General features: G+C 65.2%; 57 protein-coding genes and 1 pseudogene (1 of these 58 cut by a window edge). 30 read left to right on the top strand and 28 right to left on the bottom strand.

All coding sequences use genetic code 11. From position 1 onward, the window contains the following. The 5 genes in view from ACCD07_RS17875 to ACCD07_RS17855 are tightly spaced (at most 31 nt apart) and all read left to right on the top strand, a layout consistent with a single transcriptional unit that may run on beyond the window. Window positions 1–622, top strand: the 3' portion of a protein-coding gene (locus tag ACCD07_RS17875; protein WP_176653676.1) for a cytochrome ubiquinol oxidase subunit I. It extends 944 nt beyond the left edge of the window; only the last 622 of its 1,566 coding nucleotides appear in the window; its start codon lies beyond the left edge, outside the window; it ends in the stop codon at window positions 620–622. Next, window positions 622–1,764, top strand: coding sequence for a cytochrome d ubiquinol oxidase subunit II (gene cydB / locus ACCD07_RS17870; RefSeq protein WP_413448163.1), 1,143 nt, complete (start codon window positions 622–624; stop codon window positions 1,762–1,764). Before ACCD07_RS17875 ends, cydB begins: the two co-directional genes overlap by 1 nt. A gap of 11 nt (window positions 1,765–1,775) precedes the next feature. Continuing rightward, a complete protein-coding gene (gene cydX / locus ACCD07_RS17865; protein WP_413448128.1) occupies window positions 1,776–1,940 on the top strand; it encodes a cytochrome bd-I oxidase subunit CydX in 165 nt (54 codons plus the stop codon). Further along, on the top strand, window positions 1,937–2,761 hold the full coding sequence (locus ACCD07_RS17860; protein ID WP_176653674.1) for an AraC family transcriptional regulator: 825 nt from the start codon (window positions 1,937–1,939) through the stop codon (window positions 2,759–2,761). Before cydX ends, ACCD07_RS17860 begins: the two co-directional genes overlap by 4 nt. A gap of 31 nt (window positions 2,762–2,792) precedes the next feature. After that, window positions 2,793–3,164, top strand: a complete 372-nt coding sequence (locus ACCD07_RS17855) for a cupin domain-containing protein (protein WP_176653673.1) — start codon at window positions 2,793–2,795, stop codon at window positions 3,162–3,164. 19 nt (window positions 3,165–3,183) lie between these two features. Here the strand turns inward: ACCD07_RS17855 and ACCD07_RS17850 are convergent, their stop codons facing one another. Next, a complete protein-coding gene (locus ACCD07_RS17850) occupies window positions 3,184–4,311 on the bottom strand; it encodes a chromate transporter (RefSeq protein WP_413448162.1) in 1,128 nt (375 codons plus the stop codon). Between the two features lie 61 nt (window positions 4,312–4,372). Continuing rightward, entirely contained in the window at window positions 4,373–5,338 is a 966-nt protein-coding gene (locus ACCD07_RS17845; RefSeq protein WP_413448127.1) for a chromate resistance protein ChrB domain-containing protein, read from the bottom strand. Between the two features lie 123 nt (window positions 5,339–5,461). Between ACCD07_RS17845 and ACCD07_RS17840 the strand changes: the two genes are divergently transcribed. The 5 genes from ACCD07_RS17840 to ACCD07_RS17820 all read left to right on the top strand — a co-directional run bounded on the left by ACCD07_RS17840 (window position 5,462) and on the right by ACCD07_RS17820 (window position 11,534). After that, on the top strand, window positions 5,462–6,511 hold the full coding sequence (locus ACCD07_RS17840) for a DMT family transporter (RefSeq protein ID WP_413448126.1): 1,050 nt from the start codon (window positions 5,462–5,464) through the stop codon (window positions 6,509–6,511). Window positions 6,512–6,573: 62 nt separating this feature from the next. Then, on the top strand, window positions 6,574–7,083 hold the full coding sequence (locus ACCD07_RS17835) for a YgjP-like metallopeptidase domain-containing protein (protein WP_176653669.1): 510 nt from the start codon (window positions 6,574–6,576) through the stop codon (window positions 7,081–7,083). A gap of 187 nt (window positions 7,084–7,270) precedes the next feature. After that, window positions 7,271–8,599, top strand: a complete 1,329-nt coding sequence (locus ACCD07_RS17830; RefSeq protein ID WP_413448125.1) for a sensor histidine kinase — start codon at window positions 7,271–7,273, stop codon at window positions 8,597–8,599. A gap of 14 nt (window positions 8,600–8,613) precedes the next feature. After that, the gene (locus ACCD07_RS17825) at window positions 8,614–8,991 is read left to right on the top strand and encodes a response regulator (protein ID WP_353402046.1); all 378 of its coding nucleotides are present in this window, start codon (window positions 8,614–8,616) and stop codon (window positions 8,989–8,991) included. Continuing rightward, window positions 8,988–11,534 (top strand): EAL domain-containing protein, encoded by a 2,547-nt coding sequence (locus ACCD07_RS17820; protein ID WP_413448124.1) that lies wholly within the window; start codon window positions 8,988–8,990, stop codon window positions 11,532–11,534. Before ACCD07_RS17825 ends, ACCD07_RS17820 begins: the two co-directional genes overlap by 4 nt. On the opposite strand, the gene ACCD07_RS17815 is transcribed toward ACCD07_RS17820, so the two are convergent. From ACCD07_RS17815 to ACCD07_RS17765, 11 genes are all read right to left on the bottom strand, one after another. After that, window positions 11,531–12,070 carry a TIGR00730 family Rossman fold protein gene (locus ACCD07_RS17815; RefSeq protein WP_413448123.1) on the bottom strand — a complete coding sequence of 180 codons (540 nt, stop codon included), beginning with the start codon at window positions 12,068–12,070 and terminating at the stop codon, window positions 11,531–11,533. The genes ACCD07_RS17820 and ACCD07_RS17815 overlap by 4 nt on opposite strands. After that, the gene (locus ACCD07_RS17810; protein WP_176653664.1) at window positions 12,067–12,852 is read right to left on the bottom strand and encodes a hypothetical protein; all 786 of its coding nucleotides are present in this window, start codon (window positions 12,850–12,852) and stop codon (window positions 12,067–12,069) included. The genes ACCD07_RS17815 and ACCD07_RS17810 overlap by 4 nt, the downstream gene beginning before the upstream one ends. A gap of 16 nt (window positions 12,853–12,868) precedes the next feature. Then, on the bottom strand, window positions 12,869–13,534 hold the full coding sequence (locus tag ACCD07_RS17805; RefSeq protein WP_008446927.1) for a TetR/AcrR family transcriptional regulator: 666 nt from the start codon (window positions 13,532–13,534) through the stop codon (window positions 12,869–12,871). A 132-nt stretch (window positions 13,535–13,666) separates the two neighbouring features. After that, window positions 13,667–14,053, bottom strand: coding sequence for a phasin family protein (locus tag ACCD07_RS17800; protein ID WP_413448122.1), 387 nt, complete (start codon window positions 14,051–14,053; stop codon window positions 13,667–13,669). Between the two features lie 119 nt (window positions 14,054–14,172). Next, window positions 14,173–16,068, bottom strand: a complete 1,896-nt coding sequence (locus ACCD07_RS17795) for an alpha/beta fold hydrolase (protein WP_413448121.1) — start codon at window positions 16,066–16,068, stop codon at window positions 14,173–14,175. A gap of 127 nt (window positions 16,069–16,195) precedes the next feature. Beyond that, a complete protein-coding gene (locus tag ACCD07_RS17790) occupies window positions 16,196–17,359 on the bottom strand; it encodes a hypothetical protein (RefSeq protein ID WP_413448120.1) in 1,164 nt (387 codons plus the stop codon). A 62-nt stretch (window positions 17,360–17,421) separates the two neighbouring features. Beyond that, a complete protein-coding gene (locus ACCD07_RS17785; RefSeq protein WP_413448119.1) occupies window positions 17,422–21,081 on the bottom strand; it encodes an EAL domain-containing protein in 3,660 nt (1,219 codons plus the stop codon). Window positions 21,082–21,234: 153 nt separating this feature from the next. Further along, complete coding sequence (locus ACCD07_RS17780; protein ID WP_176653660.1) at window positions 21,235–22,173, bottom strand: alpha/beta fold hydrolase; 939 nt, start codon at window positions 22,171–22,173, stop codon at window positions 21,235–21,237. 29 nt (window positions 22,174–22,202) lie between these two features. Continuing rightward, window positions 22,203–23,858, bottom strand: coding sequence for a GMC family oxidoreductase N-terminal domain-containing protein (locus ACCD07_RS17775; RefSeq protein WP_413448118.1), 1,656 nt, complete (start codon window positions 23,856–23,858; stop codon window positions 22,203–22,205). Continuing rightward, window positions 23,855–24,379, bottom strand: coding sequence for a hypothetical protein (locus ACCD07_RS17770; RefSeq protein WP_353402030.1), 525 nt, complete (start codon window positions 24,377–24,379; stop codon window positions 23,855–23,857). The genes ACCD07_RS17775 and ACCD07_RS17770 overlap by 4 nt, the downstream gene beginning before the upstream one ends. A gap of 110 nt (window positions 24,380–24,489) precedes the next feature. Further along, window positions 24,490–25,269: an RNA methyltransferase gene (locus ACCD07_RS17765; protein ID WP_353402029.1), complete on the bottom strand. Its 780-nt coding sequence runs from the start codon at window positions 25,267–25,269 to the stop codon at window positions 24,490–24,492. Between the two features lie 168 nt (window positions 25,270–25,437). On the opposite strand from ACCD07_RS17765, the gene ACCD07_RS17760 reads away from it, so the two are divergent. The 6 genes from ACCD07_RS17760 to ACCD07_RS17735 all read left to right on the top strand — a co-directional run bounded on the left by ACCD07_RS17760 (window position 25,438) and on the right by ACCD07_RS17735 (window position 30,445). Further along, window positions 25,438–26,235: an inositol monophosphatase family protein gene (locus ACCD07_RS17760; protein WP_176654060.1), complete on the top strand. Its 798-nt coding sequence runs from the start codon at window positions 25,438–25,440 to the stop codon at window positions 26,233–26,235. Between the two features lie 203 nt (window positions 26,236–26,438). After that, entirely contained in the window at window positions 26,439–27,842 is a 1,404-nt protein-coding gene (locus ACCD07_RS17755) for a DEAD/DEAH box helicase (RefSeq protein WP_176653656.1), read from the top strand. Between the two features lie 100 nt (window positions 27,843–27,942). Further along, entirely contained in the window at window positions 27,943–28,722 is a 780-nt protein-coding gene (gene otnI / locus ACCD07_RS17750) for a 2-oxo-tetronate isomerase (RefSeq protein WP_353404753.1), read from the top strand. Between the two features lie 75 nt (window positions 28,723–28,797). Continuing rightward, window positions 28,798–29,565: a hypothetical protein gene (locus ACCD07_RS17745; RefSeq protein WP_413448117.1), complete on the top strand. Its 768-nt coding sequence runs from the start codon at window positions 28,798–28,800 to the stop codon at window positions 29,563–29,565. Between the two features lie 9 nt (window positions 29,566–29,574). Then, complete coding sequence (locus ACCD07_RS17740; RefSeq protein WP_413448116.1) at window positions 29,575–30,015, top strand: hypothetical protein; 441 nt, start codon at window positions 29,575–29,577, stop codon at window positions 30,013–30,015. A gap of 55 nt (window positions 30,016–30,070) precedes the next feature. Continuing rightward, entirely contained in the window at window positions 30,071–30,445 is a 375-nt protein-coding gene (locus tag ACCD07_RS17735) for a TraR/DksA family transcriptional regulator (RefSeq protein WP_413448115.1), read from the top strand. Window positions 30,446–30,462: 17 nt separating this feature from the next. On the opposite strand, the gene ACCD07_RS17730 is transcribed toward ACCD07_RS17735, so the two are convergent. Together ACCD07_RS17730 and ACCD07_RS17725 are read right to left on the bottom strand one after the other, a co-directional pair. Further along, complete coding sequence (locus ACCD07_RS17730) at window positions 30,463–30,825, bottom strand: hypothetical protein (RefSeq protein ID WP_353404750.1); 363 nt, start codon at window positions 30,823–30,825, stop codon at window positions 30,463–30,465. Window positions 30,826–30,956: 131 nt separating this feature from the next. Next, window positions 30,957–31,304: pseudogene (locus ACCD07_RS17725) on the bottom strand (glycine zipper domain-containing protein); the annotation flags it as partial. Window positions 31,305–31,700: 396 nt separating this feature from the next. Here ACCD07_RS17725 and ACCD07_RS17720 point away from each other — a divergent pair. The 6 genes from ACCD07_RS17720 to ACCD07_RS17695 are packed head-to-tail and all read left to right on the top strand — an operon-like array spanning window position 31,701 to window position 38,334. Further along, the gene (locus ACCD07_RS17720; RefSeq protein ID WP_413448114.1) at window positions 31,701–33,833 is read left to right on the top strand and encodes an EAL domain-containing protein; all 2,133 of its coding nucleotides are present in this window, start codon (window positions 31,701–31,703) and stop codon (window positions 33,831–33,833) included. Continuing rightward, the gene (locus ACCD07_RS17715) at window positions 33,830–34,165 is read left to right on the top strand and encodes a hypothetical protein (RefSeq protein ID WP_176653648.1); all 336 of its coding nucleotides are present in this window, start codon (window positions 33,830–33,832) and stop codon (window positions 34,163–34,165) included. The genes ACCD07_RS17720 and ACCD07_RS17715 overlap by 4 nt, the downstream gene beginning before the upstream one ends. Continuing rightward, window positions 34,162–35,001 (top strand): HDOD domain-containing protein, encoded by an 840-nt coding sequence (locus ACCD07_RS17710; RefSeq protein ID WP_353404748.1) that lies wholly within the window; start codon window positions 34,162–34,164, stop codon window positions 34,999–35,001. Before ACCD07_RS17715 ends, ACCD07_RS17710 begins: the two co-directional genes overlap by 4 nt. Continuing rightward, complete coding sequence (locus ACCD07_RS17705; RefSeq protein ID WP_353404746.1) at window positions 34,998–36,479, top strand: ATP-binding protein; 1,482 nt, start codon at window positions 34,998–35,000, stop codon at window positions 36,477–36,479. The genes ACCD07_RS17710 and ACCD07_RS17705 overlap by 4 nt, the downstream gene beginning before the upstream one ends. Further along, on the top strand, window positions 36,476–37,813 hold the full coding sequence (locus ACCD07_RS17700; RefSeq protein ID WP_413448113.1) for an HD domain-containing phosphohydrolase: 1,338 nt from the start codon (window positions 36,476–36,478) through the stop codon (window positions 37,811–37,813). The genes ACCD07_RS17705 and ACCD07_RS17700 overlap by 4 nt, the downstream gene beginning before the upstream one ends. Continuing rightward, entirely contained in the window at window positions 37,810–38,334 is a 525-nt protein-coding gene (locus ACCD07_RS17695; protein ID WP_176653644.1) for a response regulator, read from the top strand. Before ACCD07_RS17700 ends, ACCD07_RS17695 begins: the two co-directional genes overlap by 4 nt. Here ACCD07_RS17695 and ACCD07_RS17690 read toward each other — a convergent pair. The 3 genes from ACCD07_RS17690 to ACCD07_RS17680 form a co-directional block, all read right to left on the bottom strand. Further along, window positions 38,324–39,646, bottom strand: coding sequence for an ATP-binding protein (locus ACCD07_RS17690; RefSeq protein WP_413448112.1), 1,323 nt, complete (start codon window positions 39,644–39,646; stop codon window positions 38,324–38,326). The genes ACCD07_RS17695 and ACCD07_RS17690 overlap by 11 nt on opposite strands. Before the next feature lie 117 nt (window positions 39,647–39,763). Continuing rightward, window positions 39,764–40,627: a zinc-dependent peptidase gene (locus ACCD07_RS17685; RefSeq protein WP_413448111.1), complete on the bottom strand. Its 864-nt coding sequence runs from the start codon at window positions 40,625–40,627 to the stop codon at window positions 39,764–39,766. A gap of 131 nt (window positions 40,628–40,758) precedes the next feature. Then, window positions 40,759–41,391 (bottom strand): winged helix-turn-helix domain-containing protein, encoded by a 633-nt coding sequence (locus ACCD07_RS17680; protein WP_413448110.1) that lies wholly within the window; start codon window positions 41,389–41,391, stop codon window positions 40,759–40,761. A 344-nt stretch (window positions 41,392–41,735) separates the two neighbouring features. On the opposite strand from ACCD07_RS17680, the gene ACCD07_RS17675 reads away from it, so the two are divergent. Then, a complete protein-coding gene (locus ACCD07_RS17675) occupies window positions 41,736–42,797 on the top strand; it encodes an OmpA family protein (protein ID WP_176653641.1) in 1,062 nt (353 codons plus the stop codon). A gap of 46 nt (window positions 42,798–42,843) precedes the next feature. After that, window positions 42,844–43,692 carry a YihY/virulence factor BrkB family protein gene (locus ACCD07_RS17670; protein ID WP_413448109.1) on the top strand — a complete coding sequence of 283 codons (849 nt, stop codon included), beginning with the start codon at window positions 42,844–42,846 and terminating at the stop codon, window positions 43,690–43,692. Here the strand turns inward: ACCD07_RS17670 and ACCD07_RS17665 are convergent. Next, window positions 43,668–44,111 carry a hypothetical protein gene (locus tag ACCD07_RS17665; protein ID WP_413448108.1) on the bottom strand — a complete coding sequence of 148 codons (444 nt, stop codon included), beginning with the start codon at window positions 44,109–44,111 and terminating at the stop codon, window positions 43,668–43,670. The two genes, ACCD07_RS17670 and ACCD07_RS17665, sit on opposite strands and share 25 nt — an antisense overlap. A gap of 67 nt (window positions 44,112–44,178) precedes the next feature. Here ACCD07_RS17665 and ACCD07_RS17660 point away from each other — a divergent pair, with 67 nt between their 5' ends. Then, on the top strand, window positions 44,179–44,991 hold the full coding sequence (locus tag ACCD07_RS17660) for a substrate-binding periplasmic protein (RefSeq protein WP_353404743.1): 813 nt from the start codon (window positions 44,179–44,181) through the stop codon (window positions 44,989–44,991). Between the two features lie 19 nt (window positions 44,992–45,010). Here the strand turns inward: ACCD07_RS17660 and ACCD07_RS17655 are convergent, their stop codons facing one another. Further along, window positions 45,011–46,162, bottom strand: coding sequence for an AI-2E family transporter (locus tag ACCD07_RS17655; protein ID WP_413448107.1), 1,152 nt, complete (start codon window positions 46,160–46,162; stop codon window positions 45,011–45,013). A gap of 69 nt (window positions 46,163–46,231) precedes the next feature. Beyond that, window positions 46,232–46,543 (bottom strand): BON domain-containing protein, encoded by a 312-nt coding sequence (locus ACCD07_RS17650; protein WP_176653637.1) that lies wholly within the window; start codon window positions 46,541–46,543, stop codon window positions 46,232–46,234. A 227-nt stretch (window positions 46,544–46,770) separates the two neighbouring features. On the opposite strand from ACCD07_RS17650, the gene ACCD07_RS17645 reads away from it, so the two are divergent. The 3 genes from ACCD07_RS17645 (at window position 46,771) to ACCD07_RS17635 (ending at window position 47,804) form a co-directional block, all read left to right on the top strand. Further along, window positions 46,771–47,223 (top strand): glycine zipper 2TM domain-containing protein, encoded by a 453-nt coding sequence (locus tag ACCD07_RS17645; RefSeq protein WP_176653636.1) that lies wholly within the window; start codon window positions 46,771–46,773, stop codon window positions 47,221–47,223. Between the two features lie 64 nt (window positions 47,224–47,287). Then, the gene (locus tag ACCD07_RS17640; protein WP_176653635.1) at window positions 47,288–47,440 is read left to right on the top strand and encodes a DUF3309 domain-containing protein; all 153 of its coding nucleotides are present in this window, start codon (window positions 47,288–47,290) and stop codon (window positions 47,438–47,440) included. A 25-nt stretch (window positions 47,441–47,465) separates the two neighbouring features. Continuing rightward, complete coding sequence (locus ACCD07_RS17635; protein WP_176653634.1) at window positions 47,466–47,804, top strand: hypothetical protein; 339 nt, start codon at window positions 47,466–47,468, stop codon at window positions 47,802–47,804. Window positions 47,805–47,811: 7 nt separating this feature from the next. On the opposite strand, the gene ACCD07_RS17630 is transcribed toward ACCD07_RS17635, so the two are convergent. From ACCD07_RS17630 to ACCD07_RS17600, 7 genes are all read right to left on the bottom strand, one after another. Then, window positions 47,812–48,975 carry a patatin-like phospholipase family protein gene (locus ACCD07_RS17630; protein ID WP_176653633.1) on the bottom strand — a complete coding sequence of 388 codons (1,164 nt, stop codon included), beginning with the start codon at window positions 48,973–48,975 and terminating at the stop codon, window positions 47,812–47,814. Window positions 48,976–49,019: 44 nt separating this feature from the next. Further along, complete coding sequence (locus ACCD07_RS17625) at window positions 49,020–49,391, bottom strand: hypothetical protein (RefSeq protein ID WP_176653632.1); 372 nt, start codon at window positions 49,389–49,391, stop codon at window positions 49,020–49,022. 12 nt (window positions 49,392–49,403) lie between these two features. Beyond that, window positions 49,404–49,772, bottom strand: a complete 369-nt coding sequence (locus ACCD07_RS17620) for a phage holin family protein (protein ID WP_353404755.1) — start codon at window positions 49,770–49,772, stop codon at window positions 49,404–49,406. A gap of 18 nt (window positions 49,773–49,790) precedes the next feature. Beyond that, window positions 49,791–50,093, bottom strand: a complete 303-nt coding sequence (locus tag ACCD07_RS17615) for a DUF883 family protein (RefSeq protein WP_008446875.1) — start codon at window positions 50,091–50,093, stop codon at window positions 49,791–49,793. A gap of 61 nt (window positions 50,094–50,154) precedes the next feature. Continuing rightward, the gene (locus tag ACCD07_RS17610; RefSeq protein ID WP_176653631.1) at window positions 50,155–50,691 is read right to left on the bottom strand and encodes a ferritin-like domain-containing protein; all 537 of its coding nucleotides are present in this window, start codon (window positions 50,689–50,691) and stop codon (window positions 50,155–50,157) included. A gap of 23 nt (window positions 50,692–50,714) precedes the next feature. Continuing rightward, window positions 50,715–51,644 (bottom strand): OmpA family protein, encoded by a 930-nt coding sequence (locus tag ACCD07_RS17605; RefSeq protein ID WP_176653630.1) that lies wholly within the window; start codon window positions 51,642–51,644, stop codon window positions 50,715–50,717. Window positions 51,645–51,654: 10 nt separating this feature from the next. Beyond that, on the bottom strand, window positions 51,655–52,047 hold the full coding sequence (locus tag ACCD07_RS17600; RefSeq protein ID WP_176653629.1) for a DUF4398 domain-containing protein: 393 nt from the start codon (window positions 52,045–52,047) through the stop codon (window positions 51,655–51,657). A gap of 152 nt (window positions 52,048–52,199) precedes the next feature. On the opposite strand from ACCD07_RS17600, the gene ACCD07_RS17595 reads away from it, so the two are divergent. Both ACCD07_RS17595 and ACCD07_RS17590 read left to right on the top strand, forming a co-directional pair. Beyond that, window positions 52,200–54,254, top strand: coding sequence for an AsmA family protein (locus ACCD07_RS17595; protein WP_413448106.1), 2,055 nt, complete (start codon window positions 52,200–52,202; stop codon window positions 54,252–54,254). Window positions 54,255–54,366: 112 nt separating this feature from the next. Further along, on the top strand, window positions 54,367–54,591 hold the full coding sequence (locus tag ACCD07_RS17590) for a glycine zipper 2TM domain-containing protein (protein WP_176653627.1): 225 nt from the start codon (window positions 54,367–54,369) through the stop codon (window positions 54,589–54,591). The last annotated feature ends 109 nt before the right edge of the window (window positions 54,592–54,700 follow it).

Here is a 54,700-nt window from a genome sequence, read left to right as displayed (position 1 = left end):
GAGCAACGAGGCGCGCATCCGCAACGGCATGCACGCCTACGCGGCGCTGACGCGCCTGAAATCCGGCGACAAGTCGGACGAGGCCAAGGCCGCCTTCAAGGCGCTGCGGGACGACCTCGGCTACGGCCTGCTGCTGAAGAAGTATGCCCCCAACGTGGTCGACGCCACCGAGGCGCAGATCAGGATGGCGGTCAACGATACGGTGCCCAGGGTGGCGCCGGTGTTCTGGTCCTTCCGCATCATGGTCGGCCTGGGCATCCTGTTCCTGTTCATCTTCAGCAGCGCGTTCTACTTCCTGATCCGCAAGAAGCTGGCGCCGCAGCGCTGGCTGCTGCGGCTGGCGGTGGCGGCGATTCCGCTGCCGTGGGTGGCGGCCGAGCTGGGCTGGGTGGTGGCCGAATACGGCCGCCAGCCGTGGACCATCGCCGGCATCCTGCCGACGCATCTGTCGGCGTCGAGCCTGCAGGTGGGCAGCCTGTACTTCAGCCTGGCCGGCTTCATCGGCTTCTACACGCTGCTGCTGGTGATCGAGCTGGGCCTGATGATCAAGTACGCCAGACAGGGCCCGAGCAGCCTGCACACCGGCAAGTACCACTGGGAAAACGCGCACAAGGAGCCATGATGTTATTCGACTATGAAACCTACAAGATCATCTGGTGGTGCTTCGTCGGCGTGCTGCTGATCGGCTTCGCGCTGACGGACGGCTTCGACTTCGGCATCGGCATGCTGCTGCCCTTCCTCGGCAAGAACGACACCGAGCGGCGCGTCATCATCAACACCATCGGCCCGACCTGGGAAGGCAACCAGACCTGGTTCATCGCCGCCGGCGGCTGCCTGTTCGCGGCCTGGCCGCTGGTCTACGCGGCCGCGTTTTCCGGCTTCTACATCGCGCTGATGCTGTGCCTGTTTGCGCTGTTCTTCCGTCCGGTCGGCTTCGACTATCGCAGCAAGATCGCCGATCCGCGCTGGCGCGGCACCTGGGACTGGTGCCTGTTCACCGGCGGTTTGGTGCCGCCGGTGATCTTCGGCGTCGCCTTCGGCAACCTGCTGCAGGGCGTGCCGTTCCGCTACGACGACACCATGCGCCTCGAATACACGGGCAACTTCCTCGGCCTGCTGAACCCGTTCGGCCTGCTGGCCGGCGTGCTCAGCGCCGCCATGCTGCTGATGCACGGCGCCACCTACCTGCAGCAAAAGACCGACGGCGTGATCGCCGCCCGCGCGCGCCGCGTGGCGATCGGCGCCGGCGCGCTGACCATCGTGCTGTTTGCCGCCGCCGGCGTGTGGGTCGCCACCGGCATCGCCGGCTACCGCATCAGCGCCATGCCGGATGCCAGCGCCGCCTTCATGCCGATCGCCAAGACGGTCGAGCGCGCGCACGGCGCCTGGCTGGACAACTACCGGCGCTGGCCGCTGACGCTGGCCTTCCCCGCCGCCGCCTTTGCCGGCGCCGCGCTGGCCATCGGCTTCAGCGCGCGCCGCCTGACCTTGCCGGCCTTCCTGTCCAGCGGGCTGGCGGTGAGCGGCATCATCCTGACGGCCGGCGCCGCGATGTTCCCCTTCGTCATGCCGTCGTCGCTGGCGCCCGGCAGCAGCCTGACCGCGTGGGACGCGGTGGCCAGCCACAAGAGCCTGGCGGTGATGTTCTGGGTGGTCGTCGTCATGCTGCCCATCGTAGTCGGCTACACTGGCTGGGTATATCGGGTGGTGCGCGGCAAGGTCACGGAAGAGCACATCCGTGAAAACCAACACACTGCATACTGAAAGGAATCGTCATGTGGTATTTCAGCTGGATCCTGGGCCTCGGCTTCGCGCTGGCGGCCGCCATCATCAACGTGCTGTGGCTGGAATCGAACTACGCCTTCGGCCAGCGCGACGAGGACACCACCCGCGCCAGCTTCGAAAACGCCCGCGCGACGGACCGCTCCGGCCAGCCATGAACGACTGGCTGCGACACGGCCCCGTCACCGACGGCATCGAGCTGGTCGAGGCATTCTTCCAGGGCGCGGCCTACGGGTCGCATCGCCATGACAGCTATGCCATCGGCCTGACCATGGCCGGCGTGCAATCGTTCCGCTACCGCTCCGCCATGCGCCACAGCCTGTCCGGGCAGGCGCTGGTGCTGCATCCGGACGAAGCCCACGACGGCCAGGCCGGCACCGAGGACGGCTTTCGCTACCGTATCGCCTACCTCGCGCCGGAGCTGCTGCAACAGGTGCTGGGCGGCGCGCCGCTGCCGTTCGTCGACGGCGGCGTGTCGTCCGACCGCCGGCTGGTGCGCGCGGCGGCCGGCCTGCTGGCCAATTTCGACGCGGCGCCCGGCTCGATGGAACTGGACGACGCGCTGGTCGACATCGCCACCGCGCTGCGCCAGGCGGCCGGCCAGCGCCAGCTGCCGGGTGGCGACTTCCGCGCCGCCCACATCGCCCGCGAATACATCAACGACGCGCTGCACACCAGGCTGACGCTGGACGACCTGGCCCGGGCCAGCGGCCGCGACCGCTGGAGCCTGGCGCGCGATTTCCGCACCTTTTTCGGCGTCAGCCCGCACCGCTACGTCACCATGCGCCGCGTCGCGCTGGCCAGGCAGTCCATGCTGCGCGGCCTGTCGCTGGCCGACGCCGCCGCCATCGCCGGCTTTGCCGATCAAAGCCATCTGACGCGGCACTTCGTCGCCGCCTACGGCATCCCGCCGGCGCGCTGGCTGCGGCTGCAAGGCGCACGCACAAACGTTCAAGACGCGCCGCGCACGGCGCTGTAGAGTCGGGGCTCCACCATCACCAGGAGCCACCATGACAACAAATTCTCCCGTTTCCCCCGCCGAATGCGCCGCCGCGTTGGCCGAACACTGGTCGCCGCGCGTGATTGCCGAACTGGACGACAACTATGTCAAGGTCGCCAAGGTGCACGGATCGCTGGCCTGGCACAGCCATGACAACGAGGACGAACTGTTCTTCATCCTGAAAGGCCGGCTGCGCATCGAGATGGAGCATGAGACGGTCGAGCTGTCCGAGGGCCAGGCCTATGTCGTGCCCAAGGGCGTGCGCCACAATCCGGTGGCGGAACAGGAATGCCTGATCATGCTGATCGAGAAGAAAGCCACGCTGCATACCGGCAGCGAAGTCACCGCGCGCACCAGGTCCATCGCAGAGCAGCTGAGGTAGCGCGACCGGGATCGGGATGTCACGGATGCAGCAAGGGATAGATCACCAGCCCGACAATGGCGGCCGCGCCGACGACCACCGGCTCCTGCAGCTTTTTAAACCGCCACAGCAGCAGCACCGTGACAGCCGCGATCACGACGGTGGGCAGGTCGATGATGGAGCGCCGCGCGATGACAATCACGGAACCCGTGATGGCGCCGATCGCCGCGGCGGTGATGCCGTCGACGAAGGCCAGCACGCCCGGCAACTTGCCGTACTTTTTGAAATACGGCGCAGAGACAACGGTGAACAGGTAGCACGGAATGAAGGTAGCCAGCGCGGCCACCGACGCCCCCTGCAAGCCGGCGATCAAATATCCGATAAAGGCCACCGTGATGACGACCGGCCCAGGCGTAATCATCGCCACCGCAACCGCATCCACAAATTGCTTGTCGCTCAGCCAGTGGTGCTCGGTGACCACACCGCCATAGAGGAATGGCACGATCGCCAGGCCCGAGCCGAACACGAAAGCACCTGCCTTGGCAAAGAAAATGCCAATTTGCGTCAGCACCGACAAGTCAACTCCGGCGGCCGCAGGCAACGCGGGCAACTGCGCCAGGCCAATCGCCGGCAAGCCGCCTTTGGCGATCCATTTGGGCGGCGCGCGCAGCAGCCAGACCAGGACGCCGGCGGCGATGAACAGCCAGGCCACCTCGGATTCGGTCACCACCGTGACGATCAGCAGCAGCAGGTAGATCGCCCACAACAGCTTGTCCTTGCCGATATTTTTGGTGGTCAGCTTGCGCGCGCTCATGGCGATAATGCCGATCACCGCCGCGCCCACGCCGTAGAACACGGCCTGCATCCAGGGCAGACCGCCATAGCGCACATAGGCCCAACCCAGAGCAACCACCATCATGAAGGACGGGATGACGAAGGCGATACCCGCCAGCGTCGCTCCCAACAGGCGGTAGTGCACATAGCCCATGTAGATGCCCAGTTGCGCCGCCAGCGGACCCGGCGCCAGCTGGGCCAGCGCAAGGCCTTCCTTGTAGTCCGCTTCGCTGATCCAGCCGCGCTGCTCTACCAGGTCGCGGTGCATATAACCCACCAGGGCGACCGGACCACCGAAGCCCAGACTCCCCAGGCGCAGCATGTACAGCACCATTTGCCACAGGGTGTAGCCGGGGCCGGCCGCCGTTGATTCTGTGCTGTTCAAGGCATACTCCTTATTTTGATTCCGCTGCGGCGGCAAAATGCGCGTGCATGGCATCGAGCACAACGCTCATCGTGTCCAGCAATTGATCGTCGTCGTGCGCGCTCGCGCGGGCGCCCGCGAGCATCGCTTCAAACCCTGCCGCCTCCGGCACGAAGCCGCCGCCGACATCGAGCGCGTGCACCATCGCGCCCAGCCGCATCAGGCCCTGGTCCTGCTCCAGCGCGAAGCTGGCCAGCAATACTTCGAAGGTGACGCGGTCGCCGATGTGCGTAAAGGCAGCCTGGTCGAAGTCGAAACCCAGCGTATCGGACGGGCAATCGCCTGGTGTTTCCAGCCAGAGGAACCGCGCCTGGCGGTCGATGAAGCGGCGTATCAGCCAGGCGCTGGCGACGCGGTCGACCCACAAGCGGCGCCGGGTGGCCCATGTCCGTCCCTGGTATTGCCCAGGATCGCGCCGCGCGATATCGGCAGCGACGGCATGCGGTTCTCCTGGCGACAGCAGCGATTCGGCGGTATTGATGAAATCCATCCAGGCTGCTTCAGCGGCGGCCCCGGCCCCGTTCGGGAAATAATCAATCGCGCAGGCGGCTTCGTACTCGCGGCGTATTTTACGGACCGTGCGGTTGATTTCTTGCGGCGACTGGCCGGCCAGCAAACGGTGCGACGCCGATAGCGCTTTTACAAATTCATTCCAGGCCGCGCTGCGGTCAAAAAGTGAGCGGAACGCTTCGCCTTCGCCGGGCGAGCGGGCTTGCACCGTCAGCAGCCAGGCACTGCCGCCCTCGCGGATGGTGTCGGCCGCGAGCTCGGCTAATTGATGTTGCTCCGCCTTGCGATCGGGCAGCAGGTAGGCGCCGTCGCGCAACGCGCCGCAGCCCAAGCTCTTTAGCGCGCGCCAGATCCGCATGCGGGCCGTGGCGCTGTCCGAGGGCAGGCTGACGATCAGTAGCAACCAGTTTGTATCGGTGGCGTTCATGACCCCAGAATATCATAAGTAGTGATCAATACAATATTTGTTATGATACCTACTTATTTTTTCACTGTAGCGCCGGCGCGGGTCTCGCAGGCTAAACTACCGGTATTTATGAGATCACTCGCCATGCATAAGGGTGTTGTTTACGCGTTGTTGGCGGCCGCCTTGTTTGGCGCCAGCACGCCTTTTGCCAAGTCAATGGTCGGCCATGTGGAGCCGGTCATGTTGGCTGGCGCCCTTTACCTTGGCAGCGGCCTGGGATTGTCCTTTTTCTACCTGCTGCGCTCCGTGACGCGGCGCGCGCAGGACGAAACAGCCGGGCTGACCGCGCGCGACCTGCCCTGGCTGGCAGGCGCGATCGCCGCCGGCGGCATAGGCGGGCCGGTGCTGTTAATGTTCGGGCTGACCGTGACGCCCGCTTCATCGGCCTCGCTCCTCCTCAACATGGAGGGCGTTCTGACCTCGATGCTGGCGTGGTTCGTATTCAAGGAGAACTTCGATCGGCGCATCTTCATCGGCATGCTGCTGATCGTGCTGGCCGGAGCCCTGCTGTCGTGGGAACAGGCTCCGACCCTTGGCGTGCCTTGGGGGCCGCTGGCCATCGTCGGCGCTTGCCTGTGCTGGGGCATAGACAACAATCTCACGCGCAAGGTGTCGGCCAGCGACGCGGTGCAGATCGCGGGTGTCAAAGGCCTGGTGGCCGGATCGGCCAACCTGGCGCTGGCCTTGCTGCTCGGGTTCCATCTCCCCCCGGTATCGACGGCGTTGATGGCGGGCGTGGTTGGCTTGAGCGGATATGGCTTGAGCCTGGTCATGTTTGTCTTGGCGTTGCGCCACCTCGGCACGGCACGCACGGGCGCGTATTTTTCCGCGGCGCCATTTGTCGGCGCGGCGGTTTCCATGGCGATGCTAGGTGATCAGCCCGGCCTGTTATTCTGGTTTGCCGCCGCGCTGATGGGCGCAGGCATCTGGCTGCACCTGACCGAAACGCACGAGCACGAACATGAGCATGAAGCGCTGGCGCACAGCCATAGCCACAGTCATGATGCGCACCACCAGCACACGCACGACTTCGAATGGGATGGCATTGATCCGCATGTGCACCCGCACCAGCATCAGCCGATGCGGCATACGCATAAACACTATCCCGACATCCACCATCGCCACGCGCACTAGCCCGGCTGAAAGCACCGAGGTGTGGTACATTCACGCCTCGAATCTTTCCAGCCGTGCCCGACATGTCCTCCCTGAAGTATCTTAGCGCCTACTCCGAGCAAACCCAGCAGCAAGTATCGCAACTCCTGGCCCAGAACCGCCTGGGCGAAGTGCTGCTCAAGCGCTACAGCAAGGCGCACGACGTCCGCACCGACAAGGCCCTGTACCAGTACGTGCAAGAATTGAAAAATGAGCATTTGCGCAATGCCGAACCGATCAACAAGGTCGAGTACGACAGCAAGATCCACGTGATCAACCATGCGCTGGGCCTGCACACATCGATCTCGCGCGTGCAGGGCGGCAAGCTGAAGGCCAAGCATGAAATCCGCGTGGCGACGATGTTCAAGGAAGTGCCGCAGGAATTCCTGACGATGATCGCCGTCCACGAACTGGCGCACGTGAAGGAGAAGCAGCACGACAAGGCGTTCTACAAGCTGTGCACTTACATGGAACCGAACTACCACCAGTACGAATTCGACCTGCGCCTGTACCTGACCCACCTCGACACCGGCGCGCCGCGCCTGTGGACCTGACAGCAAAGTCTTGCCGGGCGCCATTAGCGCATAGCTGAGGCCGAATGCTGTTATATTGAGCCTCTATCTCCTCCTTGCCACCGGCCTGTTCGTCATCCAGCGCTGTTCGGCGCCAATCTGCGAGCCTGCTCAGCAGTCATGTCTGCATCACCCATCACGCTGAGCTGCAGTTCCTTGGAAGGCGTCCATGCATACGACCGGATTTGGCAACGGCGGTTACGACCGTTTAGAGGCTGCGGCTGGCCACACCGAATACACACGGCAGGCCAGCCTGCTCAAGACCGGCGCCTTGCAGGATGCGATCTTCAATAGCGCCTATTTCTCCAGCATCGCCACCGACGAACGGGGCGTGATCCAGATTTTTAACGTCGGCGCCGAGCGCATGCTGGGCTATAAGGCACTGGACGTTTTGAACCGGATCACGCCGGCCGATATTTCCGATCCGCTGGAACTGATCGCGCGCGCCGCCGAACTGAGCGAGGAACTGGACACGCCGATCTCGCCAGGGTTCGATGCGCTGGTGTTCAAGGCTTCGCGCGGCATCGAGGACATCTACGAGCTGACGTACATCCGCCAGGATGGCAGCCGCTTCCCCGCCATTGTGTCGGTGACGGCGCTGCGCAACGCGGACGACGACATCATCGGCTACCTGCTGATCGGCACCGACAACACGACCCGCAAACGTTTCGAGCGTGCGCTGGAGGACAAGAACATCGAGCTGGAGCACGCCAGCCGCATGAAGTCCGAATTCCTGGCAACCATGTCGCACGAGCTGCGCACGCCCCTGAATGCCATCATCGGCTTTTCCGAAGCGCTCAAGGACGGTCTGATGGGGGAAACCTCGGCGCTCCAGCACGAATCCATCGATGATATTTTCACCAGCGGCCAGCACCTGCTGTCACTGATCAACGACATCCTCGACCTGTCCAAAGTCGAAGCCGGCATGATGGCGCTGGAACTCGAGGCGGTCGACTTGTCCAGCCTGCTGCAGAACAGCCTGACCATCGTGCGGGAAAAAGCGGCGGCCCAGCTGATCGGGCTTGAACTCGACATGGGCGAAGGCCTGGGCAGAGTGCAACTGGATGTACGCAAGACCAAGCAGATCGTCTACAACCTGCTGAGCAACGCGGTCAAGTTCAGCGCCAGCGGCGGACCGGTCCAGCTTCGTGCGCGCCGCGTGCAGCGGGGCGCGGTCGGCATACTGGAAGGCGATTGGCCTACGCACCGGTTTCCCCAGGCGGACAATGAATACAATGACTTCGTTGAAATCTGCGTCAGCGACCATGGCATCGGCATTTCGCAAGACAATATGGGACGGCTGTTCCAGGCCTTCAGCCAGATCGATAGCAGCCTGGCCCGCAAGTTCGAAGGCACCGGCCTAGGCCTGGCCATGGTCAAGCAGCTGGCCGAACTGCAAGGCGGCGCGGTGGCCGTGGCCAGCGCGGAGCGCAAGGGTTCGCGCTTCGCCGTCTGGCTGCCGTTGCGGGCGCCACCACACGCCGCCGCTCCGGCTTGACGCGGGAGACGCTCATGGCCAGGGTATTGGTGATAGAAGACAACGCGGCGAACATGAAACTGGCGTCGCTGCTGCTGCGCAATGCTCATCACAGCGTACTGTGCGCGGTGGACGCCGAAGCCGGACTGTTGGTCGCCCGCACCGAACTGCCGGACCTGATCCTGATGGATATCCAGCTGCCCGGTATGGACGGCCTGGCCGCCACCGCCATCCTCAAGCATGATCTGGTGACTGCCGGCATCCCCGTCATCGCGCTGACAGCCATGGCGATGAAGGAGGATCAGGAAAAAAGCCGCCAGGCCGGATGCGACGCCTATATCGCCAAGCCTCTGGGCTATCGCCAGCTCTACGCGATGATCGACGCCCTGCTGCCCGATGGAGGCGCACCGTGAGCCTTGCCGCCCCCACCATTCTTATCGTCGACGACGAAGCGCAGAACCGCCGCTTGCTTGCGGTACTGCTGCGCCCCGAGGGCTACCAGACCGAAAGTGTCGCCAGCGGCGAAGAGGCGCTCAGCGCGGTGGCCCACTCGGCCCCGGACCTGATCCTGCTCGACATTATGATGCCCGGCATCGACGGCTACCAGGTCGCCAGCATCCTGAAGGCCAACCCCGCCACCGCCAATATTCCCATCATCATGGTGACCGCGCATGGCGAGCGCGGTGCCCGCCTGGCGGGCTTGTCGGCGGGCGCGGAGGAATTCCTGACCAAGCCGGTCGACCGCACCGAATTGTGGCTGCGCGTACGCAACCTGTTGCGCCTGAAGGCTTTCGGCGATCTGCAGGAGCACAGTTTCGTGCTGGAGCAGCAGGTGGCGGCGCGCACGGCCGATCTGCAGCGCTTCCGCGCGGCGATGGACGCCACCGCCGACGCCATCATGCTGGTGAGCCGCGACACGATGCGCTTCATCGAGGTCAACGCCACCAGTTGCAGCATGCTTGGCTACACGCATGCCGAGATCCTGGCACTGGGACCGGTGGCGCTGGGCGCGGTCACGCGCGAGGCGCTGGAACAAGTTTACGATACGGTGATCGCCGGGCAGGTCAGCAAGACGCTGAGCGAAGCGGCATTGCATTGCAAGGACGGCTCGCTGATACAAGTCGAGGTGAGCCGCCAGGCCATGCCATCCGGCAGCGACTGGATCATCGTCAGCGTGGTGCGCGACATCACCGAACGAAAGCAGGCGCAGCAACGGCTGCAGCACCAGGCCAGCCACGACGCGCTGACCGGCCTGCCCAACCGCAGTTTTTTCTACGAGACGCTGCGCAAGACGGTCGTGCTGGCCAGTCAGCAAGACTGGAAGGTGGCGGTGATGTTCATCGACCTCGATCACTTCAAGAATGTCAACGACACCTTGGGCCATGCCATCGGCGACGAGCTGCTGATCCAGTTCAGCAATCGCTTGATGACCTGCGTGCGCATGCGCGACACCATCGGCAGGCTGGGCGGCGACGAGTTCGGGGTGATCCTGGTGATGGAGCAAGGCCACCAGGGAGCGGCGCTGGTCGCCGCCAAGATCCGCGACGCGCTGCACGCGCCGTTCGACTTGCAGGGCTACGAAGTGATCATGACCGCCAGCATAGGCATCACGATCCATCCCGACGACGGCAGTGACACGGACGCCCTGATCAAGTACGCCGACACCGCCATGTATCAGGCCAAGCACGCCGGCCGCAACACTTACCGTTTCTTCACTGCGCAGATGAATATCGATGTGCTGCAGCGCCAGGACCTGGAAGGCGCGCTGCGCAAGGCCATCGAGCGTGAGGAATTCGAGCTGCACTATCAGCCCAAGGTATCGCTGAGCACCGGCGCGGTAGTCGGCCTGGAAGCGCTGCTGCGCTGGGCCCGTCCCGGCCACGGGCTGGTGCTGCCGGCGCTGTTCATCCCGGTGCTGGAAGAGAGCGGCATGATCGTCCGCGTCGGCAGCTGGGTCATCGCGGCCGCCTGCCGCCAGATCAGGGAATGGCAACTGGGCGAGGTGGGCCCGGTTCAGGTCTCGGTCAACGTTGCCGGCCGCCAGTTCATCGAAGGCGACCTGGAGGCCGACGTCGTGCGCGCGCTGGCCGACAACAATCTTCCCGCCGGGCTGCTGGAACTGGAGCTGACGGAAACGTCGCTCATGATGAACACCGAGCGCACCATACGCTGCCTGCACAACCTGCGCGAACGGGGCGTGAAGGTGTCCATCGACGATTTCGGCACCGGTTATTCCAGCCTGGCCTACCTGCGCCGCTTCCCGATCGACAAGCTGAAGATCGACATCGCCTTCATCCGCGACGTGACCAGCAATCCGGACGACGCAGCCATCGTGCAAGCCATCATCACCATGGCGCACAACCTGAACCTGGTGGTGATCGCCGAGGGTGTCGAGACGCCTGCCCAGCAAAGCTATCTGCTGCGCCACCATTGCGACCAGATCCAGGGCTACCTGGTCAGCCGCCCCCTGCCTGCCGCGCTGACGGCCCAGCTGATGCTGTCGCACAAGACGCTGGAGCGGCCGACGACAGCGGACATGACGCGGCAAACCTTGCTGATCGTGGACGACGACCCCTTCATGCGGGAACTGCTGGCAACCGAACTAGGCGGCGAGCAATACCGCGTGCTGCTGGCGCAATCGGCAGCCCAAGCGTTCGAGACGCTGGCCCAGAACGACATCCAGGTCATCCTGTGCGACCAGAGCATGCCCGAAATGGAGGGCACGGTGTTCCTGGACAGGGTCAAAGCCATGTATCCGGACACCTTCAGAATTGTGTTATCGGGCGAGACCAACCTGGAAGACATGATGGCCGCCGTCAACAGGGGGACCATCGATCGTTTCTATACCAAGCCGTGGGACCACGCGGCGCTGCTGGGCAGCATACGCCAGGCCTTCCTGCACCCGCGCCTGGCTTCCGCCGCATCAAGCCTGGCCGCGGCGGAATCGCCGGCCTAGGCCTTGAGCAGCTGCAGCAGCGCTTGCGGATCGGCCGCGGACATCATCAGCGCCGCGTGCTGCGGGCGGATGAAGCCCTGCTCGCTCGCATGCCGGATGAAGCCGATCAGGCCGTCGTAGAAGCCGTCGACGTTCAGCAGGCCGACCGGCTTGCTGTGGATGCCCAGCTGCGACCAGGTCAGCATTTCAAACAATTCTTCCAGCGTGCCCATGCCGCCCGGCATGGCGATGAAGCCGTCGGCCAGGCTGGCCATCATGGCTTTGCGTTCGTGCATGTCCTTGACGATGAACTGGCGCGTCAGGCCGGTGTGGCCCACTTCGCGTTCGACCAGCGCGGTCGGAATCACGCCCGTCACCTCGCCGCCCACCCGCAGCACTTCGTCGGCGATGATGCCCATCAGTCCGACATTGCCGCCGCCGTAGACCAGCGCCAGGTTGTTGTCCACCATCGCGCGGCCCAGGGCGCGCGCCGCCTCCGCATAACGGGGCGTCACACCGGCGTTGGCGCCGCAATACACACAAATCGTCTTCGTCACTGCTGTTTTTCCTCTTCCAGTCCTCGTTTGGCGGCATCCGCGTCCAGCCGCTCCATGGCGTCGTGGACGCTGCAATGCGCCGCTTCTTCATACAGGCGCAGCGCGTCGGCCTGCTTGCGCTTGCCCTCCAGCATCACCAGCGCGCGCGCGTAGCGCATGCGGGCGATGGCCGATTGCGGCGTCAGCGCCAGCGCGGCCTCGAACTGCTTGTAGCATTCTTCCCTTTTCACGCCGTAGGTCAGGCCGCCTATCATGGCGCCGACCTTGTCGAGGATCTCGGCGTGGTACACGCCCAGCGCGATGTGCGCGTCGGAGCGCTGCGGCGACAGGCTGATCGCCGACTCCAGGCTGTTGCGCACCTTGGCGCCCAGGCCCTGGGCCAGCGCCTTGACCACCGAGATGCCGGTCGAATACTGGCCCAGCGCGTAGGCGTGCCAGTAGTAGCCGGACGAATTATCGGGCTGCTCCCGCTGCTGCCGCTCGCAGCGCTCGGCCACGCACTCGAAGGTGGCGAGCTTTTTTTGCGGGCTGCTCTCCAGGTAGTGCGCGTAAATGCAGATGGCCTTGTGCGCCACCGAGTAGCCGTTCACGCCGACGTCGAGCCCCAGCCGCGCGGCGCGTTCGAACTCGCCGGCGTGGAAACAGATCCAGGCCTGCACCAGCGCCGGATTGCTCGGGAACGGTTCCTGGTCGCCGCCATGCAACAGCGGCCAGGCCGCTTCCAGCGTGGCCGGCGTGTACTGGTATGCGGGATCGGGATAAGGAAAGGGGTTCCACGCCATAACAGACTCCGTGAGCTTACTTCAGCTTCTTCAGATATTCTTCGGACAGTTTCTGGAACAGCAAACTGGTTTCGTTGCGCAGATACGGGCCGATCTGCGACAGCACCTGGTAGCAGCCGCGCGCCAGCGCGTCGGCCATCGATTGCTGCTCGCTGTATTTGCGCGGGTTGCGCACGTATTCGTAGGACAGCCAGTAGGTCGCCACCACCACCATATTGGTGGCCATGGCGTCGATGGCGGTGTCCGAGGCTTCCAGGGACTTTTCGCTGCGCAAGTCTTCGCACAGCTGCTTGGCCACCTTGATCTTGTGCGCCAGGATTTGCTTGAAGTGCAGCTCGAGCTTGCGGTTGCGCGACAGCAGGTCGTTGAGGTCGCGGTAGAAGAAGCGGTAGCGCCAGATCAGTTCGAACATCAGGTGCAGGTACAGCCAGACGTCCTCGATGTTCGAGCGGCGGCCGTTGGGCACGGTCAGGATGCGTTCGATCTCGGCTTCGAACTGGACGAAGATCGAGTTGACGATGTCGTCCTTGTTGCGGAAGTGGTAGTACAGATTCCCCGGCGAGATATTCATCTCTTCGGCGATCACCGTGGTGGTGATATTCGGTTCGCCGAATTCATTAAACAAGCGCAATGACAATTCAAGTATGCGTTCGCGGGTACGGCGGGGTGCTTTTTGTAGCATAGCAATGAGACCTCTGTTTATTCTCCTGCAAGCATAACACCGATGCCCCATTCTTAGAAACATCTACACGCCGCTTTGCGTGCACATGCGTGCCTGATGGCGAAAGATACGCCAAAATATCGCTAACGTCGGCTATTTTGCGGCTGTTTTGGCCTTGGCGCGCGTCGTCGGCTTGGCGGCGGGCTTTTTGGCGGCCTTGGCGGCAGGCTTGGTTGCAGGCTTCGCTGCCGGCTTGGCGGCGGCCTTCTTCGGCGCCGGCTTGGGGGTGAGCGCCGCCACCTGCTTCGTCAACTCGTCGATGCGCAGGCTCAGCGCCTCGACTTCCTTGGCGGTCGGCACGCCGATCGAGCTCAGCGCCCGCAACACGCGCTCCTCGAACAACTGCATGGAGAAGAACTTGCCCTCTTCCTCCTGCGCCTTGGCGAAGGCGCTGAGGCCGGCCTGCCAGATTTCCTGCGACGACATGCGTACAACTTCAGTCGTCTGCTGGTCGTCGTTCTTCTTCAACTTCTTAGCCATTTGAACATCCCGTGGTTTTGCATTGCCGTCATTTTATTGTAGATAGCAAAACTAGAACAGGGTTTCTAATGCGGCCGCTCGCGCTCGATTTTGATGACACGATGCGGATGTAGGATTTTTCAAGGTGATGGCTGAGCGCCCGGCACACCCATGTATTTATCCAGAAACTCCAGCAAGGTATTGTAATAAGTGATCTCGTTGCGGACGTAATAGAGGCCATGGCCTTCCTCTTCAAAGGTCAGCCACTGCACGTTCTTCTGTTGCGCCTCCAGGGCCTTTTTCATCTTTATGCCGTGTGCGATGGGCACGCGAACATCGTCCTCACCGTGCATCAACAGGACCGGCGCCTTGATGCGGCCGGCATGCTTGAGCGGAGAAACCTGGTCGAACTGCTCCTTGTTCAATCGGGCGTCACCGATATGGGTCAGCATCAACTCGCGGGTCACCTTATTGCCCGTGCGATCAGAGCTATCGTGAAACATATACTCGATATCGGAGACGCCGGCAAAGCTGACGCCGCATCGATACAGATCCGGCGTCTTGATCAGCCCCCAGAGCGCCGCGTAGCCGCCGTAGCTGGCGCCCGCAATGCAAATGCGCTTCGGGTCTGCGATACCCTGCTTGATCAGGTATTCAACGCCAGCCGTAATGTCATCCTGCATGGCCAAGCCCCATTGCCCAAATCCCGCTTCCTGAAAGCGCCGTCCGAAGCCGGCAGATCCGCGAAACTGCGGCTGGAACACGGCATAGCCGTGAGCGGCAAGAATTTGCACCTCAGCGTTCCATCCCCAATAATCGCGCGCCATCGGGCCGCCATGGATCAGTACCACCAACGGCGTCCTGCCTGGCTTGCCAGCAGGACGCGTCAAGAAGGCGGGAATTTTGAGTCCATCGGCAGCGTCATATGTGAGCGTTTCCATCGGACGCATGTCGGCATCGGCCAGCTTCGGCCTGGTGGCGGTCACCAAGCGCATCTGTCCAGTGCTCATATCCGCCAGATACCACAAGCCCGGATCAATATCGCTGCTGGAATGCACCAGCACCATGCCCTTGGGATTGCCCGTGATCTCGTTAAAGCGCAGCGGCAGAGCTTGATCGATGGCTTGCTGAACCGCGTGCCAGGCAGAATTGAACCAGACTTGCTGCGGCTTCAGGCCTCGAGTCGACACCTGGTCGAACGAAGTCTGATCGATTCCATTGACCTCGAGGATGTCCTGCGTGGGATGGCCCGCCATCATCTCGCCGATCACGTGGTGTTTGGTGTCGTAGGAGAAAATGGCGTAGGTATCGCGCCCCGAGCGGGACGAAATAACCAGCGTGTCAGGCGCATCCGGGACAAACAGCGGCACCCAGTAATCTTCGCTGATGGCAAACTCGGCCAGTTTTTCCCACTCAGCAGCGGCGGAACGTTTATACCAGTTGGAGACCTTGGACACATCGTTCCAGAAGGCCGAGTTAACCAGCGTTACAGCGCGCAATTCTCCCTGCTTATCGAACGCCCACTTGATCGCTTTGCCACGAGGATAGCTGAATTTCTTCATGGCGCCGGTTCGGGCGTTGACCAGTCCGATGTCGCCATCCTCCCTATCGGTGTACACCAGCAGGTTGGGCGAATGCGGACTACCGAGCTCGGCCTTGCCGATCACTGCCTGGCCAATATCAGCCACCTTCTTCCCGTCCAGCAGGACCGACTCTGCTTCGATACCGTAATCCACCGCGAGCAGATCGTTGTCCACCCATGTAACTGCGATCGGTGTCTTGTGGAAACTCCAATATCCCTCGGTAACGCGACGCCCTTCAAACACCAGGCGCGGAGTCAATGTTTCCGTATCGTAGAGCAGTAGTCCCGTGTTGGTGCCGTTATTGCCGATGGCGACGATGTGCTTTCCGTCCGGCGATAAACTGAGTGAGTACGTGCTGAGGGGATTGACCGCTTGGTCGATAGTAAGGGGCGCAGCCAATGCGCCGTGCATCAACGCCGCGATGGCGCATATCAGAACCGAAAATCCGCGCATGCGCTTTCTAGACTATATTATCAATCAGACACTATAGCAGAAAATCAGCAGGGCAATTGACTTTTTCCCAAGGCAACCATCGAACGATGCGCCCATTGCCGATCTTCGTGCTGCTTGTTTTCGCTCGTCAGAATTCGCGCGACGCCAGCGCGTCGAACTGCTCCCGGCTGGGGAAGTTCTTCAGGCGGTAGCGGGCCGGGTAGCCCTCCTCGCTGTGCGCCAGCTCATGAATGCTGGCGCGCAGATCGTCCCAGGCCACCAGCTTGGGACTGCCCTCGCCCGTCTCGCTGTCATCGTCCGGCCGCACCAGCGCCACCAGGTCGACCTGCGGCAGCAGCGTGTCGACGCCCTCGGTCCAGACGCCGTAGCTGATCAGGCGTCCGGTATCGGTTTTCTGCACCAGCTGGCAGGTGGCGACAAAGACGTCGATGGCGTCGCGCTCGTAGGCCTTGTCCAGCAACTGCTTTTGCGAGGCGTAGTCGTCGGCCAGGTAGATTTTCTTCAGTTGCTCCAGTTGCCCCCGCACCTCAGCGTCCGCCGGCAGGTATTCCACCGCCTTGCCCTGCTCGAAGCGGTACATCAGCGCGGAAATGACGCGGCCCTCATCGCTGGCGTAGCCGCGCGACAGCGCCAGCATGGCCAGCAGCGCCGCGCTGTTGTTGGACGACGCCACCAGCAGGCGGCTACGCGTCGGCATCATGACGATGGGGTCGCCGCCGACTTCCAGCCGGAAAAACATGTCGGCCAGCAGGATGCGCGACGCCTCGTACGAATCGTCCCACGCCGCCACCAGCACGCCGGGCGCGGCCGGCACGAAGTTGGCCACCGTCATGTCGCGCAGATTGTCCAGCGCGGCGGCCAGCGCCACGTCGAACGACACGCCCCAGTCCACCAGCGCCGACGCCGACAGCGTCTGGATCGAATGCGCGCTGTCGTAGGCGAGCATCAGCACGCTGTCCGCGCTGAACGGAGCCGCGCCATCCATGAACGACTGCGCCCCGCCCTGGCCCACCTGTGTCAGCCGCATGTATTCGATCATGGCGCGCCCGCGCAGCACCGGCCGCAGGCCGTCGCGCGCTTCGGCGAAGGTGGCCGGCAATTCCGGCGCCTGCATGCTGCGGATGTAGTGGGCCAGCACGTCGGGCCGGCGCTTGCGGTCGGCGGCGCAATAGTCGCGGTAGGCGTTGTGCAGATTGAAGATCTCGGCGCTGCCGCTGCCGCCGACCAGCCGGAATTCGTCGGCGTCAAAGCTGAGCGGTCCCGCGCGGCCGCTGTCGGCAAAGGCCTGCATGGCCAGTCGGGCAAACTTCTCTGGGGAGGGGGTCGATTTGAAAAAGTCGAAAATGCCCAAACTTACTCCTTGATGTCCGCGGTGACGGCCAGCGGCGGATGCACGACGGCCGCGCCGCCATGCACCTGGGCATGCAGGCGGAAGCCTTCGCGGATGTTCTCGCGCAGCACGGCGCCCTTCCACGGCTTGGTGTAGAAGCGGTCGATGGCGCCGTGGTTGATGGCCGCCATGATCGGCGTCAGGTCGGCATAGGCCGACAGCATGATGCGGAAGGTGTCCGGCGCCAGGTTCTTGACCCGCTCCATGAACTCGGTGCCGCTCATCAGGGGCATGCACTGGTCGCACAGGATCACCTGCACCCGGTGCTGGGCCAGGATGTCGAAGCCTTCGGCCGCCGTCTGCGCGGTCAGGATGCGGTAGCCGTCCTGCGACAGGAAATCGGTCAGCACGTCGAGCATGAAGGCGTCGTCGTCGACGATCAGCAGGGTTTGCTGGTCGACGATGTTGTCGTCGGCCGGGGCCTGCAGGTAGTGGCCCGAGCGCAGCATCGCCTCGAACTCGTCCTCCGGCAGCGGCCGGCTGAAGTAATAGCCCTGCATCTCGTCGCAGCCATGGCGGCGCAGGTAGGCCAGTTGCGGCTCCTTCTCGACGCCCTCGGCGATCACTTCCAGCTTCATGCTGTGCGCCATGTTGATGATGGCCAGCACGATGGCGGCGTCGTCCGGATTGCTGGTCACTTCGCGCACGAAGGCGATGTCGATCTTCAGCTTGTCGATCGGGAAGCGCTTCAGGTAGGCCAGCGACGAATAGCCGGTGCCGAAGTCGTCGATCGAGATCTGGATGCCCAGCGCCTTCAGGTTCTGCAGCACGGTGATGGTTTCTTCGGCGTTCGACATCAGCGAGCTCTCGGTCAGCTCCAGCTCGAGCAGGTCGGGCGCGATGCCGTGCTCCTTGATCGCCTTCAGCACCTCCTCCTCCAGCCCGCCGACAAAGAACTGGATGCCGGACACGTTGACCGACAGGTGCACGGCGCCGGCGTTGGACTTGCCCCACTGCGCGATCTTGCGGCAGGCCTCGTTGAGCACCCAGGTGCCGACCCGCACGATCAGCCCGGTCTCTTCAAGAATCGGAATGAACAGCGCCGGCGACACCATGCCGTGGCCCGGCCGCTTCCAGCGTATCAGCGCCTCGGCGCCGCTGACGCGGCCGCTGGCGATGTGCACCTTGGGCTGGAAGTGCAGCACGAATTCCTCGTTGTCGATGGCGCGCCGCAGCGCGTTCTCCAGGTCCAGCCGCGCCAGCGACTGCGCGTTCATCTCGGCGGTGAAGAAGCGGAAGGCGTCGCGCCCCGCCTCCTTGGCGCGGTACATCGCGGTGTCGGCGTACTGGATCAGCGTGTCGGGATCGGTGCCGTCGTCCGGGTAGACGGCGATGCCGATGCTGGCCGTCACCGTCGCCTCGTGGCCTTTCAGGTCGAACGGCCGGCGCAGCGCCTCGCGGATCTTGTCGACCACGGCGATGGCGTTCTGCGCGCCCTCGGGCAGCATCAGGATGGCGGCGAACTCGTCGCCGCCGAAGCGGCCGATGGTGTCGCGCACCCGCAGGCAGTCGACCAGCCGGCTCGAGAACTGGCGCAGCAGCTCGTCGCCGATGGTGTGGCCCAGCGTGTCGTTGACGTTCTTGAAGCGGTCGACGTCGAGGAACAGCACCGCCAGCGACCAACGGTGCTCGGCGGCCTGGCGCAGCGAATGGGTCAGCGAATCGTAGAACTGGCTGCGGTTGGGCAGGCCGGTCAGCGTGTCGAAGTGCGCCAGCTTGAGCAGGCGCTGCTCGGCCTCCTTGCGCTCGGTGATGTCGCGCGCCACCGCCACCAGGATCCAGCTCGGGCCGGAGCGCAAGGTGCGGCGCTGCACTTCCACCGCCAGCGGCGAGCCGTCCTTGCGGTGCACCAGCAGCTCGGTCATGGCGCCACTCTGGTCGCCCGACAGCAGCTTGTCGTACAGCTCCTCCAGCTTGCTCAGATCGCTTTCGACGGACTTGTTCGGGCCGACCTTGAGGAAGTCCTCGCGCTCGTAGCCCAGCATGCGGCAGGCGGTGACGTTGACGTCGACAAAGCACATGCCGGCGCGGTCGACCAGGAAGATGGCGTCGGCGGTGGCGTCCATCGCCAGGCGGAAGCGGCGCAGGTCCTCGTCGAGCCGGATGCGGGCGTTCATGTCCAGGGTCAGCTGCGCGTGGTGGCGCTTGATTTCCTCGTACAGCAGCAGGTTTTCGTAGGCCACCGAGATCTGCGCGGCCACGGTGGCGGCGACGCGCTCGTCGACCTCGGAGAAGCCGTCGGCACCAAGCTTGTCGACCAGGTAGAGCCAGCCGTGGGTGCGCTCGCGCGAGGCGATCGGCACGCCGAGGAAGGAGTGCACGGGCGGATGGCCGGCAGGCAGGCCGATGCTGGCGGGGTCGCCGTCGAGATCGTTGATGCGGCAGGCTTGCCGCTGTTCCAGCAAGCCGCGCAGCACGCCGGCGCGCGGCGCCTGGATGATCTGCCGGGCCGGCATGCCGGCGCCGCAGCTGGCGAAATAACTGAGCTCGGTCGCGCCGCTTTCCAGCACGCCGATGCAGGCGTATTTGGAGACGCAGATGTTCTGCGCCACGCGGCAGCCGATGTCGACCAGCGCGCCCGGGTCGCGCTCGGCGCCCAGCTCGATGCCCAGCTCGATCAGCGCGGTCAGGCGCAGGCTCACCGCCTGCAGGCTGGAGAGCGAGCTGGTCAGGCGCTGCGTCATCAGCGTCAGGTTTTCCGGCCGGTCCGCATCGGGGCCGCGGGCCAGCTGCGTGATCAGCTGGCTGCTCGATTCCAGCTCGCCCAGGTAGCCGGCCACCTGGTCGTCGATGTTGTGGAAGCGCCCCTCCTGCGGCGGCTCCGGCGAGAACGCCGGCAGCGTTTCTTCCTCGCTGGCCACGGCCAGCCCCAGCGCCTCGTTGACGGTGGCCAGTATCACTTCCGGATCGGACGGCTTGGGCAGCACCCAGCGCACGCCGCAGGATTGCGCCACCGCCATCGCCTCGCGCTCGCGGTAGGTGGCGGTGTAGAAGATCACCGGCACGTCGGCCGTGTCCGGATTGCCGTGCATGCGGGTGACGAACTCGTAGCCGTCCATGTTCGGCATCAGGATGTCGGAGATCACCAGGTCCGGCCGTTCTGCCAGCACCATCGCCAGGCCCTCGGCGCCGTTGGACGCCTCCAGCAGCCGGTGGCCGCCGTAGCCGAGCAAGGTCATCAGGAACTCGCGGTTGAGCACATGGTCGTCCACGATCAGGATGGTGGCGATGTCGTTTTTAGCCGGGGTCGACACCGCCCCGGTCAAAAAAGACTCGATCTGCGTGACGAAGGTGTCCGGTTCGACCGGCTTGCCGATGTAGCCGTCGAAGCCGGCCGCCAGCAGTTTTTCGCGGTCGCCCAGCATCGCCAGCGCGGTCACCGCCAGGGTCGGAATGTGGCGCACGGTCGGGTCCGCCTTGAGCGCGGCCACCACGCCGTAGCCGTCCAGCTTGGGCAGGTGCACGTCGCAGATGATCAGGTCGGGCACCTCGCGCAGCGCGGCCGCCACGCCGGCCTCGCCGTCGGCGGCCGACAGCGGGGTGTAGCCGAACGCGCGCAACAGATACACCATCAACTCCATGTTGGTGGCATTGTCTTCTATGATCAGGATGCGTGCAGACACGTTAAGGCTCCCTCTTTCGACATCCAGCGACTTGGCGTGGATCAAGTCATCATACTAACTCGTAAATCCGTTCTGCGCGTGTGCGCCTCACCACTTACCAAGATGCATATGAGTAACCATACAGCAACAATCAACGGGAAAAATCACACAAAATCACACCTGCGCCACCGATTCGATTTCGGCCAGCGCGCAGCGCATGATGTCGGGATGGCGGCCCAGCGCGACATGGCCTATGGCGCCGAACACCAGGTTGCGCGCGCCGGGCAAATCGCTGGAATCCTGGGGCGCGACAATGTTGTCATGGACAGAATAAATTGAGCTGAACATGCTACGTTGCAAATTTGCCTCAGATGCGGCCAGGCCGTCCAGCCACGCGCTGTTGACGCGCATTTGCAGCGCGTTGCTGCCGGGTCCGAAATGCGCCAGCGCGGTGCCGTGGTGCGGCGTGCCCAGCGTGATGACGCGGGCGATGCGCTGGTGGCCGTAGCGGCGCAGGTAGGCGCGCGCCACCAGCCCGCCCATGCTGTGGCCGACGATGATGACTTGCGCGCTGCCAGTCGCTTCGCACAACTGTTCGACGGCCCGCTGCACCTGCGGCGCGTAGTCGTCGATGGAAGCGCCCAGCGGCTCCAGGTCGATGCCGTAGTGGCTGATGCGCGCGCGCGTCAGCAAGGCGCTCATCGGCGTCCAGTAGCCGCTGTTGCATGCGTAGCCATGGATCAGCAGCACCGGCAGCCCGCGCGCCTGCGGCTGCAGCCGCAGGCCCAGCGGCTTGAGCATGTAGTAGGACGAGGTCAGCATCGAGGCACTGAATTCATGCAGGAACAAGGCGGCGGCGCGGAGCGGATTGAGCGCGTGGTCGGGCGGCGTGGCGCTGCCCGCGCGCGAGCTCATCAGGAAGTTGTTGGCCGAGATCAGCAGCCGCACCAGCAGCACGATGGCGATGCCGATGCCGGCATAGGCCAGCGCCGTCAACGGCGGGTTCAGCGGCGCCTCCCAGGCCGGCCGCCACACGTGGTGCAGCCCGGCCGCCAGCGCCAGCACGGCGCCGGCTTGCAGCGCAAGCAACAGGATAATCAGACGTTTGATCATGCCGCCATCATACCGCGCCTGTCGCGGTTTCAGGCCTTGACCGGCCGCGCCGCCGGCTTGCCGGTCAGCTGCTGCGCCAGTCCGCTGACCAGCCGCGCCACGATGCCGTAGATCGACAGCTGCGGATTGGCGCCGATCGAGGTCGGGAACAGCGAACCGTCGTGCACCGACAGGTTGCCCAGTCCATGATAGCGGCCGTCGGCGCCGGTCACGCCCAGCCGCTGGTCGTCGGACATGGCGCAGCCGCCCATCACGTGCGCCGACACCACGCGCGTGGCGAGCAGCTTGAAAGGCAGCGCGTTGATGCCGGCCCTGGCCTGCGCCCAGCTGGTGTACTTGAGCGCAGCCTCGTGCACCGGGGCGACATCCTTGGCGCCGGCGGCGAACTGGATCTCGGCCATCGTCAGCAGCGCGCGGCGCGCGCCGTCCCAGACGAAGTCGGTGATCGGGTAATCGAGCACCGGCGCGCCGTTGCCGGCCAGCGCCACGCTGCCGCCGGGCGCGTCGGCGTGGAAACCGTCGCGCAGCAGCGCCAGGATCACCTGCTTGTGCGGGAACTGCGCCATGTCGCCGGCGTGCTGGGCGCCGAAGCCGGCGGTGGTGGTGGCCAGCAGCAGCGGATGCAGCGGCGGCACTTCCAGCTTGTAGCCCATCGGGCCGTCGATCGGATCGGCATGCAGGAAGTGGTCCGAATACACCGTTTGCGGCGCGCCGGCGTAGCCGTCCACGCGCTGCTCGAAGGTGCCGGCCGAGATCACCACCGGATGCAGGAAGGTGCGCTTGCCCAGCAGGCCGTGCGGATCGGGCGCGCCGGAGCGCATCAGCAGCGCCGGCGAATTGATGGCGCCGCCGGCGACGACGAAGTGTCTGGCGCGCAGCGTGACGCGGCGGCCGGTGGTCGCCAGGCCGGCCGCGTCCAGCGCCACGCAATCGAGCTGGACCACCTTGTCGCCCTTGAGGACGAAGCGTTCGGCGCGCGCGCGCGTCAGCAAGGTGGCGCCGTTTTGCAGCGCCGACGGGATCGTCGTGACCAGCATCGACTGCTTGGCGTTGGTCGGACAACCCATGCCGCAATAGCCCAGGTTCCAGCAGCCGTTGACGTTGCGCCGTATCAGCGCGGTCGGAATGCCCAGCTTGGCCGCGCCGCGCCGCAGGATGTCGTTGTTCTCGTTGGGCGGCGCCGACCAGTCGGAAATATTCAGGCGCTGCTCCATCATGCCAAACCACGGCGCCAGCGATGCCGGCGCATAGTCCTTTAAACCATACTGTTTAGTCCAATACGCCAGCGTGATGTCCGGCGTGCGGAAGCTGCTGGTCCAGTTGACGGTGGTGCTGCCGCCGACGGTGCGGCCCTGCAGGATGTTGATGCCCTTGTCGCGCGTCTTGCGCGCGGCCGACTCCTGGTACATCTGCGGATAGGCCTCGGCCTCGCGCATGTTGAAGTCCGTGGACGTGCGCAGCGCGCCCTCCTCGACGATCAGCACGCGCAGGCCGGACAGCGCCAGGATCTCGGCGGTGACGCCGCCGCCGGCGCCGCTGCCGACGATGACCACGTCCGCCTCCAGCGTGCTGTCGGCGTCGAGCCGCGAGCAGTCGGTGACGCGCCAGCCGGCGGCCAGCCCGGCCTGGATCGGATCGGGTATCACGCCCTTGGGCGCGGCGATGGGGATATTCGCGGTAATCATTTCAGCAGCTCCTTCAGCGGACCGGGATAGCCGATCGATTCCCACGTCGACGGATCGGCGTACCAGGGGCCGAGGATCAAATCATGCAGCGCCATGTAGCCAGTCTGCAGCAGGCCGAGGCGGTGCGTGCGCCAGCTTTGCAGGAAGGCCGCCACCTGCTGCGGATCGGCCTGCTCCCAGCTGCCGGACACGCCGGCCAGCCAGCGCCGCGCGGGCGCCAGCGCCAGCAGGCCGAACAGGTCCCGCACTTCCTTTTGCGTGGCCAGCGGCAGGCCGAGGATGGCGGCCTGGGTGCGCGCCGTGGCGGCCGTGACGGCGGCGGCGCGCGCGGCCGGCTCGGACGGCAGCACGCCGGCCAGCATCGCCGGGATGATCGCGGCCAGCACGGCTTGTGCTTCGCCGTCCAGTTTGAAGGGGGTGTCGCTGGCAGGCGGATTCGCCATGCGATAGATGGCGCCGCCGGCAGCGAGGGTAATCGCGCCGGCCACGCCGATCTTCAGGAAAGATCTGCGGGTGGTCATGTCTCCGTCCGTCTGTATTTTTTTAATCCAGCTAGTGTACGTGAACGGATGGAGAACCTAGACGGCAAAAAATAGAGGGCGGCGTCTAGTAACGTTTAATGGCGCAGGCCTTAATTCCTGGGCTTGCCGGTCATATGGCGGGCGATGCCGCGCAGGATGTTGACTTCTTCCTTCTCCAGCTGGGCGCGGGCGAACATGCGCTTGAGGCGCGGCATCAGCTTGCGCGGATTGGCGGCGTCGAGGAAGCCGATATCCACCAGCGCCTGCTCCAGGTGCTGGTACATGCCCTCGATCTGTTCCACGCTGGCCGCCTCGCCCTGGAAGCCGATCTCGTTGGCGTCGCCGGCCGGCTGGCGCGCGCTCGGGGCGCCGTCCAGCGCCGCCATGCGGCATTCGTAGGCCAGCACCTGCGCCGCCTGCGACAGGTTCAGCGACGAATAGTCCGGATTGGCTGGAATATTGATCAGCACATTACACTTCTCGACCAGCTCGTTCGGCAGCCCGAACCGCTCATTGCCGAAGATGAGCGCCGCGCGCAGCTCGGGCTGGGCCGCCAGCTGCTCCGCCATCTGGCGCGGCGTCAGCACCGGCGGCGAATATTCGCGCAGCCGGGCCGAGACGGCGGCGGCGAAGTTGATGCCGTCGAGCGCCTCGGCCATGCTGCCGACCACCCGCGCGCCTTCGAGGATATCCTGGGCGCCACTGGCGAAAGCGACCGCCTCGGCGTCCTGCAAGGCGTTGTCGAACCGCGGCGTCACCAGCACCAGGTCGCTGAAACCCATGGTTTTCATGGCCCGCGCCACGGCCCCGATATTGCCCGCGCGGCTGGTCTCGACCAGAATAAATCGCAGCTGTTTGAAAAGATTGGTGTTGATTTGAGGCAGGTTCATTTAAAATAGCGCTATTGCGCGGTATCGATACACAAATTCCCCGGGATTTTACCCTGTCGTCGCCGCTCCGCTCTTTAATTCACTCTTGTACCCTAATGTGCTGCCGGGCAGGCTCAGGCCCCCGGTGGGCGTTAGCGTTCTTTTAACGGAAAAGCTTACATGCACCCAATGCTCAACACGGCGATCAAAGCCGCCCGCCGCGCCGCCGCCGTCATCAACCGCGCTTCGTTCGACCTCGACCGCGTCATCGTCAACGAGAAAAACCACAAGGATTTCGTCACCGATGTCGACACGGCCGCCGAACAGGCCATCATCGAGGTGTTGTCCAAAGCTTATCCCGACCACGCCTTCCTGGCCGAAGAGTCGGGCGCTTCCAAGAACGCCAACGACGAGACTGAATACACCTGGATCATCGACCCGCTCGATGGCACCACCAACTTCATGCACGGCTTCCCGCAATACTCGATCTCGATCGCGCTGTCGCAGCGCGGTGTGATCACGCAGGCCGTCATCTACGATCCGGTGCGCAACGACCTGTTCACCGCCACCAAGGGCGCCGGCGCCTACCTCAACGACAAGCGCATCCGCGTCACCAAGCTCGACCGCATCGCCAACGCGCTGCTGTCGACCGGCTACGTGGCAGGCAACGCCAAGGCGCTGGACGAATACCTGAAGATGTACGGCATCATGGCCGAACGCTGCCACGGCGTGCGCCGCCCGGGCAGCGCCGCGCTGGACCTGGCCTACGTGGCCGCCGGCCGCCTCGACGGCTTCTATGAAAAAGGCCTGAAGCCCTGGGACATCGCAGCCGGCTCGCTGATGGTGACCGAGTCCGGCGGCATCGTCGGCGAGTTCAGCGGCGAGTCCGACTACCTGTACAAGGGCGACATCATCGCCGCCAGCCCGAAGATCTTCGGCCAGATGGTCGGCCTGCTGACCCCGTTCGCGGAGCAGCCCAAGGCTTAATTGTTGATAGTGGAAAGTTTGTTACAAAAAAAGGGGCCCATCCGGGCCCTTTTCATTTCCTAAGTGAAACATAAAGCAAGTTAAGCTGTTATACTCAGGCTTGCGGCGCCTCTGACCAGTCCTTTAGCCGCAGTGTCATCCACTCTGATTGCCTGCGACTGGCGCTTTCAATAGCGACAGGCCTATCTTAACAAAAAGTCATCATGTCATTTTCCTCCCTCGGTTTGTCCGACGCTATCGTCCGTGCTGTAACCGAAACCGGCTACACCACGCCCACCCCTATCCAGCTGCAGGCGATCCCCGCAGTCCTGAATGGCGGAGACCTGCTGGCAGGCGCACAAACCGGCACCGGCAAGACCGCCGGCTTCACCTTGCCCATCCTGCACCGCCTGTCGACCGACGCCAACGGCGCGGCAATCACCAGCAACACCACCGCGCGTCCGATCCGCGCGCTGATCCTGACCCCGACCCGCGAACTGGCGGCCCAGGTCGAGGAAAGCGTGCGCACCTACGGCAAGTACACCAAGCTCAACTCCACCGTGATCTTCGGCGGCGTCGGCATCAACCCGCAGATCAAGCAGCTCAAGCACGGCGTCGACATCCTGGTCGCCACCCCTGGCCGCCTGCTGGACCACATGGAACAGCGCACCGTCAACCTGTCGAAGGTGGAAATCCTGATCCTCGACGAAGCCGACCGCATGCTGGACATGGGCTTCATCCGCGACATCAAGAAAGTGCTGGCGGCGCTGCCGCCGAAGCGCCAGAACCTGCTGTTCTCGGCCACCTTCTCGGACGAGATCAAGGCGCTGGCCGACGGCCTGCTGAACAAGCCGGCAATGATCGAAGTGGCGCGCCGCAACTCGGCGGTGGAAGTGATCGCCCAGCTGATCCACCCGGTCGACCGCGACAAGAAGCACCCGATGCTGGCGCACCTGATCAAGTCCAACAACTGGAACCAGGTGCTGGTGTTCACCCGCACCAAGCACGGCGCCAACAAGCTGGTTGAACAGCTGGGCGGCGACGGCATCGGCGCCATGGCCATCCACGGCAACAAGAGCCAGTCGGCGCGCACCAAGGCGCTGTCCGAGTTCAAGGACAACAAGCTGCAGGTGCTGGTCGCCACCGACATCGCCGCGCGCGGCATCGACATCGACCAGTTGCCGCACGTGGTCAACTACGACCTGCCGAACATTCCGGAAGACTATGTGCACCGCATCGGCCGCACCGGCCGCGCCGGCGCCACCGGCGAAGCCGTGTCGCTGGTCTGCGTGGACGAGCACGACATGCTGAAGGATATCGAAAAGCTGATCAAGCAAACCCTGCCGCGCGAAGTGATTCCTGGCTTCGAGCCGGATCCGAACGCCCGTCCGCAACCGGTGCAGCTGCGCAGCGGCGCGCCGGGTCATCGCAACGGCGGTGGCGGCGGTCGTAGTGGCGGCGGCGGACGCGGCAAGCCTGCCGCAGCCGGCGCCAAGACGGCCGGTGGCGGCGGCAACGGCGGCGGCAAGCCACGCGCTCCAGGCGCGCCGGCCGGCGGCCCGCGCACCGGCAACGGCGGCGCCCCGCGCTCGGCAGCCCAGCACCGCTCAGGCGGCCGCGGCCGATAAGCTGTTCCAGAAACCACCTTCGGGTGGTTTTTTTTCGTGCCTCACCGGCATCGAATATGGATTACGATAGCAGCTCCGCAATATTTCCACCGGAGCCGCCATGCCCAAGTTCGCCGCCAACCTGTCCATGCTGTACGCCGACGCGCCCTTCCTGGACCGCTTCGCGCTGGCCCATGCATCGGGTTTCGACGCCGTCGAATTCCTCTTCCCCTACGCCTACGAAGCCGAACAGCTGCAGCAACGCCTGCGCCGCCACCAGCTCAAGCTGGTGCTGTTCAATCTGCCTTGCGGCGACTGGAACGCCGGCGACCGCGGCATGGCCTGCGACCCGCGCCGCATCGAGGAATTCCGCGCCGGCGTGCAGTCGGCGCTGGACTACGCGCGCGAACTGGACGTCACGCAGCTGCACTGCATGGCCGGCAAACTGCCGGCCGGACTGGAGCCCGAACGCGCCCGCGCCACTTACGTCGACAACCTGCGCTACGCCGCCGCCCAACTGGCGCCGCACGGCATCAACCTGCTGATCGAGCCGATCAACTACTACGACATCCCCGGCTACTTCCTCAACCACAGCAAACAGGCGCTGGACATCATCGCCGAGACCGGCAGCCCCAACCTGTTCCTGCAGTACGACATCTATCACATGCAGCGCATGGAAGGCGAACTGAGCAATACGATCCGGGCCAACCTGCCGATGATCAAGCACATGCAGATCGCCGACACGCCGGGCCGCCACGAGCCGGGCACCGGCGAGATCAATTACCGCCACCTGTTCCGCCTCATCGACGAGATCGGCTACGACGGCTGGCTGGGCTGCGAATACAACCCAGCCGCCGGCACCGACGCCGGCCTCGGCTGGCGACAAGAACTGAACCGCTGAGCCACCGGTCTGCGCTGGCGCAACACGGAGAGATTCGCCCGCAGCAACAATACCCCTTCACGCCTGGGAGCGCCCATGAAACTGCCTCGTCTGTTCCTGATGCTCGGCCTGTTGGCCATCCTCGCCGGCTGCGCCAGCAGCACGCCACGCATGGCCGAAGTGCGCGAGTTCGCCGCGCAGTCGCCCAAGCTCAACGCCTACCACGAGCTGACCGAGCGCTACCGCAACACCTACCAGCGCGAGCAGCCCTTCCTGTCCGGCAGCGCCGATACCCGCGAACACCTGCTGGACGCCCGCCGCCAGGCCGCCTGCGACGATTTCGTCAAGCTGCAGTACGGCGTGCAGGCGTATCTGCAGGCGCTGGGCAGGCTGGCCGGCGACAGCCAGTACGACCTCGAGGACCAGGTCAAGTCGCTGAGCGGCGGCATCAAGGCCTGGCCCGATTCCGGCCTCGACGACCGCCACGTCAACGCCCTGGCCGGCATCACGCGGCTGGTCACGCGCGCCATCACCCGGCCGATGCAGGAAAACGCCGTGCAGGAGCTGATGCGCGACGGCCAGCAGCCGATGCAGGACCTATTGGACGCCATGCGCACGCTGTTGCGCTTGTACGATAAGACCAGCGACAACGAGGAGAAGATCGTGCTTGGCATGCTGGAAACGGAAATCCCCTTCCTCGATCCCAAGCGCGACCGCCTGCTGCTGGCGTTGGCCAGGTCGCAGCAACAGGAAAAACGCAACGAATACCGCCTGATCGGCCTGCGCTCCACGCTGGCGCAAAAGAACCTGGCCGCGATCGAGCAAAGCCATCGCGCGCTGCTGAACCAGATCCCGTCGAAATAAGGAGCCGCCATGAGCCACCCACATACCCAGGCCGATATCGAAGCGCTGGCCGACAACCTGTCCGCCTGCGCCGACGCCCTGCACACCCGCCTGATGCGGGCCATCCGCCAGCAGGCCCCGGGCAGCAGCGAGCCGAAGATCACGCAGGCGGCGGCGCAGGCGCTGTTTGACAACGAGGTGACGCTGCGCCAGCGCGCCAACAGCCTGTACCTGGATGCCGCCACGCTGGCCGCAAGCGGGCTCGGCGCTGCCCAGCAGCAGATGCTCGACCTGACCGCCCGCGCCCAGGATCACATCCGCAAGATCGACCGACTGAAGGACCTGGTCGACATCACCGCCGAGCTGCTGGCGCTGGGCGCGGCGGTGGCCGCCGGCAAGCCGGAGCACATCGCCGCGCCGCTGGAAAAAATCAAGCACCACCTGGCGACGCTGAACGCGCCGCCGCCCTGATCCCGGCCGAACAAAATCGCGCCGCGCCGGTCCAATAACCTAAGGAGCGTGCGGCATGAACGGACTGGACGATGAACAATGGGCGGCCTTGCGCGGACGGCTGGAACAGGCGCGTACCGCACTGCTGAGCCAACTGGCGGATGACCTGGACCGCAACGCCGACGTGCGCGTGCCGCTGCCGCACGAGGCGGAGGCGTCGCCGGCCGACAACGCCAGCCAGCGCACCCTCAACGCGCTGGTGCTCGAGGCGGCCGAGCACACCGCGCGCCAGCTCGACATCGTGCGCCACGCGCTGGCCAAGTATGACGACGGCAGCTACGGCCTGTGCGAAAACTGCGGCGAGGAAATCGGCTACTCGCGCCTGAACGCGCGGCCGGAGGCGCGGCTGTGCATCGCCTGCCAGACCCGCCACGAACAGCGCCGCCGCTAGTGCGCCGCTGCTGGTCCTCAATCGCCGCTGGTCCACGGCTGGCTGCGGATCTTGGCCACCTGGCGCTGCGCCAGCAGCCGCCACAGCTGCAGCGCGTCGGCCTGGGCCAGCGAGGTCATGGTGCGCGGGCTGGCCAGCGCGATCTCGCAATCGCGGTCCGACCATTCGGCAAAGCGGATGTCGCCGCCGCTCGACACCTCGACTTCATACATCAAGCCGTCGTCGTAGCCAAAGCGCAGCACCGCGCTGCCGGGAGCGCCATCGGGGGCGGCCGTCTTGCCGCTGTAGACCTCGGCCAGCGCGGCCGCCATCTGGGCTTCGGAAGGCGCCGTCACATCGCGGCCGTCCGGACGAGTAAGCACTACCCACGCCTGTGCCATTGCCGCATCCCCCTATCCAAACGCGTTAGTCCGACGGGTGCTGTTTTTTCGATTGTAGCAACTATCATACCGAAAATTACTTCGGCAACAGGCATAGTCTCGAATATGCAACAACGGCAAGGACGACGGGCTCAGGCCGGCACCGGCAGCGAATTCGGATCGAAGTCGCGCCAGTCGCCGCCGACGATGTCGCCGTCGGCGCGTTCGATGCCCACGGCGCCGAGACGGCGCAGCACGTCCAGCGCCGCCTGCTGCTGGGCGGCATCGGCCACCGCCACCGCGATCATCATGCCCGATTTGCGCGGCGGCACCAGGTTCTCGCCGCCCGCCTCCGCTTCGCCGGCTTCCTTCATTTTCGCAAAGCTGTACAGCGAACCGACATGGGCGCCGACCAGCGCGCCGACCACCGGCCCCAGCGGACCGGTGACGGGAATGGTCGCGCTGCCGATCACGGCGCCGGCCACCGCGCCGGTGGCGCCGCCCTGCACCACGCCCTCGTCGCTTTCCTTGGCGCCCGGCGACTTGTCATGGTCGCCGCCCAGCTCGTACATATCGTGCTGCCCCGGCGGGTTGACGTAGAAAGAGCTGATGCGCTCGGCCGCGAAACCGGCGGCAAGCAAGGCGATGCGCGCATCGGCGATCTGGTCCTGCAACTGCAAATGGCCTGCAATAATCGTAGTCATCGGATACTCCTTTTGGTGCCAGCAATGGCGTTGGCTCCAGTGTGCCGCGCGGCGGCGGCTGATTCCGTACGCTTACGCACCTTGCGGGCGGACAATTTTAATCTTCATGTCCAGTGCGGCCGCCTTCGCCATATATAATGATCCGCATCGGGATTTTGCATACAGCCAGCTTCCATAAAGATAGGAACGCAGATGGAGACAGCAGAGCAAGCGAACGAGGTGGCACGGCACGACGCCGGCGCGGCGCTATTCCTGTCCCGCCTCGAACAGGCGCTGCGCCGCGCCGAGCACCATGGCAACGCCGTCGCGCTGCTGTGCATCGGCATCGAGCAGGACGGCCCGCCGGCCGACGACGATCGCGCCTGGTCCGGCGCCGTGGCCGAGCGGCTGCAGGCCCACATGCGCGCGCACGACACGCTGGCCCAGCTGGAGCCGGCGCAATTTTTCGTCATCCTCGACGACGTCGAGCGGCTGGCCGACGTCAGCCTGCGCTGTGAAGACCTGCTGGCGGCGCTGGCGCCGGCGCTGCCGTTCGACGGCGGCGAGCGGCGCGCCAAGGCCAGCATCGGCGTCGCCCTGTATCCGCAAGACTGCGCCGACGCCGAGGCGCTGCGGCGCTGCGCCGGCCACGCGCACCAGCTGGCCGTGGCGCGCGGCGGCGGCACCTACCAGTTCCTGTCGGCCGAGATGAACCGGCGCCTGCTCGACCGCATCCACGCCGACGCCGAACTGCGGCTGGCACTGGCGCGCGACGAGCTGTTGCTGCTGTACCAGCCGCTGGTCGACCTGCAAAGCGGCGCCGTGGCCAGCCTGGAGGCGCTGGTGCGCTGGCAGCATCCCGAGCAGGGCCTGCTGACGGCGCACCGCTTCCTGCCGATGGCCGACGACGCCGGCCTGACGGCGGAGATCGGCCTGTGGGTGTTGCGGCGCGCCTGCCGCGACCTGCGCGCCTGGCGCGACGCCGGCCGGAGCGAGCTGAAGGTGGCGATCAACGTGGCCCCGGCCGATTTCCGCGATCCCCGCTACGGCGCCGCCGTCGGCGCCATGCTCGACGAATACGGCCTGACGCCGGCCTCGCTGACGCTGGAGATCACCGAAAGCGCGCTGACCGAGGCCGGCGCCGGCTGCGACGCCGCGCTGGCCGCCTTCAAGTCGCGCGGCCTGAGCCTGACGCTGGACGACTTCGGCACCGGCCACTCCTCGCTCAGCAACCTGAAGCGCTTCCCGTTCGACGCGCTGAAGATCGACGCCAGCTTCATCCGCCACGTCGTCACCGACACCAGCGACGCCGCCATGTGCCAGACCGTGATCGCCATGGCCCACCACCTGGGCATGCGCGCCGTGGCCGAGGGCGTGGAAACGGAAAGCCAGTGCGAATTCCTGCGCCGTAACATGTGCGACCAGATCCAGGGCTATCTGTTCGCGCCGCCGCAAAGCGCCGCCGAAGTGAGCGCGCTGCTGGCGGCCGGCCATGCGCTGGCGCCGCACCTGCTGCGCCAACAGCAGCAGCGCCGGCGCCGCCTGCTGCTGGTCGACGACGAAGCCAATATCGTCGCCGCGCTCAAGCGGCTGCTGCGTCCCGACCACTACGAAATCTATACCGCCAACGATGGCCCGCAGGGCCTGGCCGTGCTGGCCGAGCACGCGGTCGACGTCATCGTCTCCGACCAGCGCATGCCCGGCATGCTGGGCGCCGACTTCCTGCGCAAGGCCAAGCAGCTGTATCCGGACACGATACGCATCATGCTGTCCGGCTACACGGAGCTGCAGTCGGTGACGGACGCCGTCAACGAGGGCGCGATCTACAAGTTCCTGACCAAGCCGTGGGAGGACGAGCTGCTGCGCGGCCATATCGCCGAAGCCTTCCACCTCAAGGAGATCGCCGACGACAACGAGCGGCTGCACCTCGAGGTGCGCAGCGCCAACCAGGAACTGGCCGCCGCCAACCGCCGCATGGAGCAGCTGCTGCATGAAAAGCAGCGCCAGATCAGCCGCGACGAGATCAGCCTGAGCATCGCGCGCGAGCTGCTGCAGCACCTGCCGCTGCCGGTGATCGGTCTCGACGACGCCGGCATGATCGCCTTCGTCAACGGCGCCGCCGAGCAGCTGTTCCGCCACAGCGGCGCGCTGCTGGGCAACGAGGCCAGCAGCGTGTTGCCGGAACTGTTTCCGCCGCCGGACGCAAGCCAGGCCGGCGCCCGCTATCGTCGCCACGTCGCCCGCATCGACGGCCAGCGCTACGCCGTGGTCATGTATCCGATGGGCGAGCAGTCGGCGTCGCGCGGCAGCCTGATTACACTCAGCCGTCACGAGGAGATCTTATGAACGCCACTACCGCCCACGAAATCGGATTGGACCAGGCCGCCGCCGGCATGACGCTGGCGGCGGCGCTGCTCGACGCCCACGGCGGCGTGCTGCTGCCGCGCGACGCCGCATTGACCGACGCCACGCTGGCGTCGCTGCGCCGCCGCGGCATCGAGCGCTGCGTGGTATGGGCCGAGGCCGAAGCGGAGTCGCCGGCCGACGCGGCGGCGCGCGAGCGCGACCGGGAGCGCCAGTTGCAGCGCCTGGAGCGGCTGTTCCGCCACGGCGGCGACGACGCCAGGCCGGAACTGATGCAGCTGCTGGCCGACTACCGCAGCCGGGAGCAGCCATGACCGGCGTGGACGACGTCATCAAGCGCGTGCGCGACCTGCCGTCGCTGCCGGCGGTGGTGGTCGAGCTGATGGCCAGCGTCGAGCAGGAAGACATCGACACCCATGCGCTGGCCTCCAAGATCACGCTCGACCAGGGTCTGGCGGCCAAGACGCTGCGGCTGGCCAATTCCTCGTTCTACGGCATGCCGGCCAAGGTCACCACCATCCACCAGGCCATCTCGGTGCTGGGCTTCCACAGCATCCGCACGCTGGTGACGGCGTGCTCGGTGACGGCCAGCTTCGCGCCCGGCAAGGACGCCGGCTTCGACCTCGAGGCGTTCTGGCGCCATTCGATCGGCACCGCCGTCTGCGCCCGCGTGCTGGCGCCCTACTTCAAGCTCAACCCGGATACCGCCTTCACCGCCGGCCTGCTGCACGACCTCGGCACGCTGGTGCTGGCCACCGGCTATCCCGACGAATACCGCCAGGTCGGCGCGCACCGCCAGCAGCACGACTGCCAGGCGGCCGAGGCCGAGCAGGCGGTGTTCGGCATCGACCACACGGCCGTCGGCAGCGCGCTGGCGGCGCACTGGAAATTCCCGCTGGCGATACAGCGCGCCGTGGCCGGGCATCACCAGGCCGACGCCGCCGGCGCGGCGGCGACGCCGGCCACCGTGATCTTCCTGGCCAACGTGCTGGCCCATGCGCTCGACCTGTCGGAGCAGGAGGACGACCAGGTGCCGCCGCTGCCGCTGGAACTGTGGCGCTCGCTGACGCTGAACAAGGCCGACTGGTACACCGTGTTCGAGCGGACCGAACTGACCTTCCACGACATGTGCCAGGTGTTGACGCCATGAGCCTGACCCACCTGACCGGCGCCGGCGCAGCCGCCGACGACGCCCCCTACCACGCCATCGCGCTGTCGGAATTTTTCGACGGCCACCCGGTGCCCACCTTCGCCATCGACACGCGCCACGTGATCACCCACTGGAACAAGGCCTGCGAGCAGCTGCTGGGCTGGAGCAAGCTCGACATGATAGGCACCGGCAACCACTGGCAGGCCTTCTATCCGCGCCAGCGCCCGCTGCTGGCCGACCTGCTGGTGGCCGGCCGCCTCGACGAGCTGGAGCACCACTATCCGGGCAAGTGCCGGCGCTCGACGCTGATCCCCGGCGCCTGGGAAGCCGAGGACTTCTTCCCCAACATCGGCGCCAGCGGCCACTGGCTGCAGTTCACCGCGGCGCCGCTGCGCGACGGCGACGGCCGCATCGTCGGCGCCATCGAGACGCTGCGCGACGTCACCGAGCGGCGCGTGGCAGAGAACGCGCTGCGCAAGGCGCACGACAACCTCGAGCACGTGGTCGCCAGGCGCACCGCCCAGCTGGCCGAAGTGAACGCCCAGCTGCAGGAGGACATCCAGCGCCGCCACGAGGCCGACGCCGAGCTGCGCCGCCGCAACCTCGAGCTGACCGAGCTCAACGACCAGCTGCAGCGCGCCCAGCAGCAACTGGTGCAGGCCGACAAGCTGGCCTCGATCGGCCAGCTGGCGGCCGGCGTGGCGCATGAAATCAACAATCCGATCGGCTACATCTTTTCCAACTTCAGCACGCTCAACACCTACCTGGAACAGCTGTTCGCCATGCTTGACGCCTATCGCGAGGCCGAGCCCGGGCTGCCGGCCGACAGCGCCGGGCGGCTGCGCGCGCTGCGCGACGAAATCGACCTCGACTTCCTGCGCGGCGACATCCCGGCGCTGATGGCCGAATCGCGCGAGGGCATCGTGCGGGTGCGCCACATCGTCCAGGACCTGAAGGATTTCTCGCGGGTGGACGCCAACCAGGAATGGGTCTGGACCGACCTGCACCGCGGCATCGACTCGACGCTCAACATCGTCAGCAACGAGGTCAAGTACAAGGCCGACGTGGTCAAGGAATATGGCGACCTGCCCGACATCGAGTGCCTGCCGCTGCAGATCAACCAGGTGGTGATGAACCTGATCGTCAACGCCGCCCACGCCATCGGCCCCGAACGCGGCCGCATCACCGTCAGCACCGGCCGCGAGGGCGACGCCATGGTCTGGATCGACATCGCCGACAACGGCAGCGGCATCGCGCCGGAAACGCTGTCGCGCATCTTCGATCCCTTCTTCACCACCAAGGCGGTCGGCAAGGGCACGGGCTTGGGGCTGTCGCTGGCTTATGGTATCGTGCAAAAGCACAGCGGCCGCATCGAGGTCGACACCACCCCCGGCCAGGGCACACGCTTCCGCGTGCTGCTGCCGGTTTGCCACAGCGACAACCCGCCCGCCGAGGCCCACCAGGAGGCGCAGACATGAACCAGCCGGCGCTGCAAGCCATGCCCGAGATCAACAGCGGCGCCACGCTGCTGTGCGTGGACGACGAACCGAACATCCTGTCGGCGCTGCGGCGCCTGTTCCGCGCCCACGGCTACCGCGTGCTGACGGCCGAGAGCGGCGCACTGGGGCTGGAAGTGCTGGAGAAGGAGCAGGTCGACCTGGTCATCTCCGACATGCGCATGCCGGTGATGGACGGCGCCCGCTTCCTGGCCCAGGTGCGCGAGCGCTGGCCCGACACGCTGCGCCTGCTGCTGACCGGCTATTCGGACATCCAGTCGATCCAGGACGCCATCAACTGCGGCGAGATCTACCGCTACATCACCAAGCCGTGGGACGACAACGACATCCTGCTGCTGGTGCGCCACGCGCTGGAGCGGCGCCAGCTCGAGCTCGACAAGCAGCGGCTGGAAGCGCTGGCGCTGCGCCAGAACGAGGAGCTGAAGGCGCTCAACCAGAGCCTGGAAGCCAAGGTCGAGGCGCGCACGCGCCAGCTCAAGGTCGAGGCCGAGGCCACCATCGTCGCCAACGCCAAGCTCAAGAAAAACTTCATCACCACCATCAAGATCTTCTCGACCATGATCGAGCTGCGCGCCCACAACCAGCCCGGCCACGCGCGCCTGGTGGCCGACCTGGCGCGCCGCATCGGCGTGCAGCTGCAGCTCGACGCGCGCGAGGGCCAGGACTTGTTCGTCGCCGCACTGCTGCACGACATCGGCAAGATCGGCTTCAAGGACGACATGCTGCAGACGCCGCTGACCATGCTGCACGGCGAGGCGCTGGGCCTGTTCCGCAAGCATCCGGCGCGCGCGGCGGAGCTGCTGATGCCGCTGGAGGAATTGCGCGGCAGCGCCGCCATCCTGCGCGCCCAGCTCGAGCGCTTCGACGGCAACGGTTTTCCGGACGGCCTGGCCGGGCTGGAGATCCCGCTGGGCGCGCGCATCCTGGCGCTGGCGGCCGACTACTACAACCTGCAGCAGGGCGCGATGGTGCAGCGCCACCTGCGGCCGGAAGAGGCCAAGTCGCTGATACTCGATGCCGGCGGCAAGCGCTACGATCCGCACGTGGTGGCCGCGTTCCGCCAGGTGATGGACGGCGACGCCGGCGAGAACCTGGGCGGGGTCGAGGTGCTGTCGGGCGAGCTGACGCCGGGCATGGTGCTGGCGCGCGACCTGGTCAGCCGCGACGGCCTGATGCTGCTGTCGACCGACCACGTGCTGGACGCGCGCATGATCCAGCAAGTGCAGGACTTTGAGACCAAAAGCGGCGGCCGCCTGTCGATCTGGGTGCGCAACGCCAGGGAGGCGGCGGGATGAATACGGGTACGAACACAGCTAACAGCGCGGGAGTCGGCAAGATCTTGCTGGTGGACGACGACCCCAATGTGCTGAGCGCGCTGCAGCGCGAGCTGCGCCAGCACTTCGGCGCCGACGCGCTGCAGGTCGAGGCCTTCGGCAACCCGTTCGACGCGCTCAACCGCATCTGCGTCTGCGAGTTCGACCTGGTGATCTCGGATTTCACGATGCCGGAAATGAGCGGCGGCGACCTGCTGCGCACGCTCAAGGAAGTGGCGCCCTCGACGGTGCGCATCATGCTGACCGCCTCCACCGCGTTCGACACCGCGCTGACGGCCATCAATCAGGCCGAGGTGTTCCGCTTCGTGCCCAAGCCATGGGAGAGCGAGGAACTGGCGCAGACGGTGCGGCTGGCGCTGGCGCACCGGGCCGCGCTGCTGGCCGCGCCCACGCCGCAGGAGCTGGAGGCGCAGCGGCTGGAGGCCGAGGAGCCGGGCATCCTGGACGTGCGGCGCGACGCCGACGGCGCCATCATCCTTTGACGGCCGAGGGCGGCTGCACCGGCAGGTGCACGGTGAAGCGCGTGCCCTGCCCGACCACCGAGGCGACCTCGATGCGGCCGCCGTGGCGGTTGACGATGCCGTAGGACAGCGACAGCCCGAGTCCGGTGCCGCTGCCGACCGGCTTGGTGGTGAAGAAAGGCTCGAAGATGCGGTTCAGGTTTTCCGGCGCGATGCCGCAGCCGTTGTCGCCGACCTCGACCCAGACCCATTCGCCGCCCTCGCCGGCGGCGGTGCCGGTACGGATGGTGATGACACCCTGCTCGCGCAGCGCATGGGCGGCGTTGACCAGCAGGTTCATGAACACCTGATTCAGCTGCGACGCCAGACAGGTCACCGGCGGCAGCACGCCGTACTGCTTGTCGACCCGCGCCTTGTACTTGATCTCGTTGCTGACGATGTTGAGCGTGCTGTCCAGGCCGTGGTGCAGGTCGGCCACCTGCCACTCGGTTTCGCCGACGTGGGAAAAATCCTTCAGCGCCTGGACGATGTCCTTGACCCGCTTCAGGCCGTCCATCGATTCGCGCACCAGGTCGGTGACGTCCTCGCGCAGGAATTCCAGGTCGGCCTTCTTGCGCAGCGCCGCCAGCTGCGCGGCCAGCGCCGGCTGGCCGGCGGCGGCCTTGTCGTACTGGTCGATCACGTCCAGCAAGGTGACGACATAGTTCTTCAGCGAACCCATGTTGGAGTTGACGAAGCCGACCGGATTGTTGATCTCGTGCGCGATGCCGGCCGCCAGCTGGCCGATCGAGGCCATCTTCTCCGACTGCAGCAGCTGTTCATGCGCGCTGCGCAGTTCGCCGATCAGCTGCTGCTGCTCGATGCCCTTGGCCTGCAGCGCCTCCTCCATGTGCTTGCGCGCGGTGATGTCGGTCAGCGAGCCGATCACCTCCAGCGGCGCGCCGTGCTCGTCGCGTATCAGCCGCAGCGTGTCGTGCATCCACAGGTAGCTGCCGTCGTGGCTGCGGAAGCGGTATTCGTAGGCGCGCTGGCCCTCGGTGAACACCAGCGCCAGGCTGGAGAAAATGCTGGGCGCGTCATCCGGGTGGATATGGTCGAACCAGAAGTTCGGATCGGCAGTCATCTGCTCGGGCCGGTAGCCGAGCACGTGGAAGGCGTTGTTGCTGACAAAGGTCATCTTGAAGTCGCCGCTGGGCACGGTGCAATAGATGATGGCCGGGGTATTGTCGATCAAATACTGCAGGCGCACCAGCGGTGAAGCCGCCTCGGCGGGCGGTGGCGCGGACGCGCCCGGCGTATCCGACGAAAAGAATTCGAATTCTTCAAATTGCATATCGATAGCCTCGCTGCGGCGCACACCGCGGATGCGCGCAGCGCGGAGGCTGCGTTCGCGACTTTACCGATTATGCCTGAATTCCGTGGCCGCCAGTGCAAGCGCGCGCCACCGTCGTCACCAGGGCGCGCCGAAGGCGTAGTCGACGGCGGCCGGCAGCGGCTCGGGCGGCGGCGCCTCCATCCAGTCGCGCGGGTCGACGCGGTAGTATTTTTTGAATTCGGCAAACAGCTCGGCGTGGTGCGCCGCCATCTGATAGGGCTTTTCAAAGAAAGTCTCGGTGGCGACGGCGAAGAATTCGGCCGGATTGGTGGCGCCGTAGTGGTCCATCACGCTGTGCTGGCGGTACATGGCGTTGTGCCGCAGGTTGTTGAAATCGCGCGACAGTACCTCCGCCCACTCGCGGTAGCTGCCCGGATTGCCAAGGTAGGGGGCGCCGTTGGCGCGGCCCGATTCGCTGTCGAGCTGATGGGCGAATTCGTGCAGCACGATGTTGTGGCCGCGGCCGGGGCCGTGCGACACATCTTCCCAGGACAGCACCACGCGGCCGTCGTCCCAGGATTCGCCCAGCATGCTCTGGTGCGCCGGCGTGATCACGCCGCCCGGCCCGACCTCGGCGCGCGGCGCCACGAAGGCGCCCGGGTAGACCAGGATGGTGTGCAGCGCCGGATACACCTTGCTGGGCCGGTTCAGCAGCAGCAGGCAGGCCTGGCCGGCGATGGTGACGGCCATTTCATCGGTCACCTCCAGCCCTTCGCAGCCGACGAACTTCTTTTGATGCAGGAATTGCACGACCAGCCGCTGCAGCTGCTGCTGCAGCTCGGGCGCCATGCGGCGATAGGCGGGAATGCTGCGCGACAGCACCGCCTGCGCCTCGGCCGGCAGGGGCCGGGCCAGGATGCGCCGCAGGCGCCAGCGTGGGTAGTAGAAAGGCAGCGCGATACCCAGCGCCGTCAGGCCGATCCAGATCAAAGCTTCCATGTGCGGCGAGTCCGTATGATGTCCAGTGCAGGCTAGGTGGGGTGCCTTATGAACATTTCAATATGCAAACAGCCGGGCATGGCCGGCTGTTTATCATCATACTACCCGTACTACCGGACCGACGGAAACGCTCAGGCCTGCTCTTCCTTCTGCTGCGATGGTGCCGAGCCGAACAGCGCGGCCACCAGCGGATCGCGCATCACCGGGCCGCGGTTGACGCGGATCGCATAATGGGTGTCGTCGGCCAGGATGTGGAAGTGGCGGCCGCTGCCGGCCATCGCCTGTTCGCGCAGGCCCGGACGCTCCTTGCGCGGCGGCGCGCCTTCGCGCTTGGGCTGGACGATGGCGGCCAGGAAGGCGCGCACGCGGTCCGGGTCGGGGGTCAGCTGGTAGACCGCCTTGCCCAGGTAGGTGGCGGTGCCTTCGACGTAGCGGGCCAGCTCGATCACGCCGGCTTCGCGCAGGTCGCGGATGTATTTGCGGGCGCCGGACGGGGAAAACTTGAGGAACCAGGCGATTTCGTCAGCCAGCATTTCATGCAGCTGCAGTTCGCCTATCAGTTTTTGCATGTTTTCGATGCGGCGCAGAGTGGCCGAGGTCGAGCGTACGCGCTCGATAGAAGCCATCGACAGCGCAGGCTTCCGGTCCAGAGGCGCAGGCGCCGGGCGCTCCACCAGCATCAGCTTGGCGGTGGTGGCCTGCATGTCCGACGAGGCTTTCATCTCGTTCTGAACCAGATGTTGAGGTTGTCTAACTGCATGCATTTGAACACTCCTTATAACAACAATTGCCGAGATTAGTGGCAGCGGATGACGTGGCGCGGTTGAAGTCGCTACAGTCTCTGCATCTGGGCTCAAGAATGCCTTTTCGCAGCGCACCAGTCTGTGCGGCAACGAACATTAGTGGCAGAACTTTGCATTAAAGGTGAGACAAGTGGCGGGGAAGTAAGTTTCACCAAGTTTCAACGAGTGTGACAAATTTGATACAGCACAAGCTTTGGTGCGCTAACGTACAGTGCGCGGGCACGATCTCCCCTACTCTTCGGTCCAACAGCGGTGCTACAACATTGCTGGCAACGAAACACCTATCAACAATCGGGAGCTAACCTGTGAATAAATCTAAGAACATCGCCATCGCCGCCGCAGCCCTCTGCGCGTCGTTCTCCGCCCTGGCTCAGGATGCGGTCATCAACCCATCGTGGTATATCCAGCCCAGCATCAACGCCATGAAGCCCGACTCGGACTTCGGCGTGGACAAGCGCGGCTACGGCGCCGGCCTCAAATTCGGCAAGGCCATCAATGAATTCTGGGACGTCCAGGCCGGCACGACCTATGCCCGTTCCCGTGAAAACGGCCAGCGCTACCAGCAGAACACGCTGGGCGTCGACGGTCTGTACATGTTCTCGCGTAAAACCTTCCGTCCATTCATCCTGGTCGGTATCGGCGCCGAGCGCGACAAGGCCAACCTGATCAATTACGCCGTGGTCAATGGCATTGAACACACCAAGACCTCGCCGTACCTGAGCGCCGGCTTCGGCTTCCAGGCCGACATCAACGAGCGCGTCGCCTTCCAGGCCGACATCCGCAACGTGCACGGCTTCATCCGTGGCAACGACTTCCCTAACAGCAAGAGCAATAACTACTATGCAACCGTTGGCCTGAACATCGCGTTCAACGCGCCGCCGCACGCGGCGCCACCTCCGCCACCGGCACCACCGCCAGCGGTCGAGCCGCCGCCACCGGCGCCCGTGACCCCGCCGCCACCACCGCCACCACCGGCACGCTTTGAAAAAGTGACGATGTCGGCCACCGAGCTGTTCGGCTTTGACAGCGCCAAGCTGAATCCGAACCAGCCCAAGCTGGACGACATCGCCAACGTGCTGAGCACCAACAGCAGCATCGACAACGTGGTCATCACCGGCTACGCCGACCGTCTGGGCAGCGACAAGTACAACCAGAAACTGTCCGAACGCCGCGCCAACGCGGTCAAGGACTACCTGGTCGGCAAAGGCATTGCAGCCAACCGCCTGAACGCGGTGGGCAAGGGCGAAGCCAATCCTATCGTTCAGTGCAACGATAAGAAAATGAAACGTGCGGACCTGATCAAGTGCCTGGAACCTAACCGTCGCGTCGAGGTTGAGCAGATCACCATCGAACGCCGCGTGCAATAAGCTTTGCGCACCAGCCCCGCCACTAACCTGGCGGGGCTTTTTTTTTATGCAAAATAAAAACATCGTCTCGGTACTGAGCTGTACCGTGTCCGAATGGTTTGAACACCGCGCCAGCAGCATGGGCGCGGCGTTGGCGTTTTACACGCTGTTTTCGCTGGCGCCCATCCTGGTGCTGGTGTTGGCCATCGCCGGCTGGTTCTACGGCCCGCAGGCGGCGCAGGGACAACTGTTCGCCGAACTGCGCGGCCTGGTCGGCGCGCAAGGCGCGGAAGCGATCCAGCTGGTGTTGGCCGGCGCCCGCAACAAGGAGGAAGGCCGGCTGGCGACCATGATTGCCGGCGCCCTGCTGCTGTTCGGCGCCACCAGCGTGTTTGCCGAGCTCAAGGCCAGCCTCGACGCCATCTGGCAAGTCCCTCCGCTGACGCGCGGCACCGCCTGGGACGTGATCCGCACCCGCTTGCTGTCGTTCGGCATGATCCTGGTGCTGGCCTTCCTGCTGATGGTGTCGCTGGTGGTCAGCGCGTTGCTGACCTTGCTGGAAAAGTTCTGGGGCAGCCACTGGGGCGACGCCGGCATGGTGCTGTCGGCGCTGAATTACGTCATCGGCTTCATCGTCATCTCGGCGCTGTTCGGCGCCATCTTCAAGCTGCTGCCGCGCATCAAGCTGTCGTGGCACGACGTGACCATAGGCGCGATGGGCACGGCGGCGCTGTTCAGCCTGGGCAAGTACCTGATCGGCGCCTACATCGGCAACAGCGGCGTCACCAGCAGCTTCGGCGCCGCCGGCTCGATGATCGCGCTGCTGCTGTGGGTCTACTACTCGGCGCAGATCTTCTTCCTCGGCGCCGAATTCGCGCGCCAGTACGCGCTTCAGCTGGGCAGCTTGCGCCGCTGAGATTCCAGCGACGGATCGTGCGGCCGGCAATGGCCATAGGCGCGCACGGTGGCTGTCTTGCCGCAGCGCGACGCGAGCGTGACCGTGCAGCAGAACGGCGCGCCGGCCGCGTGACGGTAAATGGCAACGTCCGGCGTGACGCCAAAGGCGATATCGACCGTGGCGCGCGCCAGGTCGTCGGCATCGATGCCGTGCTTCAGCATGGCGCGCCGCAGAAAGCCCGCATAGGTGGCGGCCACGGCCATGCAGGCCGGCGCCGGCGGCGTGGCCAGGCGTTCGGTCAGGCGCAGCTCGACGGCACGCGGTCCCGCTTCGGCGCAGAGCACGCCCAGCGCCCAATACCCGCCGACGTCGTTATTGCGGCTGATGAACGAACCCAGCAGCCCGGCCGCCACGTGCCTCAATATGTCTATCCTCATGGCCCTTCCTCATGATGCGATCCCCACATGTTATATTAAAAGTATTGATACCAAACTCCGCAACAATATGTCGAAACCGATACGCGCGTTCGCCGCCGGCCTGGCGCTGAGCTTGTGCCCCACGCAGGTTCAGGCCGGATGCAGCCGTCCCATCATCGTGCCGCTGGCGCCGGTCGGCATCAGCGTGATCGTCAATGAAGACAAACTCAGCGGCATCTATCCCGAGGTGCTGCGCAAAATCAGCGCCCGCACCGGATGCCAGCTGAAGATGACGGCGGTGCCACAGGCGCGTCTGGAGGCGATGTTTGAAATGGGAACGGCGGACCTGATGCTGCCCGCCATGGGCACCGCGCACCGCGACCGCTTCGGCGAGTTCGTGCCGCTGGTCGGCGCGCGCGCGATGCTGCTGTCGGTCGACGCCAAACGGCCGGCCGTGGCCGACCTGAAGGCCTTGCTGCAGCGGCGGGAACTGCGCGTGGCGGTGGTGCGCGGCAACGACTACGGCGACGAGTATCGCGCCGCGGTGGCCGAGCTGGAGCGGCAAGGCCGGCTCTTTTACGAGACCGATCCGCTGCAGGTGGCGCGGCTGCTGGACAAGGGCATCGCCGACGTGACCATCCTCACGCCGATGAGCCTGGCGTACGAGATGAAGGAAGACCGGCGGGTGCAGCATCTGCTGGAGCGCCTGCGCATCGAGGAAATGCCCGAGCTGCCGTGGGGCTACAGCGGCGCCTATATCTCGACCAGGTCGCTGTCGCCGCAGGACCAGCGCTACCTGGCGGCCCAGCTGCGCGAAAGCTTCAAGACCGACGCGGTGTGGGCCGAGTACCGCCGCTACTATCCGGCCAACGTGGTGGCCGCCAGCAGAAGGCCGCGCTAGCGCGGGGCGCGGGACAGCCTCACTCGCCCAGCAGCTCGGCCACCACTTCCATGCCCTCGACCCGCTCGGCCACCACCTTGACGATGACGATCAGCGGCACGCCCAGCAGCAGGCCAGCGACGCCCCACAGCCAGCCCCAGAACAGCAGGCTGACGAACACGGCGGCCGCGTTCATGCGGGCGAAGCGGCCCGTCATCCAGGTCGCCACCACGGTGCCGACCAAGGTGGCGATCGCCAGCGACGTGCCCATCACCAGCAGGCTCATCTGCAGCGATTCAAACTGCAGCAAGGCGACGATGCCGGTCGCCAGCATGATCAGCAAGGGGCCGAAGTAAGGCATCACATGCAGCAGCCCGGCGACGATGGCCCAGGCGCCGGCATTCTCCAGGCCGATCCAGCGCAGGGCGCCCCACATCAGCAAGGCCAGCAGGCCGTTGGTGACCAGCAGCATCAGCATGTATTTCTGGATCGACGAGTTGATGTCGTCGAGGATGTGCACGGTGATTTTCTTCTTGCTCAGCGACGGCCCGGTCAGCTTGACCAGCTTGCGCTTGAAGGTGTCGCCCGACAGCAGCAGGAAGAACACCAGGAAGATCACCATCGTCGCCTGGCTGAGAAAGCCCAGCGCGCCCAGCGAGCCGGCCCAGATCCAGTCCATGACCGGCAGGGTGCCGCTGTCGGAAGCCGGCGCGGCCCTGCGCGCGGCGCGGCGGTCCTGGGCGCCGGAGGTGGCTTGCTGCAGTTCGGTGGCGACGGCCTGGATGCGCTGTATGGCGCTGGGGCCGTTGTGCATGCGGTCAGACAGCAGCTTCGACAGCTTGTGGCTGGCGCTCGGCAGTTCTTCGACGATGGATTGGAATTCGCCCTGCACCTTGTCGATGATGACCGCCGAGCCGAACAGGATGGCGCCGGTGACCAGCGTGGCGCCGACGATGCGCGGGATGCGGATGCGCTCCAGCCAGCACACCAGTGGGCTGAGCATGTAGGTGATCAGGATGCCGAGTAACAGGGGGACGAGAAAATCGCGCGACCATTGCAGCGCATAGAGAAACGCCACGGTGGCGATGACGCCGAGCGCGAGGCCGCGGGCGTGGACATGCAGGGGAATGCGGGTGGTGTCGCCATCGGCGGCCACTGCGTTGATCGGAAGGTCGACTGGCTGCTGGCTCATGATGGCTCACAAAAAACTTCCGGCGCGGCACGCCCGACAGATCGGGCATGGCGCGCCGGCAGGTACTGCTTACTTGACGTGGAGGTCGTTCTTGACAGCGGTCACGCCTTTGACGCCGCGGGCGACTTCGGCCGCCTTGGCGATGTCTTCAGGCTGGGCCACGAAGCCGCTCAGCTGGACCGTGCCCTTGAAGGTCTCGACGTTGATCTCGGTCGATTTCAGGGTAGGCTCGTTGAAGATGCTGGCTTTGACTTTGGTGGTGATGACGGAATCGTCGACATATTCGCCGGTGCCTTCCTTGGTGGAGGTCGATGCGCAACCGGCCGTGGCCAGCAGCGATACGGTGAACAGGGCAGTAGCGATTTTATGTGCGATTTTCATGGCGATTCTCCTTGGAGTGATTAAACAGTGAGTTTGTCAGCCAGCAGTACTGCGAGGTTTCTGCTACCGATGTAGACGTTTTACGCGCCTTCCCCAGTGACATCTGTACGGTACCGTACACACAAATAAAATCACAACAGCGTGGCACATCGCGCTTGGTGCGTAAGCGCACAGACCCTCCAAAGCACGCTGTCTATTCTGAACTTACACTTTTTCGGGAGGACAATATGAAACACTCAACGACCTTGGCAGCACTGGTGATCGCCGGCACAGCGGTCCTCAGCGGCTGCGCCAGCACCAGCCAGGCACCCGCCTCGCAGGGCTATTACCCCAGCCAGGCTGACAACACCACCTACGGCACCATCGATTCGATCCAGGTAGTACAAGCCAAATCCGGCACCAGCGGCGCGGGCGCCGTCACAGGCGGCCTGGTCGGCGCCCTGCTGGGCAACCAGGTGGGCTCGGGCAGCGGCCGCACCGCCGCCACCGTGGCCGGCGCAGTCGGCGGCGCCGTGGTCGGCAACAAGGTGGAAGAAGGCCGCAACCAGCCGCACGAGCAGTACCAGATCAGCGTGCGCATGGACAACGGCGACTACCGCATCATCAACCAGGACAGTGTCTACGACCTGCGCGTGGGCAACCGCGTACGCCTGGTCGACGGCCGACTGTATCGTTATTAATCGCAGCAAGTCAGGTGCATAGGACCAGCACTTTTTTTAAAAAACTCAAAAAGGGGAATACAACATGGGTACCATCATTCTGATTATTCTGGTCCTGGCCTTGATCGGCGCGCTGCCGGCCTGGCCGCACAGCCGCAACTGGGGCTATGCGCCCAGCGGCATCACCGGCCTGATCGTCGTGATCCTGCTGATCATGCTGCTGACCGGCCGGCTGTAAGAGACAACTCAACCGGAGAACCATCATGACTCACTTCCACCGCACCGTCGTTGGCGTGATGATGGCCTGTGCCGCGATGCTGGCACAGGCGCAAAGCAAGACCACGCCGCCGGAAAACATCCAGCTGCAGAAGCAGGAAATGGCCAAGGGCGACCCCGCCCGCTGGTACCAGGACGACGCCAGCGTCACCGCACAGATGCGCACCTTGCGCAAGGAAATCGCGGCCGCGTTTGCCGAGGCGAATGTCGCCTGCAAAAAAGGCCCCGCCAGCGAACGCAATGACTGCCTGAAGGACGCCCGCTCGACCTACAAGCAGGACATGGCGAACGCCGCGCAAATCCGCGCGGAGAATCACCAGCAATAGCAGCCGCCTAGGCGGCCCGCTCCTGGTCGTGCACGTTGCTCCGCGCAGGCGGCAGTTCGTGCACGACCAGCGGCGTATCTTCCGTCACAAAGCTCAGCCAGCCCGCCGCCTTCAGCGCGCGCAGCGCGTCCTGGTAGCCCTGGTCCCAGCGCCATTCAATCGAACCCTTGGAGAAATTGATGTCCTTGGCCGCCATGTTCCAGTCGCGGCCCGCGTAGGCCAGCCGCACCACGTGCAGCGTGCTGCCGACGCCCAGCTGGGCCAGGTCTTCCGCGCCCTTCTGCGTGCGCGCCTGCTCCGGCAGCTGCAGGTACAGTTCGCGCAGCTTTTGCTGCAGATTGTGGGTGGCCACGTAGTCGTCCAGGTGGCGCTTGGAACGCGAGGCGAAGGTCACGTCTTTCTGCCGCGTCTGCACCTCGTCCAGCGTGGTCGGTTCCTCGCCGTCGGCGTTCCACAGGTCGACCATGAAGCACAGCGTGTCGACGTGCTCGTTATCGTCCAGCACGGTTTCCAGCGGCGTGTTCGAATACAGGCCGCCGTCCCAGTACAGGTCGCCGTCGATGCGCACCGGTGGAAAGCCCGGCGGCAGCGCGCCGCTGGCGCGGACGTGATCGGCATTGATGTTCAGCTGGCGGTTGTCGAAGCTGCGCAGGCTGCCGCAGGTGACCTTGAGCGCGTTGATGGTCAGGCGGATGCCGCCCGGCCCGTTCAGGTAATCGAAATCGATCAGCCGGTTCAGCGTGTCGCCCAGCTCGTCCGTGCTGTAAAAACTGGCTTGCTCGGGATCGACCGCCATGCCCGCCGCGAACGGGCTCATCAGGCGTGGCCGGAAGAAGCCCGGCACGCCGCGCAGCAGCGTATCCCAGGTTTGCAGCAGGATGTTGGAGCGGCGCTGCGCGTCCGGCAACTGCCGCATATCGTAGCTGTCGCGGTGGGCGATGCCCTCCCAGAATTCCTTCAGCCTGGCCAGCCGCGTTTCGTGCGGATTGCCGGCCAGGATGGCGGCATTGATGGCGCCGATCGAGGTGCCGACGATCCAGTCCGGCGCCAGCCCATGTTCGTGCATCGCCTGGAACACGCCGGCCTGATAGGCGCCCAGCGCACCACCGCCCTGCAGCACCAGCACGACCCGCAAGCCTGCGGGATTCAATTCGGGAACTTTGCCACTCATCAGCCTACTCCAATAAAAAAACGCCGCATCGGCGGCGTTTGGGATTAATCCGGTTCCTGCTCCGGCGCGGGTTTGCGCCGCAGCAGCCAGGCCACGCCCACGCCGGCCGCCAGCGCGATGCCCAGCGCCGGCTTGACCAGGCGCTTGCGGGCGATAAACGAACCCAGGGTCAGCGCATACGGCATCAAGGTCTTGACGTTGATGCCCTTCAGCCCGCCCGGCTGCAGCAGGCCGCCCAGGCGCGCCTGGGCCATGCCCAGCGCATGCTCGACCGCGCCGTGGAACATCGCATCGGGCTGCAGCGCGTTACCGACCAGCGCCTTCGCGTGCACCACCTTGATCCGATACAGCTCGCCTTCGCGTATCAGCCGCTGCTTCTCGGCATTGAACTCCGCCAGTTCCGCTTCTTTGCTCATCTGCTCTCCCGGTTACAACAGCATGTCGCGGTCGGACTTGAGTTCCGCCATGGTTGCCGGCATCGCCAGCTTGCCACTGCGGATCACGCCGCGCGCATACACCACCAGGCCGATGGCGATCAGCAGGAACACGCCGGTCAGGATCGGCAGGATGGTCCAGCCGATCGATTGCCAGGCCAGGTAGGCGACGGTCACCGAGCCCCAGGCCAGCGCGAAGCAGCAGGCCACGACGGCCAGCGCGAACGCCAGCACCAGCCGCAGCAGGTGATTGCGCACCTCCCCCAGTTCCAGCGCGGCCAGCTCCAGCCGCGTCAAAAGCAGGCCGAGGCTGTTGCGGCAGATGTTGCCCAGCGACGCGATCAGCCCCGGCGGGCGGTTCATCTCATCGGACACGATGAATTACTTGCGGCCGATGATCACACCGATCAGCAGGCCGACGCCGGCTGCGGCGGCGATCGAACGCCATGGGTTTTCCTTGACATACACGTCGGCCTGCTTGGCCATTTCCTTGCTGGCGGCCACGGCGCTTTGCTGCGCTTCATGGGCCTTGGCCAGTGCCGTGTCCAGCGCCCGCATGCCGCGGCCGCGCAGTTCTTCGGCCTTTTCGCCGGTCAGGGCGGTGGCGGCGGTAAACAATGCTTGCGCATCTTTAACCAGAGTTTTCACGTCGTTGTTCACGGTACTGATGTTTTGTTCCAGCATGATGAGGCTCCTGTTATGGTTGTGTGAAGTGAAAACTGTACAGCAAAATCACGAATATGCCTTAATCCAGCAAATCGCGCATATCGTCCGCGTGCTCTTCTTCGACGGCCATGATCTTGATCAACAAGTGACGCGTCGTCGGGTCCGTGTCGCCTATCCGTTCCACCATCTGCCGGTAGGACTCGATGGCGACCCGCTCGGCGATCAGATTGGCCTTGACCATCGATTGAACGTCGTCAGATGCATCATACTCGGCATGGCTACGTGCGAGCAATGTTGCCGGATTGAAATCAGGCTGGCCGTTCAACTGAATGATACGCTCAGCCAGCCAGTCCGCGTGTTCCTGTTCCTGGGTAGCGTGCTCCAGGAACTCGGCCTTGGCCGAGCCGTTGGACTTGCCGCTGACCGTGTAGTAGTGGCGCTTGTAGCGCAGGACGCACACCAGCTCGGTCGCCAGCGCGTCGTTGAGCATCTTGATGACGGCGCTGCGGTCGCCCTGGTAGCCGGCCGTGACCGGGCCGTCCTGCAGGTTGCGGGCGGCCGCGCGGATGGCTTCGGTATCGATGCCTGCCGCTGTGGTGGGATTGGATTCAGCCATGATAGTCCTTCCTTGGTGAGAAATTAGTGGCGGTTGGCGATCGGCGCGCCGTTTTGCGACAGCACGATCTCGACCCGGCGGTTCAGCTGGCGGCTGCCGGCGTCGGCATTGCTGGCGACCGGATAGGCTTCGCCGTAGCCGCGAGTGGCGATCTTGTCGGCCTTGACGCCCAGGCCGATCAGCGCGTTACGCACCGATTCGGCGCGGCGCTGCGACAACTCCAGGTTGTGCGACGAGGTGCCGGTGCTGTCGGTAAACCCTTCGATCAGCACGGCGCTCTGAGGTTCCTGCAGCAGCACGTCGGCCATTTTCTGCGCGGTGCGCATGCCTTCGGCGCTCAGCTCGGCGCGGTCGACGTTGAACAGCACGTCGCTCAGCGTGATGACCAGGCCGCGGTCGGTTTGCTTGGCCTGCAGATCGGCCAGCTGCTGCTGCAGCGCGGCGTTCTTGGCTTGCTCGTCGCGCGCGCTGTTGGATGCGGCGTCGGCCTGCATGCGGGCGGCGTCGGCTTCAGCCTTGGCCTGGTTGGCGGCCGAGGTGGCTTCATTGGCCTGCATCTTGGCCGTGTTGGCTTCGGCGGTGCGCGCTTCCAGGCGGATCTCGTCGCGCTGGCGGCCCGAGTTGGCCACCTCAGCCTCGGCCTGTTTCTGTTTCGCGACTTCGCGCGCGGTGGCGATCTTCTGTTTGGCGATATAGGCCAGCTTGTCGATCTCGTCCAGGCTCTCCTTCTTCGCGGCGGCGGCGTTGGCGCGGTCCAGCGCGTCGGTCGCGGCCTTGAACTCCAGCGGCGCGTTGGCGGCCACCGACGGATTGCTTTGCGCGGCCATGAAGTCGCCGCGGGTTTGGTCGAGCAGGCTGGTGGTGGTGGGCGTGGTGCTGCAGGCGGAGAACATGATCGCCATCGCGAACACGGTGGGGACGGCGTACAGTTGTTTCATGCGCAGTGTATTCATGACGTGCTCCTTATTGTTGGGTGGTGGTGCCGGCGCGGTTCAGTTCCTCGCGCAGGGTGCGGATGCTTTGCTGCAGCTCGTCGGCGGCGCTGGTGGCCTTGGCGGAATTGGCCTTGCTCTGCGCCAGCTGCGCGTCGGCCGAGGCCTGCGTGGCCAGGTCCTGCGCCGTCTTGTAATCCTTGGCGGCCAGCGCCTGGTTGGCGCGCATCAGTTTTTCGCGGGCCGATTGCATTTCGGCCGGGGCCAGGTCGGCGGCGCCGGCGCTGGTGGCATTGGCCACGGCGGCGCGCGATACCGCGACGTCGGCGGTGGCGGGGGTTTTCTCGCTGGCGCAGGCGCTCAGGCCCAGTACCGCGGCAATGGTGCACAAGATGGCAAGGCGGTGATGGATGATAGTACTCATTATTGTTCTCCTCAAAAATTCATTCGGTAGGATGATGTTATAAGCTCATGCCTAGCGGCCTTCAGTACGGTGCCGCACATTGAACGTGCGCTGCTCCCCGTACTTGGTACCGCAGCGTACAATCGAGGATTCAGCGCCCACCAGACATTCACATGACACCGCCACGCCTCCGCCGTACCCGTATCGCCCTTGCCGCCGCCGGCGTGCTGGTCGCCGTTCCCGTCGTCGCCGTCATCGTGTTGATGAACTACGACTGGAACCGGGCGCGCCCCTGGCTCAACGACAAGATCGGCGAAGCCATCGACCGTCCGTTCGCCATCCGCGGCGACCTGGCGCTGACATGGCAAAGCCAGGGTCGCGGCGATGCCGACCGCAGCTGGAGCGACTACCTGCCGCTGCCGCACCTGGTGGCGCAGGACGTGCACATCGGCAATCCGGCCGGCATGCGGGCGCCGGCGGAAATGGCCGGCGTCGGCCGCTTCGCCTTCTTCATCGAACTGCTGCCGTTGCTGCAGCACCGGATCTCGATCCCGGTGCTGCGCTTCGACCAGCCGGTGGTGCTGCTGCAGCGCGACGCCGATGGCAAGAACAACTGGACCTTCAAGCCGGCCGACAAGCCGTCGCCGTGGCAACTGGATTTGCAGCGCGTGGTGTTCACCAAGGGCACGGTGCACTACATCGACGCCAAGACCCACGTCGACGCCGTCGCCGAGGTCGACACCATCAACGCCGATCCGACCTACGGCGTGTCGTGGAAGGTGCGCGGCAAATGGAACGGCCAGAACATCAGCGGCGGCGGCAAGGCCGGCGCGGTGCTGTCGCTGCGGCAGCAGTCCGTGCCCTACCCGCTGGCGGCCAACCTCAACGTCGGCGGCACCAGCATCGCCGTCGAAGGCACGCTGACCAAGCCGTCCGCGCTGGCCGCGATCGACATGCGGCTCAAGATCTCCGGCCCCAGCATGGCGCGCCTGTACGGCCTGACCGGCGTGCTGCTGCCGGAAACCCCGCCGTTCGCCACCGAGGGCCACCTGACCGGCAACCTCGGCGCCCACGCCAGCCACTGGCTGTACGACCGCTTCACCGGCCGCGTCGGCAACTCCGACATCGAGGGCAGGCTGGACTTCAAGACCGGCCAGCCGCGCCCGCTGTTGACGGGCGCCGTGCAATCGAAGCTGCTGCAGTTTTCCGACCTCGGCCCGCTGATCGGCGCCGATTCCAACGCCAGCAAGCAGGCGCGCGGCGTCGAAGCGGTGCAGCCGGGCAACCGGGTGCTGCCGGTGGAGAAGTTCCGCACCGAACGCTGGACCGCGCTCGACGCCGACGTCGGCTTCAAGGCCCAGCGCATCACGCGCGACAAGGACCTGCCGATCGCCAACCTGGACACGATGATCCACATGAAGGACGGCGTGCTGTCGCTGACGCCGATGAACTTCGATGTCGCCGGCGGCCGCTTCACCTCCAACATCAAGCTCGACGGCAGCGGCAGGCTCAATCCGGACGCCATCCGCGCCGAGCTCAAGGCCAGCGCGCGCAAGCTCAAGCTCAAGCAGCTGTTCCCCCGCATCGAAGAGATGCAGGCCACGGTGGGCGAAGTCAATGCCGACCTGTCGCTGTCGGCCACCGGCAATTCCGTGGCCGGGCTGCTGGGCTCGTCCAACGGCGAGCTCAAGGGCGTGATCAACGAAGGCAGCGTCAGCAAGCTGCTGCTGGAGGAAATGGGCCTGAACATCGGCAACGTGGTGCTGACCAAGGTCATCGGCGACAAGCAGGTCAAGCTCAATTGCATGGTCACCGATTTCAGCGTGACCAACGGCCTGATGCGGTCGCGCCTGTTCGTGGTCGACACCTCGGACGCCACCATCAGCGTCGCCGGCACCGTCAACCTCGACAACGAGAAGATGGACTTGACGCTGCGCCCGGACGCCAAGGGTCTGCGCGTGATCTCGCTGCGCGCGCCGATCTATGTGCGCGGCACCTTCAAGGATCCCGACGTCAGCGTCGACAAGGGCGTGCTGGCCTTGCGCGCCGGCGGCGCGCTGGCGCTGGCGGTGATGGCGCCGGTGGCGGCCATCCTGCCGCTGGTCAATGCCGGACCGGGCGAGACCACCGGCTGCGAAGCGCTGCTGGCCCGGCAAGGGGGCAAGCCGGTGGCGCCGCCGCCGGGCCAGACGCTGCGGCAAAAACCGTCAGGCAAGGTGAAAAATTAACTTCCGCTCTGTGTGCGTTGTCGTACGGATCGTCTCCGGCTTCTTCCGTAATCTGGCCACATTGGTGCAGGCGCTACCTGCCGCGCCTTAATCAGCTAGTGAGGAGAACATCATGAAGAACATCAAGCACATCGCATCGACCGCCGCCATCCTGGCGGCCACCCTGGGCCTGAGCGCTTGCGCAGGCATGTCGAATCAGGACAAGAGCACGGCGGTCGGCGCCGGCGTTGGCGCAGTGGCGGGCTCGGTACTGACCGGCGGCAGCGCAGTGGGCACCGTCGGCGGCGCTGCAGTGGGCGGCGTGATCGGCAACCAGGTCAGCAAGCCACCACGTTAAATCCTTAAATCCGGGGTCAGATCTGACAATTGGACACGAGCTCTACCGTTGGGGGTGGTTCGGGTGGGGTGGTGTGGAACTGTGTGTTTTTCACGTGGGCGGGCCCGCG

It is taken from the genome of Duganella sp. Dugasp56, assembly GCF_047304105.1.
Classification (GTDB): Bacteria; Pseudomonadota; Gammaproteobacteria; order Burkholderiales; family Burkholderiaceae_D; genus Rugamonas; species Rugamonas hordei.
The sequence above is the reverse complement of the archived record's forward strand: the minus strand, read 5'-3'. Positions and strand labels throughout refer to the sequence as shown.

What these genes read in the sequence shown, in the direction of transcription:
- cydB (WP_413448163.1), top strand. Translation starts at nt 622, where the DNA reads ATGTTATTCGACTATGAAACCTACAAGATCATCTGGTGGTGCTTCGTC.
- cydX (WP_413448128.1), top strand. Translation starts at nt 1,776, where the DNA reads ATGTGGTATTTCAGCTGGATCCTGGGCCTCGGCTTCGCGCTGGCGGCC.
- ACCD07_RS17860 (WP_176653674.1), top strand. Translation starts at nt 1,937, where the DNA reads ATGAACGACTGGCTGCGACACGGCCCCGTCACCGACGGCATCGAGCTG.
- ACCD07_RS17855 (WP_176653673.1), top strand. Translation starts at nt 2,793, where the DNA reads ATGACAACAAATTCTCCCGTTTCCCCCGCCGAATGCGCCGCCGCGTTG.
- ACCD07_RS17850 (WP_413448162.1), bottom strand. Translation starts at nt 4,311, where the DNA reads ATGGTGCTGTACATGCTGCGCCTGGGGAGTCTGGGCTTCGGTGGTCCG.
- ACCD07_RS17845 (WP_413448127.1), bottom strand. Translation starts at nt 5,338, where the DNA reads ATGAACGCCACCGATACAAACTGGTTGCTACTGATCGTCAGCCTGCCC.
- ACCD07_RS17840 (WP_413448126.1), top strand. Translation starts at nt 5,462, where the DNA reads ATGCATAAGGGTGTTGTTTACGCGTTGTTGGCGGCCGCCTTGTTTGGC.
- ACCD07_RS17835 (WP_176653669.1), top strand. Translation starts at nt 6,574, where the DNA reads ATGTCCTCCCTGAAGTATCTTAGCGCCTACTCCGAGCAAACCCAGCAG.
- ACCD07_RS17830 (WP_413448125.1), top strand. Translation starts at nt 7,271, where the DNA reads ATGCATACGACCGGATTTGGCAACGGCGGTTACGACCGTTTAGAGGCT.
- ACCD07_RS17825 (WP_353402046.1), top strand. Translation starts at nt 8,614, where the DNA reads ATGGCCAGGGTATTGGTGATAGAAGACAACGCGGCGAACATGAAACTG.
- ACCD07_RS17810 (WP_176653664.1), bottom strand. Translation starts at nt 12,852, where the DNA reads ATGGCGTGGAACCCCTTTCCTTATCCCGATCCCGCATACCAGTACACG.
- ACCD07_RS17805 (WP_008446927.1), bottom strand. Translation starts at nt 13,534, where the DNA reads ATGCTACAAAAAGCACCCCGCCGTACCCGCGAACGCATACTTGAATTG.
- ACCD07_RS17800 (WP_413448122.1), bottom strand. Translation starts at nt 14,053, where the DNA reads ATGGCTAAGAAGTTGAAGAAGAACGACGACCAGCAGACGACTGAAGTT.
- ACCD07_RS17795 (WP_413448121.1), bottom strand. Translation starts at nt 16,068, where the DNA reads ATGCGCGGATTTTCGGTTCTGATATGCGCCATCGCGGCGTTGATGCAC.
- ACCD07_RS17790 (WP_413448120.1), bottom strand. Translation starts at nt 17,359, where the DNA reads ATGCAGGCCTTTGCCGACAGCGGCCGCGCGGGACCGCTCAGCTTTGAC.
- ACCD07_RS17780 (WP_176653660.1), bottom strand. Translation starts at nt 22,173, where the DNA reads ATGATCAAACGTCTGATTATCCTGTTGCTTGCGCTGCAAGCCGGCGCC.
- ACCD07_RS17775 (WP_413448118.1), bottom strand. Translation starts at nt 23,858, where the DNA reads ATGATTACCGCGAATATCCCCATCGCCGCGCCCAAGGGCGTGATACCC.
- ACCD07_RS17770 (WP_353402030.1), bottom strand. Translation starts at nt 24,379, where the DNA reads ATGACCACCCGCAGATCTTTCCTGAAGATCGGCGTGGCCGGCGCGATT.
- ACCD07_RS17765 (WP_353402029.1), bottom strand. Translation starts at nt 25,269, where the DNA reads ATGAACCTGCCTCAAATCAACACCAATCTTTTCAAACAGCTGCGATTT.
- ACCD07_RS17760 (WP_176654060.1), top strand. Translation starts at nt 25,438, where the DNA reads ATGCTCAACACGGCGATCAAAGCCGCCCGCCGCGCCGCCGCCGTCATC.
- ACCD07_RS17755 (WP_176653656.1), top strand. Translation starts at nt 26,439, where the DNA reads ATGTCATTTTCCTCCCTCGGTTTGTCCGACGCTATCGTCCGTGCTGTA.
- otnI (WP_353404753.1), top strand. Translation starts at nt 27,943, where the DNA reads ATGCCCAAGTTCGCCGCCAACCTGTCCATGCTGTACGCCGACGCGCCC.
- ACCD07_RS17745 (WP_413448117.1), top strand. Translation starts at nt 28,798, where the DNA reads ATGAAACTGCCTCGTCTGTTCCTGATGCTCGGCCTGTTGGCCATCCTC.
- ACCD07_RS17740 (WP_413448116.1), top strand. Translation starts at nt 29,575, where the DNA reads ATGAGCCACCCACATACCCAGGCCGATATCGAAGCGCTGGCCGACAAC.
- ACCD07_RS17735 (WP_413448115.1), top strand. Translation starts at nt 30,071, where the DNA reads ATGAACGGACTGGACGATGAACAATGGGCGGCCTTGCGCGGACGGCTG.
- ACCD07_RS17730 (WP_353404750.1), bottom strand. Translation starts at nt 30,825, where the DNA reads ATGGCACAGGCGTGGGTAGTGCTTACTCGTCCGGACGGCCGCGATGTG.
- ACCD07_RS17720 (WP_413448114.1), top strand. Translation starts at nt 31,701, where the DNA reads ATGGAGACAGCAGAGCAAGCGAACGAGGTGGCACGGCACGACGCCGGC.
- ACCD07_RS17715 (WP_176653648.1), top strand. Translation starts at nt 33,830, where the DNA reads ATGAACGCCACTACCGCCCACGAAATCGGATTGGACCAGGCCGCCGCC.
- ACCD07_RS17710 (WP_353404748.1), top strand. Translation starts at nt 34,162, where the DNA reads ATGACCGGCGTGGACGACGTCATCAAGCGCGTGCGCGACCTGCCGTCG.
- ACCD07_RS17705 (WP_353404746.1), top strand. Translation starts at nt 34,998, where the DNA reads ATGAGCCTGACCCACCTGACCGGCGCCGGCGCAGCCGCCGACGACGCC.
- ACCD07_RS17700 (WP_413448113.1), top strand. Translation starts at nt 36,476, where the DNA reads ATGAACCAGCCGGCGCTGCAAGCCATGCCCGAGATCAACAGCGGCGCC.
- ACCD07_RS17695 (WP_176653644.1), top strand. Translation starts at nt 37,810, where the DNA reads ATGAATACGGGTACGAACACAGCTAACAGCGCGGGAGTCGGCAAGATC.
- ACCD07_RS17690 (WP_413448112.1), bottom strand. Translation starts at nt 39,646, where the DNA reads ATGCAATTTGAAGAATTCGAATTCTTTTCGTCGGATACGCCGGGCGCG.
- ACCD07_RS17685 (WP_413448111.1), bottom strand. Translation starts at nt 40,627, where the DNA reads ATGGAAGCTTTGATCTGGATCGGCCTGACGGCGCTGGGTATCGCGCTG.
- ACCD07_RS17680 (WP_413448110.1), bottom strand. Translation starts at nt 41,391, where the DNA reads ATGCATGCAGTTAGACAACCTCAACATCTGGTTCAGAACGAGATGAAA.
- ACCD07_RS17670 (WP_413448109.1), top strand. Translation starts at nt 42,844, where the DNA reads ATGCAAAATAAAAACATCGTCTCGGTACTGAGCTGTACCGTGTCCGAA.
- ACCD07_RS17665 (WP_413448108.1), bottom strand. Translation starts at nt 44,111, where the DNA reads ATGAGGATAGACATATTGAGGCACGTGGCGGCCGGGCTGCTGGGTTCG.
- ACCD07_RS17660 (WP_353404743.1), top strand. Translation starts at nt 44,179, where the DNA reads ATGTCGAAACCGATACGCGCGTTCGCCGCCGGCCTGGCGCTGAGCTTG.
- ACCD07_RS17655 (WP_413448107.1), bottom strand. Translation starts at nt 46,162, where the DNA reads ATGAGCCAGCAGCCAGTCGACCTTCCGATCAACGCAGTGGCCGCCGAT.
- ACCD07_RS17650 (WP_176653637.1), bottom strand. Translation starts at nt 46,543, where the DNA reads ATGAAAATCGCACATAAAATCGCTACTGCCCTGTTCACCGTATCGCTG.
- ACCD07_RS17645 (WP_176653636.1), top strand. Translation starts at nt 46,771, where the DNA reads ATGAAACACTCAACGACCTTGGCAGCACTGGTGATCGCCGGCACAGCG.
- ACCD07_RS17640 (WP_176653635.1), top strand. Translation starts at nt 47,288, where the DNA reads ATGGGTACCATCATTCTGATTATTCTGGTCCTGGCCTTGATCGGCGCG.
- ACCD07_RS17635 (WP_176653634.1), top strand. Translation starts at nt 47,466, where the DNA reads ATGACTCACTTCCACCGCACCGTCGTTGGCGTGATGATGGCCTGTGCC.
- ACCD07_RS17630 (WP_176653633.1), bottom strand. Translation starts at nt 48,975, where the DNA reads ATGAGTGGCAAAGTTCCCGAATTGAATCCCGCAGGCTTGCGGGTCGTG.
- ACCD07_RS17625 (WP_176653632.1), bottom strand. Translation starts at nt 49,391, where the DNA reads ATGAGCAAAGAAGCGGAACTGGCGGAGTTCAATGCCGAGAAGCAGCGG.
- ACCD07_RS17620 (WP_353404755.1), bottom strand. Translation starts at nt 49,772, where the DNA reads ATGAACCGCCCGCCGGGGCTGATCGCGTCGCTGGGCAACATCTGCCGC.
- ACCD07_RS17615 (WP_008446875.1), bottom strand. Translation starts at nt 50,093, where the DNA reads ATGCTGGAACAAAACATCAGTACCGTGAACAACGACGTGAAAACTCTG.
- ACCD07_RS17610 (WP_176653631.1), bottom strand. Translation starts at nt 50,691, where the DNA reads ATGGCTGAATCCAATCCCACCACAGCGGCAGGCATCGATACCGAAGCC.
- ACCD07_RS17605 (WP_176653630.1), bottom strand. Translation starts at nt 51,644, where the DNA reads ATGAATACACTGCGCATGAAACAACTGTACGCCGTCCCCACCGTGTTC.
- ACCD07_RS17600 (WP_176653629.1), bottom strand. Translation starts at nt 52,047, where the DNA reads ATGAGTACTATCATCCATCACCGCCTTGCCATCTTGTGCACCATTGCC.
- ACCD07_RS17595 (WP_413448106.1), top strand. Translation starts at nt 52,200, where the DNA reads ATGACACCGCCACGCCTCCGCCGTACCCGTATCGCCCTTGCCGCCGCC.
- ACCD07_RS17590 (WP_176653627.1), top strand. Translation starts at nt 54,367, where the DNA reads ATGAAGAACATCAAGCACATCGCATCGACCGCCGCCATCCTGGCGGCC.